56 protein-coding genes and 1 tRNA gene (1 of these 57 cut by a window edge) are annotated in these 56555 nt (G+C 70.0%); 26 read left to right on the plus strand and 31 right to left on the minus strand.

The window, feature by feature from the left end; translation table 11 throughout:
- Positions 1–307, plus strand: a 307-nt coding sequence (locus ACGFIM_RS18220; protein ID WP_393201620.1) for a hypothetical protein, incomplete at its 5' end; no start/stop codon positions are given.
- 1317 nt (positions 308–1624) lie between these two features.
- On the opposite strand, the gene ACGFIM_RS18225 is transcribed toward ACGFIM_RS18220, so the two are convergent.
- From ACGFIM_RS18225 to ACGFIM_RS18235, 3 genes are all read right to left on the minus strand, one after another.
- Positions 1625–2671, minus strand: coding sequence for a threonine aldolase family protein (locus ACGFIM_RS18225; protein ID WP_393201623.1), 1047 nt, complete (start codon positions 2669–2671; stop codon positions 1625–1627).
- A 663-nt stretch (positions 2672–3334) separates the two neighbouring features.
- A complete protein-coding gene (locus ACGFIM_RS18230) occupies positions 3335–4291 on the minus strand; it encodes a D-alanine--D-alanine ligase (protein ID WP_393201626.1) in 957 nt (318 codons plus the stop codon).
- Positions 4292–4711: 420 nt separating this feature from the next.
- The gene (locus tag ACGFIM_RS18235; RefSeq protein WP_393201629.1) at positions 4712–6037 is read right to left on the minus strand and encodes a PLP-dependent aminotransferase family protein; all 1326 of its coding nucleotides are present in this window, start codon (positions 6035–6037) and stop codon (positions 4712–4714) included.
- A 178-nt stretch (positions 6038–6215) separates the two neighbouring features.
- On the opposite strand from ACGFIM_RS18235, the gene ACGFIM_RS18240 reads away from it, so the two are divergent.
- Complete coding sequence (locus ACGFIM_RS18240) at positions 6216–6833, plus strand: GNAT family N-acetyltransferase (RefSeq protein WP_393201632.1); 618 nt, start codon at positions 6216–6218, stop codon at positions 6831–6833.
- Positions 6834–7511: 678 nt separating this feature from the next.
- Here the strand turns inward: ACGFIM_RS18240 and trxA are convergent.
- The 8 genes from trxA to ACGFIM_RS18280 form a co-directional block, all read right to left on the minus strand.
- Entirely contained in the window at positions 7512–7826 is a 315-nt protein-coding gene (trxA, locus tag ACGFIM_RS18245; RefSeq protein WP_393201634.1) for a thioredoxin, read from the minus strand.
- A 10-nt stretch (positions 7827–7836) separates the two neighbouring features.
- The gene (gene trxB / locus ACGFIM_RS18250; protein WP_393201636.1) at positions 7837–8769 is read right to left on the minus strand and encodes a thioredoxin-disulfide reductase; all 933 of its coding nucleotides are present in this window, start codon (positions 8767–8769) and stop codon (positions 7837–7839) included.
- A 486-nt stretch (positions 8770–9255) separates the two neighbouring features.
- Entirely contained in the window at positions 9256–10296 is a 1041-nt protein-coding gene (locus tag ACGFIM_RS18255) for an anti-sigma factor family protein (RefSeq protein WP_393201638.1), read from the minus strand.
- Positions 10286–10921, minus strand: coding sequence for an RNA polymerase sigma factor SigM (gene sigM, locus ACGFIM_RS18260; RefSeq protein ID WP_393201640.1), 636 nt, complete (start codon positions 10919–10921; stop codon positions 10286–10288). Before sigM ends, ACGFIM_RS18255 begins: the two co-directional genes overlap by 11 nt.
- Positions 10922–10936: 15 nt before the next feature.
- The gene (locus ACGFIM_RS18265; RefSeq protein WP_393201642.1) at positions 10937–12457 is read right to left on the minus strand and encodes a protein kinase family protein; all 1521 of its coding nucleotides are present in this window, start codon (positions 12455–12457) and stop codon (positions 10937–10939) included.
- Positions 12458–12623: 166 nt separating this feature from the next.
- Entirely contained in the window at positions 12624–14228 is a 1605-nt protein-coding gene (gene murJ, locus ACGFIM_RS18270; RefSeq protein ID WP_393201644.1) for a murein biosynthesis integral membrane protein MurJ, read from the minus strand.
- Positions 14225–16432, minus strand: a complete 2208-nt coding sequence (locus tag ACGFIM_RS18275; RefSeq protein ID WP_393201646.1) for a Bbp16 family capsid cement protein — start codon at positions 16430–16432, stop codon at positions 14225–14227. The genes murJ and ACGFIM_RS18275 overlap by 4 nt, the downstream gene beginning before the upstream one ends.
- A gap of 20 nt (positions 16433–16452) precedes the next feature.
- Positions 16453–16977, minus strand: a complete 525-nt coding sequence (locus tag ACGFIM_RS18280) for a YbaK/EbsC family protein (protein WP_393201648.1) — start codon at positions 16975–16977, stop codon at positions 16453–16455.
- A 154-nt stretch (positions 16978–17131) separates the two neighbouring features.
- Here ACGFIM_RS18280 and ACGFIM_RS18285 point away from each other — a divergent pair, with 154 nt between their 5' ends.
- Positions 17132–18532 carry a CCA tRNA nucleotidyltransferase gene (locus ACGFIM_RS18285; RefSeq protein ID WP_393202590.1) on the plus strand — a complete coding sequence of 467 codons (1401 nt, stop codon included), beginning with the start codon at positions 17132–17134 and terminating at the stop codon, positions 18530–18532.
- Here the strand turns inward: ACGFIM_RS18285 and ACGFIM_RS18290 are convergent.
- Positions 18509–19795, minus strand: coding sequence for an MFS transporter (locus ACGFIM_RS18290; protein ID WP_393201650.1), 1287 nt, complete (start codon positions 19793–19795; stop codon positions 18509–18511). The genes ACGFIM_RS18285 and ACGFIM_RS18290 overlap by 24 nt on opposite strands.
- A gap of 78 nt (positions 19796–19873) precedes the next feature.
- On the opposite strand from ACGFIM_RS18290, the gene idi reads away from it, so the two are divergent.
- A complete protein-coding gene (idi, locus tag ACGFIM_RS18295) occupies positions 19874–20458 on the plus strand; it encodes an isopentenyl-diphosphate Delta-isomerase (RefSeq protein ID WP_393201652.1) in 585 nt (194 codons plus the stop codon).
- A 75-nt stretch (positions 20459–20533) separates the two neighbouring features.
- On the opposite strand, the gene ACGFIM_RS18300 is transcribed toward idi, so the two are convergent.
- Both ACGFIM_RS18300 and ACGFIM_RS18305 read right to left on the minus strand, forming a co-directional pair.
- Complete coding sequence (locus ACGFIM_RS18300; protein ID WP_393201654.1) at positions 20534–21613, minus strand: inositol-3-phosphate synthase; 1080 nt, start codon at positions 21611–21613, stop codon at positions 20534–20536.
- 13 nt (positions 21614–21626) lie between these two features.
- Positions 21627–22217, minus strand: a complete 591-nt coding sequence (locus ACGFIM_RS18305; RefSeq protein ID WP_364064570.1) for a PadR family transcriptional regulator — start codon at positions 22215–22217, stop codon at positions 21627–21629.
- Between the two features lie 133 nt (positions 22218–22350).
- Between ACGFIM_RS18305 and ACGFIM_RS18310 the strand changes: the two genes are divergently transcribed.
- The 4 genes from ACGFIM_RS18310 to ACGFIM_RS18325 all read left to right on the plus strand — a co-directional run bounded on the left by ACGFIM_RS18310 (position 22351) and on the right by ACGFIM_RS18325 (position 27986).
- A complete protein-coding gene (locus ACGFIM_RS18310) occupies positions 22351–22737 on the plus strand; it encodes a DUF5318 family protein (RefSeq protein ID WP_393201657.1) in 387 nt (128 codons plus the stop codon).
- A 472-nt stretch (positions 22738–23209) separates the two neighbouring features.
- The gene (locus ACGFIM_RS18315; RefSeq protein ID WP_393201659.1) at positions 23210–25579 is read left to right on the plus strand and encodes a transglycosylase domain-containing protein; all 2370 of its coding nucleotides are present in this window, start codon (positions 23210–23212) and stop codon (positions 25577–25579) included.
- 56 nt (positions 25580–25635) lie between these two features.
- Entirely contained in the window at positions 25636–26916 is a 1281-nt protein-coding gene (locus ACGFIM_RS18320; RefSeq protein WP_393201661.1) for a glycosyltransferase family 87 protein, read from the plus strand.
- Entirely contained in the window at positions 26913–27986 is a 1074-nt protein-coding gene (locus tag ACGFIM_RS18325) for a mannosyltransferase family protein (RefSeq protein WP_393201663.1), read from the plus strand. The genes ACGFIM_RS18320 and ACGFIM_RS18325 overlap by 4 nt, the downstream gene beginning before the upstream one ends.
- Before the next feature lie 88 nt (positions 27987–28074).
- Here the strand turns inward: ACGFIM_RS18325 and ACGFIM_RS18330 are convergent, their stop codons facing one another.
- Positions 28075–28818 carry a deoxyribonuclease IV gene (locus ACGFIM_RS18330; RefSeq protein WP_393201665.1) on the minus strand — a complete coding sequence of 248 codons (744 nt, stop codon included), beginning with the start codon at positions 28816–28818 and terminating at the stop codon, positions 28075–28077.
- Positions 28819–28914: 96 nt separating this feature from the next.
- Here ACGFIM_RS18330 and ACGFIM_RS18335 point away from each other — a divergent pair, with 96 nt between their 5' ends.
- Positions 28915–29091, plus strand: a complete 177-nt coding sequence (locus ACGFIM_RS18335) for a hypothetical protein (protein WP_393201667.1) — start codon at positions 28915–28917, stop codon at positions 29089–29091.
- Positions 29092–29151: 60 nt separating this feature from the next.
- Here ACGFIM_RS18335 and ACGFIM_RS18340 read toward each other — a convergent pair whose 3' ends face one another.
- Entirely contained in the window at positions 29152–29469 is a 318-nt protein-coding gene (locus ACGFIM_RS18340; protein ID WP_393201669.1) for a hypothetical protein, read from the minus strand.
- A gap of 191 nt (positions 29470–29660) precedes the next feature.
- Between ACGFIM_RS18340 and rpsF the strand changes: the two genes are divergently transcribed.
- The 7 genes from rpsF to ACGFIM_RS18375 all read left to right on the plus strand — a co-directional run bounded on the left by rpsF (position 29661) and on the right by ACGFIM_RS18375 (position 34259).
- Positions 29661–29951, plus strand: a complete 291-nt coding sequence (rpsF, locus tag ACGFIM_RS18345) for a 30S ribosomal protein S6 (RefSeq protein WP_393201671.1) — start codon at positions 29661–29663, stop codon at positions 29949–29951.
- Between the two features lie 79 nt (positions 29952–30030).
- Entirely contained in the window at positions 30031–30576 is a 546-nt protein-coding gene (locus tag ACGFIM_RS18350) for a single-stranded DNA-binding protein (protein ID WP_393201673.1), read from the plus strand.
- Positions 30577–30639: 63 nt separating this feature from the next.
- Entirely contained in the window at positions 30640–30876 is a 237-nt protein-coding gene (rpsR, locus tag ACGFIM_RS18355) for a 30S ribosomal protein S18 (RefSeq protein WP_020543048.1), read from the plus strand.
- A gap of 15 nt (positions 30877–30891) precedes the next feature.
- Positions 30892–31338: a 50S ribosomal protein L9 gene (rplI, locus tag ACGFIM_RS18360; protein ID WP_393201675.1), complete on the plus strand. Its 447-nt coding sequence runs from the start codon at positions 30892–30894 to the stop codon at positions 31336–31338.
- A gap of 481 nt (positions 31339–31819) precedes the next feature.
- The gene (locus ACGFIM_RS18365; protein WP_393201677.1) at positions 31820–32683 is read left to right on the plus strand and encodes an ABC transporter substrate-binding protein; all 864 of its coding nucleotides are present in this window, start codon (positions 31820–31822) and stop codon (positions 32681–32683) included.
- Complete coding sequence (locus ACGFIM_RS18370; protein WP_393201679.1) at positions 32680–33519, plus strand: amino acid ABC transporter permease; 840 nt, start codon at positions 32680–32682, stop codon at positions 33517–33519. Before ACGFIM_RS18365 ends, ACGFIM_RS18370 begins: the two co-directional genes overlap by 4 nt.
- A complete protein-coding gene (locus ACGFIM_RS18375; protein ID WP_393201681.1) occupies positions 33516–34259 on the plus strand; it encodes an amino acid ABC transporter ATP-binding protein in 744 nt (247 codons plus the stop codon). Before ACGFIM_RS18370 ends, ACGFIM_RS18375 begins: the two co-directional genes overlap by 4 nt.
- Here ACGFIM_RS18375 and ACGFIM_RS18380 read toward each other — a convergent pair.
- Together ACGFIM_RS18380 and ACGFIM_RS18385 are read right to left on the minus strand one after the other, a co-directional pair.
- A complete protein-coding gene (locus tag ACGFIM_RS18380) occupies positions 34256–35737 on the minus strand; it encodes an APC family permease (protein WP_393201683.1) in 1482 nt (493 codons plus the stop codon). The two genes, ACGFIM_RS18375 and ACGFIM_RS18380, sit on opposite strands and share 4 nt — an antisense overlap.
- A 65-nt stretch (positions 35738–35802) precedes the next feature.
- Positions 35803–37104, minus strand: coding sequence for an MATE family efflux transporter (locus tag ACGFIM_RS18385; RefSeq protein ID WP_393201685.1), 1302 nt, complete (start codon positions 37102–37104; stop codon positions 35803–35805).
- Positions 37105–37387: 283 nt separating this feature from the next.
- Between ACGFIM_RS18385 and dnaB the strand changes: the two genes are divergently transcribed.
- Positions 37388–39598 carry a replicative DNA helicase gene (gene dnaB, locus ACGFIM_RS18390; protein WP_393201687.1) on the plus strand — a complete coding sequence of 737 codons (2211 nt, stop codon included), beginning with the start codon at positions 37388–37390 and terminating at the stop codon, positions 39596–39598.
- Between the two features lie 243 nt (positions 39599–39841).
- Positions 39842–40294: a universal stress protein gene (locus ACGFIM_RS18395; RefSeq protein ID WP_393201689.1), complete on the plus strand. Its 453-nt coding sequence runs from the start codon at positions 39842–39844 to the stop codon at positions 40292–40294.
- 10 nt (positions 40295–40304) lie between these two features.
- Here ACGFIM_RS18395 and soxR read toward each other — a convergent pair whose 3' ends face one another.
- Entirely contained in the window at positions 40305–40838 is a 534-nt protein-coding gene (gene soxR / locus ACGFIM_RS18400; RefSeq protein WP_393201691.1) for a redox-sensitive transcriptional activator SoxR, read from the minus strand.
- Positions 40839–40890: 52 nt separating this feature from the next.
- Between soxR and ACGFIM_RS18405 the strand changes: the two genes are divergently transcribed.
- The gene (locus ACGFIM_RS18405) at positions 40891–41808 is read left to right on the plus strand and encodes an SMP-30/gluconolactonase/LRE family protein (RefSeq protein WP_393201693.1); all 918 of its coding nucleotides are present in this window, start codon (positions 40891–40893) and stop codon (positions 41806–41808) included.
- 39 nt (positions 41809–41847) lie between these two features.
- On the opposite strand, the gene ACGFIM_RS18410 is transcribed toward ACGFIM_RS18405, so the two are convergent.
- Positions 41848–42576: an ABC transporter permease gene (locus ACGFIM_RS18410; protein ID WP_393201695.1), complete on the minus strand. Its 729-nt coding sequence runs from the start codon at positions 42574–42576 to the stop codon at positions 41848–41850.
- Positions 42573–43478 carry an ABC transporter ATP-binding protein gene (locus ACGFIM_RS18415; RefSeq protein WP_393201697.1) on the minus strand — a complete coding sequence of 302 codons (906 nt, stop codon included), beginning with the start codon at positions 43476–43478 and terminating at the stop codon, positions 42573–42575. Before ACGFIM_RS18415 ends, ACGFIM_RS18410 begins: the two co-directional genes overlap by 4 nt.
- Positions 43479–43587: 109 nt before the next feature.
- Between ACGFIM_RS18415 and ACGFIM_RS18420 the strand changes: the two genes are divergently transcribed.
- The 3 genes from ACGFIM_RS18420 to dnaN all read left to right on the plus strand — a co-directional run bounded on the left by ACGFIM_RS18420 (position 43588) and on the right by dnaN (position 47089).
- Positions 43588–45015 carry a sensor histidine kinase gene (locus tag ACGFIM_RS18420; protein WP_393201699.1) on the plus strand — a complete coding sequence of 476 codons (1428 nt, stop codon included), beginning with the start codon at positions 43588–43590 and terminating at the stop codon, positions 45013–45015.
- A complete protein-coding gene (locus ACGFIM_RS18425) occupies positions 45012–45662 on the plus strand; it encodes a response regulator transcription factor (protein WP_364064512.1) in 651 nt (216 codons plus the stop codon). The genes ACGFIM_RS18420 and ACGFIM_RS18425 overlap by 4 nt, the downstream gene beginning before the upstream one ends.
- A gap of 326 nt (positions 45663–45988) precedes the next feature.
- Positions 45989–47089 (plus strand): DNA polymerase III subunit beta, encoded by a 1101-nt coding sequence (dnaN, locus tag ACGFIM_RS18430; protein ID WP_393201702.1) that lies wholly within the window; start codon positions 45989–45991, stop codon positions 47087–47089.
- Between the two features lie 61 nt (positions 47090–47150).
- Here the strand turns inward: dnaN and ACGFIM_RS18435 are convergent, their stop codons facing one another.
- The 7 genes from ACGFIM_RS18435 to upp all read right to left on the minus strand — a co-directional run bounded on the left by ACGFIM_RS18435 (position 47151) and on the right by upp (position 52071).
- A complete protein-coding gene (locus ACGFIM_RS18435) occupies positions 47151–47675 on the minus strand; it encodes a MarR family winged helix-turn-helix transcriptional regulator (protein WP_393201704.1) in 525 nt (174 codons plus the stop codon).
- Positions 47676–47713: 38 nt separating this feature from the next.
- Entirely contained in the window at positions 47714–48394 is a 681-nt protein-coding gene (locus tag ACGFIM_RS18440) for a FadR/GntR family transcriptional regulator (RefSeq protein WP_393201706.1), read from the minus strand.
- A gap of 101 nt (positions 48395–48495) precedes the next feature.
- Positions 48496–49839, minus strand: coding sequence for a helix-turn-helix domain-containing protein (locus ACGFIM_RS18445; RefSeq protein WP_393201708.1), 1344 nt, complete (start codon positions 49837–49839; stop codon positions 48496–48498).
- A gap of 95 nt (positions 49840–49934) precedes the next feature.
- Positions 49935–50468, minus strand: coding sequence for a PH domain-containing protein (locus ACGFIM_RS18450; RefSeq protein ID WP_364064499.1), 534 nt, complete (start codon positions 50466–50468; stop codon positions 49935–49937).
- Positions 50465–50623: a hypothetical protein gene (locus ACGFIM_RS18455; protein WP_355417480.1), complete on the minus strand. Its 159-nt coding sequence runs from the start codon at positions 50621–50623 to the stop codon at positions 50465–50467. The genes ACGFIM_RS18450 and ACGFIM_RS18455 overlap by 4 nt, the downstream gene beginning before the upstream one ends.
- Before the next feature lie 97 nt (positions 50624–50720).
- A complete protein-coding gene (locus ACGFIM_RS18460) occupies positions 50721–50945 on the minus strand; it encodes a hypothetical protein (protein ID WP_364064496.1) in 225 nt (74 codons plus the stop codon).
- A 487-nt stretch (positions 50946–51432) separates the two neighbouring features.
- Complete coding sequence (upp, locus tag ACGFIM_RS18465; protein ID WP_393201711.1) at positions 51433–52071, minus strand: uracil phosphoribosyltransferase; 639 nt, start codon at positions 52069–52071, stop codon at positions 51433–51435.
- 609 nt (positions 52072–52680) lie between these two features.
- On the opposite strand from upp, the gene ACGFIM_RS18470 reads away from it, so the two are divergent.
- From ACGFIM_RS18470 to ACGFIM_RS18485, 4 genes are all read left to right on the plus strand, one after another.
- Complete coding sequence (locus tag ACGFIM_RS18470) at positions 52681–53196, plus strand: tRNA adenosine deaminase-associated protein (RefSeq protein ID WP_393201713.1); 516 nt, start codon at positions 52681–52683, stop codon at positions 53194–53196.
- 17 nt (positions 53197–53213) lie between these two features.
- Positions 53214–53690 carry a tRNA adenosine deaminase-associated protein gene (locus tag ACGFIM_RS18475; protein ID WP_393201715.1) on the plus strand — a complete coding sequence of 159 codons (477 nt, stop codon included), beginning with the start codon at positions 53214–53216 and terminating at the stop codon, positions 53688–53690.
- On the plus strand, positions 53687–54142 hold the full coding sequence (gene tadA, locus ACGFIM_RS18480) for a tRNA adenosine(34) deaminase TadA (protein ID WP_393201717.1): 456 nt from the start codon (positions 53687–53689) through the stop codon (positions 54140–54142). Before ACGFIM_RS18475 ends, tadA begins: the two co-directional genes overlap by 4 nt.
- A gap of 10 nt (positions 54143–54152) precedes the next feature.
- A tRNA-Ser gene (locus ACGFIM_RS18485) sits at positions 54153–54239 on the plus strand.
- Positions 54240–54595: 356 nt separating this feature from the next.
- Here ACGFIM_RS18485 and ACGFIM_RS18490 read toward each other — a convergent pair.
- From ACGFIM_RS18490 to ACGFIM_RS18500, 3 genes are all read right to left on the minus strand, one after another.
- On the minus strand, positions 54596–54892 hold the full coding sequence (locus ACGFIM_RS18490; RefSeq protein WP_393201719.1) for a type II toxin-antitoxin system VapB family antitoxin: 297 nt from the start codon (positions 54890–54892) through the stop codon (positions 54596–54598).
- Positions 54893–54940: 48 nt separating this feature from the next.
- A complete protein-coding gene (locus ACGFIM_RS18495) occupies positions 54941–55783 on the minus strand; it encodes a neutral zinc metallopeptidase (RefSeq protein ID WP_393201721.1) in 843 nt (280 codons plus the stop codon).
- Positions 55784–55857: 74 nt separating this feature from the next.
- Positions 55858–56555: the 3' portion of a neutral zinc metallopeptidase gene (locus ACGFIM_RS18500; protein ID WP_393201723.1), read on the minus strand. The gene runs 241 nt beyond the window's last position; only the last 698 of its 939 coding nucleotides appear in the window; its start codon lies off the right edge, out of view — the gene reads right to left on this strand; the stop codon is at positions 55858–55860.

The raw sequence follows: 56555 nt of genomic DNA on the forward strand, positions 1-56555 counted from the left end.
CGAGCGGCGCGCGACCGGGGCGAGTGGCAATCCGACCGGCGGGCGAGGATCCACCCAGGCGACGGACGACTCGGCGACGGATGACCCGGCGACGGGTGACCATCCGAGCGTCGGCCGACAGGCGACCTACCCGGGCGCAGGGCGATCCGAGCGGCGCGCGACCGGGGCGAGTGGCAATCCGACCGGCGGGCGAGGATCCACCCAGGCGACGGACGACTCGGCGACGGATGACCCGGCGACGGATGACCCGGCGACGGGTGACCATCCGAGCGCCGGCCGACAGGCGACCCACCCGGGCGGTGAGTGAACGACCGAAGCGGTGGCTGGAACGGCGGGTGGGCGGCCAGCGCGGCGGGCGTTACGAGGCGCCGCCCCTTCACGGCGCTCGTCAACGCCCGGCAGATCGCCATGTACCTCGCCCGCGAACTGACCGACCTGTCGCTACCGACTGCTCACTGTTCATGTTGGGCGCTCGTGGCTCGGGCTGGGTGGTCACCGTGTGGGTCGGTCATCCACCGCTCGGGTCGGGTGGTCCGCCGTCGCGCCTCCGTCCTTGGCGACCAACCCGTCGCCGATGCCTGTGGCTTGCTGTGGGGACTGCCTGCTGCACTCGCATGGGCTGCCACGCGATGTTTCACGTGAAACATCGGGGTGGGCTGGAGCTTGGTGGTGGCGCTCGGCCGGAACGGACGACGGGGTCGTCGGTCGAGTGCTGGGTGGCAGGCCGTCGCTGGGGCGCGGCTCGAGTGGAAGCGGCGAACAAGGCGCTGGAGTGGTGTGCGCAGGGTTCCTGCGTAGCGCGAGTGGGGGGTAGACGCGAAGTGCAGGAGTTGCGAGCGGGGGGTAGACGCGGAGTGCAGGGGCGTGAGTGGGTGTGTGGCGACGGCCTACTGGGTGGGTGTGTGACGACGGTTTGCCGTCGCAGTGCACGACGGGCTGCAATGAGGATGCGGGCGCGGCGGTGCGTATCGGCCGCGGTGGGCAGGCAGCGGCCGCGGCGAGGGGCTTCGACGGCGGAGTGTTTCACGTGAAACCTTCGGCCTGACGCTGGATGCCTCTGGTCCGGCGAATGGCTCTGTTCCCGGGGGTGGCTCGAACTCGTTGGCCGTGCTGTGCCCGGCTCCTTCCGCCTGTCTGGTGGCCACCTGCGGGTAGAGCGCGACGTTGGTGGCGGTCGGTGTGGCGGCGCCCCAAAGTCTTGGCGTTGAGGGGATGCCAGCGTCGGAGCCGTGCATAACGGGGGCTATGGACGGTTGAGGCTGGCTGATCGGATGACGGCAGCGGCAGCCCGCCTTTGCGTTGACGAAGTGGGGAGTCCACGTTGACGGCAATAGGGGTGCGTCTGTGTGCTGGCGGCGCGGGGAGTGTGCCTCCGTGTTTCACGTGAAACACGGAGGCGCTTCTTTGTCGCGCGGTGAGCGAGAAGGCTGTCGTGGGCGGCTCTCACTCTCTGCCTCGGTGGGCTTGCGCTCGTTAGGCGACGGCGCTTGCGGTGTGTGGAGAGCGACCGAGGCGCGGTGGTCGTCTTGCATCTTGCCAAGCTCGCCTGTGGTTGGTGCGCGATGTTTCACGTGAAACCAGGGGAGTGACCACTGTGGGAAGAGCGGGATCAGCGGGCGGGGGGTTACGCGGTGGCGGCCTTGCGGATGTCGTCCAGGAAGTCGTCCACGTGTTCCGGGGTGGTGTCGAAGGCGGTCATCCAGCGGACGGTGCCGGCGGTCTCGTCCCAGAAGTGGAACAGGTAGCGCTGCTGGAGGGCCTCCGCGACCTCCCTTGGGAGGGTGGCGAAGACGGCGTTGCTCTGCACCGGGTACGCGAGCGAGACCCCCGGGATGTCCGCCAGCCCGGCGGCCAGGCGGTCGGCCATCTGGTTGGCGTGGGCGGCGTTCCGGCGCCAGAGGTCGTCCGTGAGGAGCGCCGTGAGTTGCGCGGAGATGTAGCGCATCTTCGAGGCGAGCTGAAGCGACTGGCGGCGCAGGAACGGAATGGCGTGGGACAGCGAGGAGTCGAGCACCACGACGGCCTCCGCCGCGAGTGCGCCGTTCTTGGTGCCGCCGAAGCTGAACACGTCCACGCCCACGTCGGTCGTAATCGCCTTGAGGTCGCAGCCGAGGTACGCGGCGGCGTTGGCGAGGCGGGCGCCGTCGACGTGGAGACGCAGGCCGTGCGCGTGGGCCTTTTCCGCGAGGGCGGCGATCTCGGCGGGGGAGTAGCAGGTGCCGAGTTCCGTCACCTGGGAGATGGAGACGACGGTGGGCTGCGGCTCGTGGTGGCTGCCGACACCGCCCAGGCGGGACTCGATGTCGGCCGGGCGGAGCTTGCCGTCCTCGGTCGGGACCGTCAGGAGCTTCACGCCGAGCAGACGCTCCGTCGCGCCCGTCTCGTGGGTGGCGATGTGGGCGCTCTCGGCGCAGATGATGCCGTCGTAGCGGCCGAGCATGGGAGCCAGGCCGACCATGTTGGCGCCCGCTCCGTTGAGGACGGCGAAGCCCTGCGCGTCCGGGCCGAACACCTCCTTGACCTTCTCCTCGAATAGCGCCGTCCACTTGTCGTCGCCGTAGGCGGGTGCGTCGCCGTCGTTCGCGGCGGCCATGGCTTCGAGGATCGTCGGGTGCACGCCTGCGTGGTTGTCGCTGGCGAAGCTCTTGGGGTACGTGGAATCGAACAGCACACGGTAAGGCTACTGAGGTGGGTTCGAGGGGTTCTCTCGCGTGTGCGCGTGGGGCTGGCATGTCGGGCTCGGCGATGCGCCGGCCGGCGGAGAGCGGTTCGTGGGGCGGCTGACGTGACGGGCTCGTTCGGCGGGCTGGTGGTGATGGAGGATGGCGCGGCAAGGCGTTGTCGCGAGCGGGGCGGCACGGTGAGTAGCGCGGTGAGGCGGGGTGGCGCGGGCGGCAAAGGAGCGCGGTGGGTCGGGGTGTGGTTGGTCCGATGGTGAAGTTGCGCCCCGGGCGCGGGGGGGCGTGGCGCCGGGGACAGGCGGTGTCGTGGTCCGGGGGTGGCGGAGTCGCGGCCAACGCGGGTGGGGGAGCGGTGGTGGGCGGGTGGTGTCGTGGTGCGGGGAAGTCGCGGGGCCAACGCGGGTGGTGTCGTGGTCCGGGTGGTGCGGGGAAGTCGCGGGGCCAACGCGGGTGGTGTCGTGCTCCAGTGGTGCGGGGAAGTCGCGTGATCGACGCGGGTGGGGGAGTGGTGCGGTGGGCAGGTGGCGCCGTTGAGTTACGCGGCGGGCCCGGTTGCGCGGAGGAGTCGCGTGGCAGGCCGGGGTGCGGAGTCGTGGAGCGGCCCCTTGGATCGGCGGGGCCGCCCTTTCGATGTCAGGAGGCGGTCGCCGGGATCAGCGGGATGCGCGGGCGGCGGCGATGCGGAGGAGGGTGTGGCAGAGCTCGCCCAGATCCTGGCCGGCTGCCTCGGCGGACATCGGCAGGAGGGACGTCTCCGTCATGCCCGGCGCCACGTTCACCTCAAGGAAGTGGGGCACGCCGTCGGCGTCCACGATCAGGTCCGTACGGGAGATGTCGCGCAGCCCCAGCGCCGTGTGCGCGGTCACCGCGGTTTCCGCGCAGGCGGCGGCGGCCTGGGCGGACAGGCGGGCGGGGGCGAAGAACTCGGTGTGGCCGGCGGTGTAGCGGGCGGCGTAGTCGTAGACGCCTTCGTCGGGGACGATCTCCACGGCGGGCAGCGCCACCGGCCCCTCGCCGAGGTCGACGACGGAGACCGCCACCTCGACGCCCTCGACGTACCGCTCGATGAGCGCCGTGTCGCCGTACGCGAAGCAGCCCACCATGGCGGCGGGAAGTTCCTCGGCCGTACGGACGAAGGAGGCGCCGAGCGCCGAGCCGCCGCGCGCGGGCTTGACGAACAGCGGCAGGCCGAGGCGTTCCACGATGCGGCCGAGCACCACGGAGGCGCCGAGGTCGTGGAAGGTCTCCTTGGGCAGGGTGACGGACTCGGGAGTGCGCAGCCCGACCGACCGGACGACGGCCTTGGCGGTGGGCTTGTCGAAGGCCACCCGGCACGCGTCGGGGTCGGCGCCGACGTACGGGACGTCGAGCAGCTCCAGCACGGAACGGATCGCGCCGTCCTCGCCGGCACCGCCGTGGAGGGTGACGAACACGGCGTCCGGCGGGTCGGCCAGGATCGAGGGCACGAGCGAGGCGTCGGTGTCCCTGGTCTCCACGGAGATGCCCGTGGCCCGCAGCACCTCGCTCACCCGGCGGCCTGAGCGCAGGGACACTTCCCGCTCGTAGGAGAGACCCCCGGCCAGCACGAGCACGTGGCCCAGATCGCTCATCACTTCTCCTCCGCTGACGACACGCGCTCCAACCGTACCGGCGTTGGGGATCAGGGGTGTACGTGAGGTGCTATGTGGGGCGATCCCATCCCATCTCAGCCGATCGGAAGGGGACCTCTTGGTGCTGGGATGAGGATGCGGATACGAGGGGGCGTCCCGCCTCGATGAGCGGTCTCCTTCCCGGTCCAGAGGGCGCGCCGGCGCCCCGCGCCCGGAGGCCCGTACCCGGAGGCCCGGGTGTCCGGAAGGCCCGTGTCCGCAGGCCCGTGTTCGGAGGTTCCGTGTCCGCAGGCCTGTGCCCGGAGGTCCCGTGTCCGCAGGCCCGGGCGTCCGGAGGCCTGTGCCCGGAGGCCTGTGCCCGGAGGGGCGCTCGTCCTTCCGAAGAAGGTGAGCGGGCGCCCCTCCGCTCGACGAGGTCGGCTAGGCCAGGTCGGGGCCAGGGGTGTCGACGCCGTGGTGGTCGCGTGTGGACCCGGTGCCGAACGTGTCCCGCAGCTGCATCTCCTGCTCGATCACCCCGGCCAGCCGCCGCACGCCTTCACGGATGCGGTCGGGCTCGGGGTAGCAGTACGACAGCCGCATGTGGCGGGCGCCGCTGCCGTCGGAGTAGAAGCCGGTGCCGGGGACGAACGCGACCCGCTCGGCCACGGCCCGCGGCAGGATCGCCTTGGAGTCGAGCCCTTCCGGCAGGGTGGCCCAGACGAAGAAGCCGCCTCCGGGACGCGTCCACGTCACCTCGGGCGGCATCAGCGATTCGAGCGCGTCGAGCATCGCGTCGCGGCGTTCGCGGTAGAGCTCGCGGAACGACTTGATCTGCTCGCGCCACGGCTGCGTGGCCAGGTATTGGCCGACGGCGAGCTGGGTGAACGACGAGTGCGACAGCACCGCCGACTCCATCGCGAGGATGAGCTTGTCGCGTATGGCGTGGGGCGCGAGCGCCCAGCCGACGCGGAAGCCCGGGGCCAGCGTCTTGGAGAACGAGCCGAGGTAGACGACGCCGTCGGGGTTGTCGGCGCGCAGCGCGCGCAGCGGCTCGCCGTCGAAGCCGAGCAGTCCGTACGGGTTGTCCTCGATGACCAGGATCCCGGCCCGCTGGCAGATGTCGAGCACCTGCTGGCGGCGGGCGATGTTGAGCGTGACGCCGGCCGGGTTCTGGAAGGTCGGGATGGTGTACAGGAATTTGACGGGCGCGCCCGCGGTCTCCAGCGCGTAGATCGTCTGGGCCAGCGATTCGGGGACGATGCCCTGGTCGTCCATGGCGATGTGGACGACTTTGGCCTGGTACGCGGCGAACGTGCCGAGGGCGCCCACGTACGAGGGCCCTTCGGCGAGCACCACGTCGCCAGGGTCGATGAAGATCCGGGTGATGAGGTCGAGGGCCTGCTGCGACCCGACGGTGACGACGACGTCGTTCGGCCCGGCGTTGATCCCCTCCAGCTTCATGACCTCGCAGATCTGCTCGCGCAGGTGCGGGTCACCCTGGCCGGAGCCGTACTGCAGCGCGACGGGGCCGCGCCGCGTGACCAGGTCGGCGACCAGCTCGCCGACCATGTCGAGGGGGAGCGCCGTGACGTACGGCATGCCGCCGGCGAGCGAGACCACCTCGGGCCTCGACGCGACGGCGAAAAGAGCTCGGATCTCGGAGGCGACCATCCCGGCAGCTCGTGCGGCGTACCGATCGACGTAGGCGTCGATGCGCGACCCTTGGGTCGCGGGTGTCTGACCGTGATCCAGCTCTTCTGTCACGGCCCACCTCCTAAGTGTCGTATATCGGACTGAAATACCAGATTACGCCAGACGGACATGTCGCCCGTGACCGGGCTGGACCGTCGTGGTGTCCGCTGACGACATCTGTACTGGGCTACGATGCCACCTGTGGACGCGGTTTTCGCGCGCTTTTCCGGGTCAACGATAGGGGCGGTAGTTGTCGCGCCGGCTGGTCAACATAACCCTGGACAATCTTGATGATCTGCCTCGCCGCTGCCGGCGGTGCGTGTTCTGGGAGCTGGATCCTGCGAACGGCGAGCGGGCGCTCGGCGCCGGCGACCCGGCGCTGGAGAAGGAGGCGTGGCTGTCCAGCACGCTGCTCGACTGGGGCAGCTGCGGCAAGATCGTGTACGTCGACGGGGTGCCGGCCGGGTTCGTCCTCTACAGCCCGCCCCTTTACAGCCCGCGTTCCGCGGCCTTTCCGACCTCGCCGGTCAGCGCCGACGCGGTGCTGCTGATGACGGCCCACATCATTCCCGAGTTCTCGGGCGGCGGGCTCGGCCGCATGCTGATCCAGGGTGTGGCCAAAGACCTGACGCGGCGCGGGGTGAAAGCCATTGAGGCTTTCGGGGACTTGAAGTGGGAAGAGCCTAGTTGCGTAGTTCCAGCGGAATACTTGCTTTCTGTGGGGTTTAAGACGGTGCGTCCGCATTTGCGTTTCCCGCGGTTGCGCCTGGAACTGAAGACCGCCGTCTCGTGGCGTGAGGACGTCGAGGTGGCCCTCGAACGCCTTCTGGGCCATATGAGTCCCGAACGGGCTCTCCGTCCCGTCTGACGGCCCTCACAGCCCCGCACGAAGCCCTCCGCCAGCGGATGGTCATCGAGACCCCGCCGCCGCGACCGCCCATCGGAGGATCGCGTCCGGAGGGCGAGGCAGCCCGTCGGCTCTGAAGCGCCTCATCGGGAAGACCACCTTCATCGAAGGCGAGGCCTGCTCGTCGGCGGACCCGTCCCCATCGGAGGAGCGAGCGGCCCGCCCAGAGAGCAGGTCACCGGCCACGCCCGACGCAGCCGGCCGAGCCTCGGGCTGCGGAGCTGGTCGGGCCTCGGGCTGCGGAGCTGGTCGGGCTTAGGGGTCGGATCGGGCTGACGGCAGGGTCCGGCTGACGGGGCGGTCGGGCTGACGGCAGAGTCCGGCTGATGGGGCGGTCGGGCTGACGGCAGGGTCCGGCTGATGGGGCGGTCGGGTGGAGGTCCGTCCGGGGCGCGGGTTGCCGGTTCGGTCGGGCTGCGGGGTCGGTCGGGCTGCGGGGTCGGTCGGGCTGCGGGGTCGGACGGGCTGCGGGATCGGACGGGGTTCGGGCTGCGCGGCCGGCCGGGCCTCGGCTGCGGGCTTCGGCGCGGGAAGGTCCCGGGGCCGGGGACGGGGAAGCCCCTCGCGGTCGGTGACCGTGAGGGGCTTCCGTAGGGCGCAACTCGTCCCCCGAGCGGCGGAGCACCGCCTGAGGGCGTGCTAGATGATGCCCTCGAGCTCGCGCAGCAGCATGGCCTTCGGCTTGGCGCCGATGATCTGCTTCACGACCTCGCCGTTCTTGTAGACGTTCATCGTGGGGATCTGGAGCACACCGTACTGGCGCGGAACCTCGGGGTTCTCGTCGATGTTCAGCTTGACGATCTCCAGCTTGTCGCCGTGCTCCTTGGAGATCTCCTCGAGGATGGGCGCGACCTGACGGCACGGGCCGCACCACTCGGCCCAGAAGTCGACCAGGACGGGCTTGTCGCTCTTGAGGACCTCGGACTCGAAGTTGGCGTCGGTGACAGCCTTCACGGTGCGCTCCTTACTTGTCGTTGTTGGCCAGCCAGCGCTCGGCGTCGAGCGAGGCGGCACAGCCGGTGCCGGCCGCGGTGATGGCCTGGCGGTAGGTGTGGTCGACGACGTCGCCGGCGGCGAACACGCCCTCGATGTTGGTGGCCGTGGAGGGGTGGGCGACCTTGATGTAGCCGTTCTCGTCGAGGTCGATCTGGCCCTTGACCAGCTCGGTGCGCGGCTCGTGGCCGATCGCGATGAACAGCGCGTCGGTCGCGAGCTCGCTCTCCTCGCCCGACTTGACGTTGCGCAGCTTGACCGCTTCGACCTTGGCGTCGCCGATCACGTCGGAGACCTCGGAGTCCCACACGAAACGGATCTTGTCGTTGGCGAACGCCCGGTCCTGCATGATCTTGCTGGCCCGCAGCTCGTCGCGGCGGTGCACGACCGTCACCATGCGGCCGAACCGCGTCAGGAAGGTGGCCTCCTCCATTGCGGTGTCGCCGCCGCCGACGACCACGATGTCCTTGTTGCGGAAGAAGAACCCGTCACAGGTCGCACACCAGGACACGCCGTGACCGGAGAGCCGCTTCTCGTTCTCCAGGCCGAGTTCGCGGTAGCGGGAGCCCATGGCCAGGATGACCGACTTGGCGTAGTAGGTGTCGGTGTGGGTCTTGACCACCTTGGGGTTGGCCCGCAGATCGACCTCGACGACGTCGTCCGCGATCAGCTCGGCACCGAACCGCTCCGCCTGCTTGCGCATGTTGTCCATCAGGTCGGGGCCCATGATGCCGTCGGGGAACCCTGGGAAGTTCTCCACGTCGGTGGTGTTCATCAGCGCGCCGCCCGCGGTGACGGAGCCCTCGAAGACAAGCGGCTTGAGCTCGGCACGAGCGGAGTAGACGGCCGCCGTGTAACCGGCAGGGCCGGAACCAATGATGATCACGTTACGAACGTCGCTCAACGCTCCACGCCTTCCTCGTCTGTCGATGCCACCGGCGACAACAGATCCTAGGCCGCAGTGATTCCCGCCCTACCCCACAACGCCGGTGCAAACGAAAGAGCCCGCCGAATGCGGGCACTGACATGGGGCTTCACGGTTTCCGGATGCGCCGGCGACCGGGGCAGGACCCTCGGCGACCGCATCACGATCTCACGTGAGCGGGTCAGGACCCTGAACGACCGAGCGTGGGGCTCCGGGTGACGCCGGGCGGCGGCAGGGGCTCCCGGGTGACGCCGACGTCGCCGTGCCGACGCCGGACTCTCCCGTGACACCCAGGTTGCGGGTACGAGGCTCCACGCGACGCCCAGGAGCCGGTACAAGGATCCACGCGACGCCCAGGAGCCGGTACAAGGATCCCGTGACACCCGGGTGCCGGTATCGAGATGCCCGAGTGTCGCGGCCGGGCCCGCGAAGCGGGACCCGGCCGGACCTTGAGACCTTCGGGTGCTACCAGCGGCCCAGTGCGGGCTTGCGCAGGTTCTTGCAGTTGAACGGATCGACGACGTCGATGCGGATCCTCTTGGCCGCCTGGTTCTTCCAGCTCGCGACCACCAGCGCCTCCTGGCCGTTGTACTGGCCTTGGTCGACGGCGAAGACGTCGAGCTTGGAGCGGTTGGAGACCGCGGCGACGCACTTGCTGACCTTGTCGGCGTCGTTGGAGTCGCCGTGCAGCGCGGGAGCCGGAGCCAGGAAGCCCTCAAGGGGCAGGCGCAGCTCGGGGTCGCTGTAGTTGTGGTCGCTGTTGGTCAGAGCGTAGCCGCGGGCCGACGGGGTCGCACGGATCGCGCTCCGCGTGGGCTCGGCGGCGGACGTCTGCGGCGGCAGCGCCACGGGCGCGGGCTCGGCGGGCGACTGGCCGCCCGCGGTCAGCAGGCTGGTGCCCGCCACCACCGTGCCGGCCACGACGGCTGCGGCCGCGGCCGCGACCGCGGGCACCGCCCAGCGGCGCCGCCGGATGGCCCGGCGTCTGGCCGGGACGATCGTGCCGTCGTCGGCGACCACGCCGAGCCGGACCGGCTCGGGGGCACCGGCGGGTTCGTCCCGCTCGAACCGTGCGGGCTCGGTGGTCTCCTCGAGCCGCGCGGGCTCGGGAGCCTTCTCAAGCCGTACGGGCTCGGAGACCTCCTCGAGCCGGGCAGGCTCGGGAACGAGCCGCACGGGCTCGGAGACCTCGGCCGGGCGCTCCCACGGGGCGTCCCGCATGAGCTCATCCCAGTCCGGTGGTTCCGCGAGGCCGACACCTCCGGCGCGGCGGGATTCCGCCTCGGCGGCGAGCGCCTTGTCGATGCGTAGTGCGACACCCATCGGCATGGCCGGTGTGGGCGTCGCGGCCAGCACCTCGCGAACCGCCGCCAGGTCGGCCAGTAGCTCCCCGCAGGGGTCGCAGACCGCGAGATGCTCGCGGACCTGGCGTGCCGTGTCGGCGTCCAGGAGACCCTCGGCCAGATCGGCGAGGGTGTCCAGATCGTAGTGCGTATCACCCGTCACGAAGTTCTGCTCCCTTCGCGGATGAGACGCGATTGAGGGTGGTTCGGTTCCGCAGATGCGAAAGAATTGGGGCAAGTTTCGCGCGCCCTCGGGCGCACCGGCTCTTCACCGTGCCACTCGGCACTTGCAGCACTTGAGCTGCGTCTTCGACTGAGTAGCCCATCATGTCCACCAGCACGAGCGCGGCCCGCTGGTCGGCGGGCAGCAGCTTCAGCGCGGCCGAAACCTCCATCGAAACTTCGCGCTCGACGGTCTGGTCGGGCAGCGGGGTCTCGCGCTCCGCGGCCTCGATCAGCTCGTCGTCGGCGACGGGCCGTACGGACTTACGGCGCATCCTGTCAAGGCAGGCGTTGACCACGATGCGGTGCAGCCAGGTGGTGACGGCCGCTTCGCCGCGAAACGTGGCGGCTTTGCGGTAGGCAGAGACGAAGGCGTCCTGCACGGCGTCGGCGGCCTCGTCGGGGTCGCCGAGCGTGCGCAGGGCGACCGCCCACATGCGGTCGCGGTGTCTCTTGACGATTTCGCTGAAGGCGCGTGGATCCCCGTGGATATGTGCGGTCAGCAGCTCGGCGTCTGTGAGCGCCGGCCGCTCCGCTGCTGAGGGTGTCTCGGGTGGGGAGTTCACAAGAGAGATTCCTGATTATGCCGATCCGGGAGAGTGCACCACTACCTCATAGATGGTGCCATGAAAAGTGCCCGCATCCATCGGAACGCGCGTAAACCAGATCAAAACGTACTGGCCGGTTGCCGGTTGTTCCGGGGCGAGAGTGGTCTTACCTGCGGCGTTCTTCTTCGTGGCCACCGTCTTGAGCGCGCCGAGCTCGGGCGCGTCGCCCACCTTCAGCTCGACGGTCGCGCCCGGCGCGTCGGACAGCGTAGCGACCACGTCGCTGATCTGCACGGACTTGCCCATGTCGAGCAGCAGGCCCACACCGTCCTTGAGGCGGCCCAGGTCGGCGCTGGTGTAGGTCTCGGTCTTCCACAGCGTGCTCGGCTTGCCGTCGATGGCCAGCTTGGCCAGGTCGGGCTTCTCGTCGCCGTCGCCGAGCGGGTCGAAGCCCTGCGCCTTCACCGGCTTGATCACCTGCGCCTGCGCCGTCTGCGACGGCTCGGCGGACGGGCTGGCGGTGGCCGTCTGGGACGTCGCAGGGCTGCCCAGGCTGCGGCCGATCGTCCACGCGCCCACGCCCACGGCGGCGATCACGAGCAGCACCACCAGCGTCATCAGCACGCGGTTGAGCTTGCTGCCGCCACCGCCGGCCGGGCGGTACTGCGGCACCGGCGGCAGGGGAGGCGGCGACGCCGGCTGCTGCCGGTGGGCGATGTCGAGGCCCTCGGTGTGGGAGGCGGAGGCCACCGCAGGGGTCGAGGGGTAGGAGATGGGGATCGGCATCGGCCTGGCGACGTCGGCCAGCGCGTCGGCCACCTCGGCGGGACTGGCGAGCGCGCCCTGGCCCCTGCGCGACTCGGGCAGGCACGCGCGCACGGTGACCGTGTCGAGGTAGCTGGGCACGCCCGCGGTGACCTGGCGGGGCGTGCAGAAGTGGCCGTCGGTCATCGGGGCGGCGGGCAGGCCGCCCTCCTCCTCGTCGCCCGGCCAGTGGCCGGTCAGCCCCGCGTACAGCAGGCGGCCGAGGCCCTCGGCGTCGTCGAGCGCGGGCTGGTCGGTGGTCAGGCCGTACATGGCGGCGTCGACGGCCACGCCGAGCACCTTGACCGTGTTGCCGGTCGTCCACACCAGGTGGGAGGGGCGCAGGCACAGGTGGTAGAGCTGCGCCTCGTGGGCGTGCGCGAGCGCCTCGGCGGCCTCGGCGACGAGCCCGGCGGCGCGCTCAGGCTCCAGCGGGCCGTTCGCGAGCAGGTCGGTCAGCGACTCGCCGGTGACCCACTCGCTGACGACGTAGGCGTGCTTGTCGTCCTCGGCCGCGTCGAAGACCTGCGTCAGGCGCGGATCGGTCAGCCGGCTGGCCGCGCGGGCGGCCGTGACGACCTCGTGGACGCGCGGGAAGTCGGGCGCGAACGTATGGACGGCGACGGGACGAGCGAGGATCTCGTCGATGGCCTTCCACAGGGTGGCGCCGTCGGACTCGCTGACGCGGTCCTCCAGCCGGAAACGCTCGGCGAGACGGGTGCCGGGTGCGACGGCCGACGTGCTGCTCACTGGCTCACTCCGCTTGGCCGATCGGGCGTGCTCATGGTGTGACTCACCTGCGTGGTCGTGTCCCACGAAGGCACGCTATGCCGGGTGGATCCGCCCACGCCCCTCCTGCTTCCATTCGCGCGTGTCGGCCTCCATGGTAGTGCCGAGGAGAATCCGCCCGCGTTCTTTACCGGCCTACCCGCCCCGCGACCATCCCAACGATCGAATTGACCTCCGGAATGCGCATTCTGTGGGCCACGCCGAGATAGAGCAACATCCCGAGGCCGCCGCCGACCGCGAGGACGATCACGGAGGTGAGGAAGCCGAGGCCGCCGAAGGCGGTCGTGACCCCCCAGACCGTCGCGAGCGCCAGCACGGCGGTGGGCAGCGCCGCGAGGTACATCCTGGTCATCGCCATGCCGATGGCCCAGCCGCCGAGCCCCTGCACCCGGCGGGAGGCCAGCCACCAGGCGAGCATCGCGCCCAGCCCGTACGCGATCGCGTACGCCAGCGCCAGCCCCATGACCGCGTACCGGGGCGGCAGCAGGACGTGGGCGATCACCATGAGCAGCGCGTTGGCCGCGGTCGTGCCCGCCCCGATGAAGACGGGGGTGCGGGTGTCGCCGAAGCTGTAGAAGACCCGCAGCAGCAGCTGGAAGATCGCGAACGGCATGAGCGCGAGCCCGTAGACCTGCAGCACGTTGCCGATGTAGACGGCGTCGGCGACGGAGTTGGCGCCGTGGCCGTAGATCGGCACGGTGATCGCCGGCCCGACCACCATGAGCAGCAGCGACACCGGCACCATCAGCGCGCAGACCAGCCGCACGCTCGACCCGAACTCGGCCCGCACGTCGTCGAAGCGCCCGTCGGCCACGGCCCGGCTCATCCTGGGCAGCATCGCGGTGATCACGGAGACGCCGATCACGCCGTACGGCAGCTGGAAGAGCTGGAACGCCAGCGTGTACGCGCTGATGCCGTGGCCCTTCACCACGTCACCCGCGGCGCTGGCCAGGTTGGTGGTGAGCATGAAGCCGGCCTGGGTGACGACCACGTAGCCGATCGTCCAGACGCCGGCCTTGGCCATCTCGCCGAGCCGCGCGTTGCGCAGGTCGAAGCGGGGCACGAACTGAAAGCCCGCCCGTCGCAGCGCCACGATCAGCACCGACGCCTGCGCGACGATGCCGAGCGTGGTGCCGAGGCCGAGCAGCGCCAGGTCGGCGTTCGTGACGGCCCTGACGTCGTCGCCGGAGCCGACCACCGCGTAGAGCCCGAACACGCAGATGACGACCAGGTTGTTGACGACGGGTGCCCACATGGGGGCGCCGTAGCGGTCGCGGGTGTTGAGAATGGCGCCGGCCACCGCGCCCACGCCGAAGAAGGCGAGCTGCGGCAGGATGAACCGGGCCAGGATGACCGCGACCTCGAACTCCCTGCTGCCGGGGTCCCAGACCGTGTAGAGGTCGATGAGCAGCGGCGCGGCCAGGACGGCCAGCGCGGCGACCGCGGCCAGCGCGACGGTGGCGAGCGTCAGCAGCCGCTGCTCGTAGGCCCGCCCGCCGTCGGCGTCGTGCTGCTGGGCCCGGACGATCATCGGCACGATGACGCTGCTCAGCACGCCGAGCAGCAGCAGGTCGAGGATGCTGTACGGGATGGCGTACGCGGCGTTGTAGGCGTCGCCCAGCGCCTTGGTGCCGATGGCGTAGGCCAGCACCATGGTCCGTACGAACCCGGTGACCCTGGACACCATGGTGCCCGCCGCCATGATGGCGCCGGCCCGCAGCATGCGGCTCATACGGTCTCACTCTCCCGGGTCTTGGCGCGCGCGAGCTTCTTCTCCGATCTGCGCCGCAGCAGCCGCGTCACGACGGCGGCGAGCATCACGGTCAGGGCCGCGCCCACGATGACCAGCGCGATGCCGGTGTAGCCGGTGGTGCGGATCGTCAGCCGCTGCGGCTTGCCGTACGGCTGGCCGTCGGCGGTCTTGAGCTGCACCGTCACCGTGGCGTCTCCGCTGGTGTCGGGGGTGGCGTTCATCGTCACCTGGAACGTGGTGCTCTGGCCGCTGCCGATGGTCCGCGTCTCCTGCGTGAGGCTGACCTGCAGCAGTTCGGGGTTGTCCGACTTGACGTCGATGTAGAGGGCGATGGGGTGGCCCAGGTCGTTCTTGACGCTGATGGGCACCACGCCGTTGCTGCCGGCGAGGGTGCGCGGCCCGCCGACGCCGAAGATCTGCACCTTGTCGGTGGTCTCGGTGACGGCGGTGCTGACCATCTTCGCCGCGCCGCGGGCGGTGCGGGACTTGTCGCGCCAGGCCGAGGAGGTCAGGCGCAGCACGGCGGAGTCGTAGGCGGACGGCGCGTGGTCGGTGGTGACGCTGGAGAGCAGCTGCGCCATCCGCCACGACTTCTTGACGGAGTCGAGGTACTTGCCGGACAGCTCCTGCTTGCGGTCCTGGTCGGTGTAGGTCAGCCCGGCCCGCGGCACGGACGTCTTGCTCGGCTTCAGCGACTCCAGCGTGGTGAGCTGCAGCCAGGGCAGCCGCCCCGCGGTCTTGATGAGCGAGGTGACGAGCGACGGGTTGGGGTCCCAGCGCCGGGAGGGGGCGACGACCAGCGACCGCGGCTTGGTCTGGCCGGGCTCGGTGGCGATCATCGCGGTCTCGGCGATGAACCGCTGCCGGGTCAAAGCCTGCGTGGTGGGCGCGGCCGGCTCGAACAGTCTGCTCAGCCCGGCGTCGGCGACGAGCGCCTTCACCGGGCCGTTGACCGAGTCGAGCGTCGCCACGGCGTCGGGCGTGATGGCCGGCACGGTGACAGGCGTGGTGGAAGGCGTGGTGGCGGGGGTGGTGGCGACCTCCTGCTGCGTCGGCAGGTTCTTGGCGTCGAGCAGCACGGTGTCGACGCCGCTGACCGCGAGCAGGTCGAGCGCGTCGAAGTCGAGCACGCCGCCGGCCGGCCAGTTGAGGTTGGTCTTGGCCTTGGTGCTGAGCAGCTGCTGCGCCTTCTGCCCGCCGAGCTGGATGGCCCTGGAGGTCTGCTGGTCGAGTCCCTGGTGGGCGAGCGCGGCGACGTCGGGATCGGCGTACGGGAGCGCGACCACCGGCGAGGCGGCGAGCGAGGTGCGCATGTTCGTCAGCCACTGCGAGGCGGCGGCGCTCGGCGGCTTCGCCTGCTTGCCGTCCTTCGTCTTGACCTCGTAGCCCTGGGTCATCGCCTGCAGATCGTCGAGCAGTGCGGGATCGACCACCCAGGTGACGCTGCTCGGCACGGCCTGCGCGATGCGCAGCAGGTCGGCCAGGCGGCCGCGGCCGGACAGCGCCTGGTTCAGCTTGTCGTCGAGGAAGAGCGGGCCCTTGCCGGGCGACTCCGGGTCCTCGTCGGTGGCCCGGCGCGGCTGGTCGATGACGGGCAGCGCGATGGCCAGCTTGTTGCGCGGCGGCCGCGGCTCGGTGGGCGGCGCGTACGTCAGGAACGTGCGCTGCGCGTTGATCGGCACACTCCACTGGGCGACGTCGACCGCGATGGGGTAGACGCCGAACTCGCGCAGGCCGAGCTGCGCGGGCGTGGCGGTGATCTCCCAGCGCGCGGTGGCGCCCGCGTCGAGCGGCTCGAGGTTCTGGAACGAGTTGCGCGTGGAGACGTTGACCGGGAGCGTCGCGTTGTCCTGGCTGGACTGGTAGGCCTCCAGCGAGGCGCGGTCGGTGAAGCGCTGCGCGCTGTAGCGCAGGCGCACCTGCAGGCCGGACATCGCCGTGCCGGTGTCGTTGCGCACGGTGCCGGTGATCTTGATGACGTCGGTCAGGCTCTTGGGCACCTCGGGCGTGATCGAGGCGATGGACACGGCGAGGGTCTGCCGCCTGACCTCCGTCACGGCGGGCGTCACGGCAGCCTCACCGGGCGTGACCGCCAGCGTGGGGGCGAGCAACGCGGCGGACAGCGCGGCGAGCAGCGTGGCCTTACGGATCACGCCGAGGTCCGGGCGGGACGAGGACGACACACGCCCGCAATGGTACGGGTTCAGTGCCGTCCCGCGACCGCCGCACGCGCTCCTCGGCGGCGCGTGCCCCGCAGATCCACCATCTTCCCGGGCAGCACGGCCAGCAGGTCGAGCGCCCTCATGGCGAGCGCGGTATGCCGCTCACCGGTGGGCGCGTACAGCAGTTGGTGATCCTCGCGGATCCTGTCGTCGATGAGCATCGGCAGCGGGGCGGGCAGCAGCAGCGGGCACACCAGGCCGTGCGCGTAGTCGGTGGCGGCGTTGACGACGTGGGCGGGCGCGGGGCGCACCTGGCGGGCGCCGAGCAGACCGCCGACCACACCGGGCCTCGGCGGCGCGGAGACGGGGGTGGTGACGGCGATGACGACCTCGCTGCCGACCCTGGTCGTGACCTCGAGCACGGTGACCATCAGGCAGCGCTCGGCCGCCGCGTAGACCGTCTCCGGCAGCTCTTCGGCGCATGTCATGGGGCGCGGAAGGCGTACGATCTCATGATGGACCTGGTGTGCGAGGAGCCAGCGGTGGAGCGCGAGGGCGTCCTTCATATAGTCCTCCTTGCCTGGTTCACGTGCCCCCGACGGTCCCAAGACCGACGGTAACCCGGACCTGGTGTGGCTCGGGGGATATGTTCCGGAAGCACACAAGAAGGCCGATCTCAGTTTGTCCGACGCAACTCTGACCGAAAGCCAGCAGCAGGCCATGAACGACCTGTTCCGCAAGATCGCCCCCGTGGCCGACGAGCTCGGCCGCCTGTTCGCCGCCAAGGGCCACGAGCTCGCCCTCGTCGGCGGGCCCGTACGCGACCTTTTGCTCGGGCGCAGCGGCAACGACCTCGACCTGACCACCGACGCGCGCCCCGAGCGGGTGCTGGAGATCGTCAGAGACTGGGCCGACGCCGTGTGGACGATCGGCATCGAGTTCGGCACGGTCGGCCTGCGCAAGGGCAACCGGCTGATCGAGATCACGACGTACCGCAGCGAGTCCTACGACCCCAAGTCGCGCAAGCCCGACGTCGTCTACGGCGACACCCTCGAAGGCGACCTGGAGCGGCGCGACTTCGCGGTCAACGCGATGGCGGTGCGGCTGCCCTCGCACGAGTTCGTCGACCCGTTCGGCGGCATGCACGACCTGCGGGCGCGCCTGCTGCGCACACCGGGCACCCCGGAGCAGTCGTTCGGCGACGACCCGCTGCGCATGCTGCGCGCGGCCAGGTTCAGCTCCCAGCTCGGCTTCACCGTCGACCGCGCGGCGGTGGCGGCGATGACCGCGATGGCCGACCGCATCGAGATCGTCTCGGCCGAGCGCATCCGCGACGAGCTCGACAAGCTGATACTCGGCGCCCGCCCGCGCGACGGCCTGCGCCTGCTGGTGGACACGGGGCTGGCCGCCCACGTGCTGCCCGAGCTGCCCAAGCTGCGGCTGGAGATCGACGAGCACCACCGGCACAAGGACGTCTACGAGCACACGCTGACCGTGCTCGACCAGGCCATCGCGCAGGAGGAGGACGGCCCCGACCGCATCCTGCGCTGGGCGGCGCTCATGCACGACGTGGGCAAGCCCAAGACGCGCCGCCACGAGCCGGGCGGCCGGGTGTCGTTCCACCACCACGAGGTGGTCGGGGCGCAGATGACGAAGAAGCGCCTGACCGAGCTGCGCTTTCCGAAGGACGTCGTCGCCGACGTCTCCCGCCTGGTGGAGCTGCACCTGCGCTTTCACGGCTACGGCACGGGGGAGTGGACCGACAGCGCGGTGCGCCGCTACGTCCGCGACGCCGGCCACCTGCTCACCCGGCTGCACAAGCTGACCAGGGCCGACTGCACCACCCGCAACAAGCGCAAGGCGGCGGCGCTCTCGCGCACCTACGACCACCTGGAGGAGCGCATCGCCAGGCTGGCCGAGGAGGAGGAGCTGGCCAAGATCCGCCCCGAGCTCGACGGCAACGAGATCCAGCAGGTGCTCGGCATCGGCCCCGGCCCGGCGGTGGGCAAGGCCTACAAGTTCCTGCTCGACCTCAGGCTCGACAAGGGCGTGATCGGCAAGGAGGCCGCCACCGAGGCGCTGCTGGAGTGGGCGAGGTCAACCGACCTCGGTGCGCGCTGACGCGGTGACCAGCCGGTAGGCGAGCGCCGCCAGCGGGTAGCCGAGCGAGATGATCGCGACGGCGGCGTACGACTTGCCGTCCGGCGGCAGGATCGCCGCCGACAGGGCCGCGGCGAGCACGTACATGCCGTTGAAGAGCATGTCGTAGATGGAGAACGCGCGGCCCCGGTAGATGTCCTCCACGTCGCGCTGGACGGTGGTGTCGGCGCAGATCTTCACGCTCTGCCCGGCCAGTCCCAGCACGAACCCGGCGACCGGCAGCCCCCACTCCTGGAACGGCAGCACCAGCGCCGCGGTCAGCACCCCGGCCGAGGCCAGCGCGATCTGCACCCAGCGCTCGATGCCGAACCACGCGGTCGTGTACGGCGTGATGACGACGGCGATCGCGGTGCCGACGCCGGCGGCGACCACCACCAGGCCGATACCGCGCAGCGCGGCCTCGGCGTCGCCGTCGGTGAAGTAGTAGCGGTAGAGGATGATGCCGAGCGCGGTGCACATGCCGAACAGGAAGCGGTGCGTGGCCATCGCGCCGAGCGTCGCGGCGGCCACGCGGTGGTGCAGCAGGTGGCGTGCGCCGTCGACGAGGCCGGTGACGACGTTGCGCAGCTCCTGGCGGGCCTGCGGCCGGTCGGGGTCGGGCCAGGGGCCGAGCAGGTCGCGCCCCATCGTCCGCGCGACCAGCGCGCTCAGCGCGAACACCACGCCGGAGGTGACGAGCAGCAGCGCCACGCCCTTGTCGTCGCCGCCGAAGATCTCGCGCAGCAGGAAGCCGACGCCCGCGCCGACGAACGTGACGACCGTGCCCGATGTGGGGACGACCGCGTTGGCCGAGATCAGCCGCTCCGGCGGCACCACGTGCGGCAGCGACGCGCCGAGCGCGGCGAGGAAAAACCGGTTGACCCCGAGCACGGCGAGCGCCGCCGCGTAGAAGGCGGGGTCGGGCACGTCGGATGCCACCAGGGCGGCGGCGACGAGCAGCAGCGCGCCGCGCACGAACGGCGCCACCATGAGGATCTGCCGCCGCGACCACCGGTCGATGAAGACGCCGACGAAGGGTCCGAGCACGCTGTACGGCAGCAGCAGCACCGCCAGCCCGGCCGCCACCTCGATGGCGGTCGTCTGGTTCTCGGGGCTGAAGAAGGCGAACCCGGTCACCCCGAACTGGAAGATGCCGTCGGAGAACTGCGAGACCAGCCGGGTGCCGAACAGCCGCCTGAAGTCCCTGCCCCGCAGAACCGTGCGGAGATCGGCGACGAAAGACACGCCGTCAGCCTAGCCCGCGCCTGCCGAGCGGGTTTACGGGGTTCCAAGTGGTGGTCATGATCACGTACGCTTCAAAGCGTGACGAGCGAGGAACACGTCGTGCTGGTCGACCGCGACGGTCGCGCGCTGGGCACTGCGCCCAAGTCGTCGGTGCACGGCCGCGAGACCCCCCTGCACCTTGCCTTCTCCAGCTACGTCTTCGACTCGGACGGCCGGGTGCTGCTCACCAGGAGGGCCGATCACAAGCTGACCTGGCCCAGTGTCTGGACCAACAGCTGCTGCGGCCACCCCCTGCCGGGCGAACCGCTCGACCGCGCGGTGGTGCGCCGGCTGTCGTACGAGCTGGGCCTGGTCGTCGAGAGCGCCGACCTCATGCTGCCGTCCTTCTCCTACCGGGCGGTGATGGCCAACGGCATCGTCGAGCACGAGCTCTGCCCGGTCTACCGGGTCATGGTCGACGCGCCCGTGACGCCGAACCCCGACGAGGTGGGGGAGACGTGGTGGATGCCGTGGAAGGAGTTCGCCGAGGGCGCTCAGAACGGCCTGCTGGCGATCTCGCCGTGGTGCAAGGAGCAGGTGCCGCTGCTGGTGAAGCTGGGGGACGACCCGCTCGCCTGGAGGCCGGCCAGCCCTGAGGGCCTGCCGCCGGCCGCGAGGGGCTGAAGCCGTCCCGGATGCGCGGAGGCGCCGCGCCCCTCGGTGTGCGGGGTCACGGCGCCTGCGGGAGCGTGCGGCGGGTCAGCGCTCGACCTCGCCCCTGATGAACTTCTCGACGTACTCGCGGGCCTCGTCGTCGGAGTACTGCTTGGGCGGCGACTTCATGAAGTAGGAGGACGCCGACAGGATCGGGCCGCCGATGCCCCGGTCGAGGGCGATCTTGGCGGCGCGCACGGCGTCGATGATGATGCCGGCGGAGTTCGGGGAGTCCCAGACCTCCAGCTTGTACTCCAGGTTGAGCGGCGTGTCGCCGAAGGAGCGGCCCTCCAGGCGGACGTAGGCCCACTTGCGGTCGTCCAGCCACGGCACGTGGTCGGACGGGCCGATGTGGACGTCGGCCTTGGCCATCTCGTGCGGGATCTGCGAGGTGACCGACTGCGTCTTGGAGATCTTCTTCGACTGGAGGCGGGTGCGCTCCAGCATGTTCATGAAGTCCATGTTGCCGCCGAAGTTGAGCTGGTACGTGCGCAGCAGCTCGACCCCGCGGTCCTCGAAGAGCTTGGCCAGGACGCGGTGCGTGATGGTGGCGCCGACCTGCGACTTGATGTCGTCGCCGACGATCGGCACGCCCGCCTCGGTGAACTTCTCCGCCCACTCGGGGTCGGAGGCGATGAAGACCGGCAGCGCGTTGACGAAGGCCACCCCGGCGTCGATGGCGCACTGCGCGTAGAAGCGGTCGGCCTCCTCCGAACCCACCGGCAGGTACGACACCAACACGTCGACTTTGTTGTCGCGCAACACCTGGACCACGTCCACGGGGTCCTCGTCGGACTCCTCGATGATCTCGCGGTAGTACTCGCCAAGGCCGTCGAAGGTGTGGCCGCGCTGCACGGTGACCCCGGTCGGGGGCACGTCGCAGATTTTAATCGTGTTGTTCTCGCTCGCGACGATCGCCTCGGACAGGTCGCGGCCGACCTTCTTGGCGTCCACGTCGAAGGCGGCGACGAACTCGAGGTCGCCCACGTGGTAGTCGCCGAACTTCACGTGCATCAGGCCCGGGACTCGCGTGCCCGGATCCGCGTCCTTGTAGTAGTGAACGCCCTGGACCAGTGACGACGCGCAGTTGCCGACGCCGACAATGGCCACGCGAACCGAACCCATCGCACTCGCTCCCTTACTCATCAGTTGACGTGGTATCTCTCTCGGGCCCGCCTTCCGACGAGGCCCGACGCTCAGTTGCGATCAGCTCGTTCAGCCAGCGCACCTCGCGCTCGACCGACTCGAGCCCGTGGCGTTGCAGCTCGAGCGTGTAGCTGTCGAGTCGCTCCCTGGTGCGTGCCAGCGCGGTGCGCACCGCGTCGAGTCGCTCCAACAGACGGCTGCGACGGCCTTCGAGAATGCGCAGGCGCACCTCGGCCTCCGTGTGCCGGAAGAACGCGAAGTGCACGCCGAAGCTCTCGTCCTCCCAGGCGGACGGCCCGGCTTGGGTGAGCAGCTCCTGCAGCCGTTCCTTGCCCTCGGCGGTCAGCTTGTAGACGATCTTCGATCTGCCGCCGACGATCGTGGAAGGAGCCGGCTGCTCCTCGGCGATGAGGCCCTGGGCGAGAAGTGATCGCAGACAGGGGTACAGCGACCCGTAGGAGAACGCACGGAACATCCCCAGCAGGGCGTTGAGCCGTTTGCGCAGCTCGTAGCCGTGGAGCGGCGTCTCGTGCAGCGACCCGAGCACGGCCAGTTCCAGCACCCTGCCCTGTCCGCTGGCCACTGGAACCGCCCCCTCTCGCGTCAATGTATCGAGCCGATACATCACGAGGATACGTCGGGGCGCTATATCGCGGCAATCGTCGAATCGGCCAAGTCGTTGGGATCAAGCTCGGAAACGCCGTAGTCTGGCGCTCATGTGGTCGCAGAGAGGGGTGGTGGATTACGGCCTGGCGAAAAGGGCGGTGATCCGCTCCCTTCGCGCCGGCCGGTCGTCGCGCCGCGACGTCTGTGACGCACAGCCCTACCTCCTTCGCGCCGCCCGCCACTTCGGCGAGCCGACCGAACGCCTCTGCCCGGTCTGCGAGAGCAGGAACGTCACCGAGGTGACCTTCGTCTACGGCGAAGCGCTCGGACGGCATGCCGGTCAGGCAAAGGTCGCGGCAGAACTCGCCGCAATGGCCCATGATTACGATGAGTTCCGGGCGTACGTTGTCGAGGTCTGCCAAGGTTGTTCCTGGAATCACCTGACGGTTTCGTACGTCCTCGGGAACGGACCGCCTGACCTCGTCGATCAAGCGTGAAACCCGAGGGCGGCGAGCAGCTTCACGCCCGACCGCCGTTTTGTTCCGAACAAGGTTGCGAGGACGTGTGAGTAACAGCATGAATGAGGGGACGGCACGCCCGGGAAGGCGCCGTCGCTCCAGCTCATCCCGTTCTGTGCCCCCGGGTTCTCCACCGCAAACCGGCGAGCCGGGTTGGAACACCGCACAGCAGCCTCGCCGTCCTGAAGCCGCATATGAGCAGACCGGCGCCATGGCCGCGCCGTCGTTCGATGACGACCCTCCGCCTCCTAGACGGGCGAGGGCCGATTACGGCCGCGAGCGTGGTGACTACGGTCGTGAGCGCGGTGATTATGGCCGTGAGCGCGCTGAGCGGCCCCAGCGGGGTGGATATGAACGGCGCGGCGACTACGCGCACGCGCGCGGCGACTTCGCGCAGGAGGGCGCCGACCGGCCGCCGGCGCGCTCGCGCGCCCGCCACGACACGCGCGCGATGAGCCGCGAGGAGACGATCGCCGCCGACGGCCCCCGGCGCTCGCGCCGCCGCGGCGCCTCCGGCCCGCCGTCCGAGCCCCCGGAGCCGCCGGTCAAGAAGGGCGGCGGCCGCGGCGGCTGGCGCAGGTTCCTGCCGAGCTGGAAGATGGTCGTGGCCGGCATCGTGGTGCTCGCGGCCGGCATGTTCGGCATGATCATGGTCGCCTACGCCAACACGCCCGTGCCCGACGAGGCCCAGGCGGAGGCGGTCGCCGAGCAGAGCACCATCTACTACCGCGACGGCAAGACCCCGATCGCCACGCTCGGCTTCAAGCGCGAAAGCGTCCCGATCGACCAGATGGCCGACACCGTCAAGGACGCCGCCATCGCGATCGAGAACAAGACGTTCTACGAGGACTCCGGCATCTCCATCACGGCCATGATCCGCTCGCTCTGGAGCACGGTCACCGGCCAGCAGCTCCAGGGCGCCTCGACGATCACCCAGCAGATGGCCCGTAACTACTACGACGGCCTCAGCCAGGAAGTGTCGATCAAGCGTAAGGTCATGGAGATCATGGTCGCGGTCAAGCTCGACGACGAGCTCACCAAGGACCAGATCCTTCAGAACTACCTCAACACCATCAACTTCGGCCGCGCCTACGGTGTGGAGGCCGCCGCGAAGGCGTACTTCCCCGGCAAGAACGTCCACGCCAAGAACCTCACCCCCGAGCAGGGCGCCTACCTCGCCGCGCGCATCCAGCGGCCGAGCTGGGACCACGACGCGCCCGCGCTGAAGGCACGCTGGAAGACCGTCATCCAGTACATGGCCGAGCAGTGGCCGGAGAAGTACGGGAACCTGCCGAAGACCGCGAAGTTCCCCAAGACCCGGGCGAAGGTGTCCGACAACGGGATGGCCGGGCTCAACGGCTACATGGTCGATCAGGTGCTGAAGGAGCTCGAGGGCCGCGGCCTGACCCGCGACAAGGTCGCGAGCGGCGGCTTCAAGATCGTCTCCACCTTCGACAAGAAGCTCATGCGGCACGCGAAGACCGCGGTCAAGGAGACGATGAAGGCCTACAACCTGTCCACGGAGTTCCACGCCGGCCTGGCCGCCGTGAACCCGAAGAACGGACGCGTGCTGGCCTTCTACGGCGGTGACAACTACCTCACCGACCCGTGGAACGAGCCGTTCCAGTCGACCAAGCAGGCGGCGTCGGCGTTCAAGCCGTACGTGCTGGCGGCCTGGCTGCAGGCGGGCTACTCGCTCAAGAGCTACGTGCCGGGCAATGAGACGGTGCCGAAGGAGCTGCCGGGCCAGCAGGCCGGCGGCATCAAGAACAGCCACAACGTGGGCAGGTCCATCGACGTCATCAAGGCCACGGCGCAGTCGGTGAACACCGCGTTCGTGTCGATGGCGTACGCGCTGCCCAACAAGCTCGACGACGTCAAGGACCTCGTCAAGGCGGCCGGCTTCAACGAAAAGCGCATGGACGACGACGTCAAGGAGCACTACTACCAGTTCGCCATCGGCAGCGCCCTGGTGACGCCGGTGGAGCAGGCGGCCGGCTACTCCATCTTCGCCAACGGCGGCAAGTACACCCCCTACCACGTGGTGCAGCGGGTGCTGGACCGGGACAACAGGGTCGTCTACCCCGAGATGGCTCCGAGCAAGCGGGTCATCGACGAGGGCGTCGCCGCCGACGCCACGCTCGCCATGCAGGAGGTGCTGAAGTCCGGCACCGCCGCCGGCAAGGGCCTCGGCGCCCGCCCGGCGGCCGGCAAGACCGGCACCAACAACGACGAGAAGGAAGCCTGGTTCGTCGGCTACACGCCGCAGATCTCCACGGCGGTCGGCTTCTACCGCGAGCAGTGCGTGACCAAGACCGGCAAGGTCGTCCCGCCCGAGCACTCCAACTGCCCGATCTACCACGGCAAGAGCAAGAGGTACGGCCCGAACAACCCGTACACCAGGGTCAGGGAGGTCTCGCTGGGCTTCGAGGGCGCGGGCCCGCCCACGATCGTCTGGCAGAAGTTCATGCAGCTCGCCCACGAGGGCCTGCCGATCGAGAAGTTCCCCGAGCCGGCCGAGGTCGGCACGCCGGAGAACATCGTGCCGAGCCCGACGCCCACGCCGACCCCGACGCCCGAGGCCGACGACGAGCCGCTCGACAACGGGGACCCGTTCGGCGACCAGGACCGCGACTGCCTGGTCAACTGCGACGTCGACGAAGGCCCGGCCGCCCCTGAGAGCGACGTCGACACCGGGATGGAGGACACCGACCAGCTCGGCCTGCCCGACAGCGACGTGGACACCGCAGGGGGCGGGGCGGTGCCGCACGCCAGGCCGAGCGGCCCCCGTCCCGCGCCCGCCAGGCACGAGGACCAGTGACGCGGCCGGTGACGCAGCCAGCGACCGAGGCACGCGCTCCGTGGGTGGCGCGTGCCGTGCCGTACCTGCCCCTGGGGCTCATCGCGGCCCTGGGGGCGAGCCTCGCGTACGTGGTACGCCTGCCCTGCCGTACGGGCGGCTGGAACGACCAGGTCACCACGTACACGAACTTCTGCTACACCGACATCTACCCCCTGTACTTCGACCGCGCCCTCGACAGGGAGAACCCCTACTTCGCCGCGGTGCCGTTCGACAAGCAGGTCGAGTACCCGGTGGTGCTGGGCGAGGTCATGCAGGTCATGAGCTGGATCGCCCGCGCGCTGTCCCCTGACACGGTCGTCCAGGCGGTGCGCTTCTACGACCTGACCGTGATCCTGCTCGGGCTCTGCCTGGTGGGCGGGGTGCTGCTCATGGCGGCGGTGGCCGGCCCGGTGAGGCGCTGGGACCCCCTCTGGTACGCGATCTCCCCGGCCGTGGTGCTGGCCGCGTACATCAACTGGGACCTGGTCGCCGGCGTGCTGTCCATGGGCATGCTGCTGGCGTGGAAGCGCGAGCGGCAGGTGCTCGCCGGCGTGCTGCTGGGGCTCGCGATCGCGACGAAGTTCTATCCGCTGATGTTCGTCGGCGCGCTGTTCCTGCTGGCGTGGCGCTCAGGACGATGGCGGCCGTTCCTGGAGACGCTGGGCGCGGCGGCCGCGGCCTGGCTGCTGGTCAACCTGCCCTTCATGGTCTTCGCGTGGGACGGCTGGCGCCGCTTCTACGTCTTCTCCCAGGAGCGCGGGGTCGACTGGGGCTCGCCGTGGCTGTTCTTCCAGACCAAGGGCTGGCCGATCCTCGGCGAGGCCGACGTGAGCACGCTCGGCATGGTCTCGCTGGCCGTCCTGTGCCTGGGCATCGCGGTGCTGACGCTGGCCGCGCCGCGCCGGCCCCGGCTGGCCCAGATCTGCTTCCTCGCGCTGGCCGCGTTCATGATGACCAACAAGGTCTGGTCGCCGCAGTTCGTGCTGTGGCTGGTGCCGTTCGCGGTGCTGGCCAGGCCCAACTGGAAGCCGCTCGCGCTGTGGCAGCTCGCCGAGGTGTGGTACTTCGTGGCGATCTGGCTCTACCTGCTCTCGCAGCCGCCGCTGGGGCGCGAGGACCTGGGCATCGGCGACGACACGTACTTCACGGCCGTGTGGGGGCGGGTCATCACCATCGCCATCATGATGGCGTTCGTCGTGCGCGACATCCTCAAGCCCGACAAGGACGTGGTGCGCGCGGCGGGAGTCGACGACCAGACGGGCGGCGTGTTCGACGGCGCCCCTGACCGGTTCACGCTGGCGTCCCTGGTCAGATGATCACGCGGTCTGCCGCACGGGACGCGCTGCTGCTCTGGTTCGGCTCGCGTGCCGGGCTGCTGGTGGCGACCCTGCTCGGCGCCTCCCTGGCCGGATACGCCGACAAGTGGCGCAAGTGGGACACCACGCTGTTCGTCACCATCGCCGAGTACGGCTACGACGGCGAGCCCGGCAGTCCGCCCGACGACGGCCTGCCCGCGTTCTTCCCCGGGCTGCCGATGGCGCTGCGGCTGGTGCACCTCGTCGTGCCCGACTGGGCGGCGGCCGGGCTGCTGGTGTCGCTGGTCTCCGGCGCGGTCGCCATGGTGGCGCTGGCCAGGCTCGCCGAGGTCGAGGGCGCGCCGGGGTGGATGGCGGTGCTGGGGCTGCTGGCCTTCCCCATGGCGGTGTTCCTGGCCGCCGGCTACAGCGAGTCGCTCTTCCTGGCCTTCGCGATCCCGGCCTGGCTGGCCGCCCGCCAGGGCCGCTGGCCCGAGGCGGCGCTGCTGGCGGCGGGCGCGTCGTGCGTGCGCATCACCGGGCTGTTCCTCGCCGTGGCGCTGGTCGTCGAGTACGTCGACTACGCGGTGCGCAGGGAGCCGCCGCGCCGGGCTCCGTGGCTCGCGGTGCCGTTCCTGCCGCTCTTGGCGTACTCGTTCTACCAGTACCGCAGGACCGGCGACTGGCTGGCGTGGAAGCACGCGCAGGAGGCCGGCTGGGGACGCGACTTCGCCTGGCCGTGGGAGGCGTGGCGCACGACCTGGCGCTCGGCGATGGGCTCCGGCGAGTTCGCGGTGGCGTTCCGCATGGAGATCGCCGGCGCCGTGGTGGTCGTGGCCGCGCTCGTGTGGCTGCTGGCCGCGCGCCGGTGGAGCGAGGCGGTGTACGCGGGCGGGCAGGCGGCGGCGCTGATGACGTCGGCGTACTACCTGTCGATCCCGCGCTCGCTGCTGCTGTGGTTTCCGCTGTGGGTGCTGCTCGCGCGGGTGTCGGCCCGCCGCCCCTGGGTGATGGCGCTCTACGTGCTGATCTCGGGGCCGCTGATGCTGGTCAACACGGCCAGATTCCTCAGCGGTGCGTGGGCAGGCTGATCTTCATACCCACTTTCTTCTCTGGGTAATCCAGGGAAGTTATCCACAGCCTGTGTGTATTCGCTGAAGGTTTTCCTCAGAACGTTCGCTAGAGGTTCTTCCTCAGGAACGCGATGTCCTCGGCCTGGCCGTCGCGCGGCGTCTCCACCACGATCGGCGCGCCCGCCGCCCGGCACACCGCCAGGATCAGCTCGGGGTCGATCTTGCCCCGGCCGATGTTGGCGTGGCGGTCGGCACCCGAGTCGAAGTCGTCGCGCGAGTCGTTGCAGTGGACGAGGTCGATGCGGCCGGTGATGGCCTTGACCCGCTCGACCACGTCGATCAGCTCCTCGCCGCCCGCGTGCGCGTGGCAGGTGTCGAGACAGAAACCCACGTCGAACCCGTCGAGCGCGTCCCACAGCCGCGCGATGCGCTCCAGCTTGCGCGCCATCGCGTTGCCGCCGCCCGCGGTGTTCTCGATCAGCACGGGGATCGGGCACTCCATGCGCTCGAACACCTTGCGCCAGTTGTCGAAGCCCGCCTGCGGGTCGTCGTTCTTGTTGACGTGGCCGCCGTGCACGACCAGGCCCTTGGCGCCGAGGCTCGCCGCCGCCTTGAGATGCTGCTCGAGCAGCTTGCGGCTGGGGATCCTGATGCGGTTGTTGGTGGTCGCCACGTTGATCAGGTAGGGCGCGTGGATGTAGATGTCGACGCCCTCGACCGGCTTGGCGGGCAGCACCGGCTTGTCGTAGCCCTGCGGATCGCCGAGGAAGAACTGCACCACCTCGGCCCCCACCTCGGCGCCCCTGGCGGCGGGATCGTCCTGATCGACGTGAGCTCCGATTCGCACCATGCGGTAAGGCTATCCGCCGCCTGAACGGGAGGCGGCCGGGTTTGGCCGGTCTGCCCCGGGGCAGACGCAAGGCCCCCCGACACGAGGAGTCCCGCCATGAGCCGCTGGCGCTTACGGGCGCTGATCGTCACCGTCTACGTCGTCGTCGGCCTCTACGTCGCCTGGGTCCACGACTACATCACGCCGGCACTGCTGAGGGACGTCGCCGAGGCGCTGCTCGCGGTCTTCCTGTGGTTTCTGGTGCTGCTCGGCATCGACCTGCACATCGGCTGATCGGCCCGCACGGCGGCCCTGGGCGCGTACGCCCGTGGCCGCCGGCTGGTGCGTACGGGGTCAGGGGTGCGGGAGGAAGCCGCCGTGCGCGATGCCGAGCGCGGCCCCCACGAACGACCCGACCATACCCACCACGTTGAGCGAGCGCTGTGGCGTGGTCGCCGAGATGTACTGCGAGTACAGGCCCACGCCGAAACCGAGCGTGCCGACCCACGACGAGATCATGTGCGCCGAAGGCCAGAACGTCGCGACGAACGCCACCACGCCGCACACGAGCGTGATGATCGCGAGGGTGTTCTCGACGCGGTGCGGACGTCCGTCGGTGTTGAGCGTGAACTTGAACCGCTCCCTCTCGGAGGGCTGAAGCACATGTGGCACAGCCATCACCCCCTTGGTTTCCTCAAGGCCTTCCCATCGAGCAGCGGCTGGTAACCTGGGGCACGCTGCGCTGCGACGGGTGACCCGTCGCCCCGGGGTGCCGAAAGGGGCCCGCCGGGCTCAGGCGCCAGCGTCCTCCTGTCACGGCAGAGCGTCGTGACCGCAAAAGTCCAGAGGAGGTAGGAGTCCGCATGCGTCGTTACGAAGTAATGGTCATCCTGGACCCCTCGCTCGACGAGCGCACCGTCGCTCCGTCCCTCGACCAGTTCCTGTCGGTGGTCCGCAACGACGGCGGCACCGTGGAGAAGGTCGACGTGTGGGGTCGCCGCCGGCTCGCGTACGACATCAACAAGAAGTCCGAGGGCATCTACGCCGTCATCGACCTGTCCGCGAACCCCGCGACGGTCAAGGAGCTCGACCGCCAGCTCAACCTCAACGAGGGTGTCCTGCGCACCAAGGTCCTGCGTCCGGACGTGCACTAACCTCCGGTTTTTTGTCGGGGAAGCCCCGTACTCTGAGCCGTAACCCAAGCGAAGGCGTGCAGGAAGGCGAGCGCTAGCCATGGCAGCAGGCGACACCGTAATCACCATCGTCGGCAACCTCGTCGACGACCCGGAGCTGCGCTTCACCCCGACGGGGCAAGCGGTGGCTCGATTCCGCATCGCGTCCACTCCGCGGTACCTGGATCGGCAGACCAACGAGTGGAAGGATGGCGAAAGCCTCTTCCTGACCTGCAACGTCTGGCGGCAGGCGGCGGAAAACGTCGCCGAGAGCCTTCAGCGCGGCATGCGGGTCATCGTGCAGGGGCGGCTCAAGCAACGGTCCTACGAGACCAAGGAAGGCGAGAAGCGCACGGTCTACGAGGTCGAGGTCGACGAGGTCGGCCCGTCCCTGCGTAACGCGACCGCCAAGGTCAACCGCACCTCCCGTCAGGGCGGCGGCGGCTTCGGCGGCGGTCCTGTCGATGACCCCTGGGCCTCCGCGACGCCCGCCCCGCCTCAGGGCGGCGGCTACCAGGGCGGTGGCGGTGGCGGCGGCTTCGGCGGCCCGCAGGGCGGCGGTGGCTTCGGCGGTGGCAACGACTTCAGCGACGAACCGCCTTTCTAACACCTGTCCACAAGCCCGAGTCCATTCCCGCTTTGACGGCGGGGCTCTGAAAGGAGCACCACGATGGCTAAGCCGGCACTGCGCAAGCCGAAGAAGAAGGTTTGCCTGTTCTGCCACGACAAGATCTCCTACGTCGACTACAAGGACACGGCCCTGCTGCGGAAGTTCATCTCCGACCGCGGCAAGATCCGTGCGCGCCGGGTGACGGGCAACTGCACCCAGCACCAGCGCGACGTGGCGACGGCGATCAAGAATGCCCGTGAGGTGGCCCTGCTGCCTTACACGAGCACGGCGCGCTAAGGGAGGTTCGTCGACATGAAGCTCATCCTCACCAACGAGGTCTCCGGCCTCGGCACCCCCGGCGACGTCGTGGAGGTCAAGGACGGCTACGGCCGTAACTACCTCATCCCGCGCGGCTACGCCATGCGCTGGACGCGCGGCGCCGAGAAGCAGATCGAGACCATCCGCAAGGCGCGCGACGCGCGCGAGATCCGCGACCTCGGCACCGCCAAGGAGGTCGCCGGCCAGCTCGGCGCGCTGCGCGTGCGCCTGGCCACCCGCGCCGGCGAGTCGGGCCGGCTCTTCGGTTCGGTCACCTCGGGCGACATCGTCGAGGCCGTCAAGGCCGCCGGCGGCCCCGAGCTCGACCGCCGCCGCATCGAGATCCCCAACCCGATCAAGAGCGTCGGCTCCCACCGGGTGACGGTCAAGCTCCACCCGGAGGTCTCTGCGACGGTCGACGTCGAGGTCGTCGCGGGCTGACCTTCCACCAGGCAGCGGCCCCCTCCCCAGGGGGCCCTTCTGCTTTTCCACGGCTTTCCGTACGAACGCTTCCCACCTCGCGCCCTGGACCCTTCGCTCCCTTCACTCCCCGAGCCACCCCCTTCCCGCACGCAACCCCGGCCACCGCGCCTCCTGACCCGCGCCGCCCGATGCCGTCATCCGGCCGGCGCGCCGCTCGGGCTCCGCGCATCGCCCAGCCGCGGTGACGCCCGGCCCCGCCGCTCGGCCCCGCCGCGTGCCTTTCGGGTGGTGTGGGGTGCGGTGGTGGGCGCCCCGGCGCTCGGATGCCGCCTCGCGACCTCGTGTCACCACCGGGATCCCGTCCACGGCCGGGCTTGGGCTGATCGTTGGGCGGAGTGCCGGGAATGGCGTGGTAGGCAGCACCCTGAGGGCGGATTTCCGATACGGGCGGCGTAGAATCGCCTCGATCTTTCGCACGTTCCCCCTGGAGGCAGAGGCCATGGCCCGTCCCTCGATGCTGCTCGCACTCGGAGCACTGGCGGCGGCGAGCGTCGCATGCGCCCCGGTCGACGATACGGCGAGCACCGCTGCGGCCCCCACCACCTCCACCGCTTGCACCAAGGACCAGCTTCCGCTCAAGACGCCGGGCAAGCTCACGATCGGCACGGACAAGCCCGCCTACGAGCCGTGGTTCAAGGACGACGACCCGAGCAACGGGCAGGGCTTCGAGAGCGCGGTCGCGTTCGCGGTGGCGGGGGAGCTGGGCTTCGACCGCGACGAGGTGCAGTGGACGACGGTCAAGTTCGACACCGCGTTCGCGCCGGGCGAGAAGACCTTCGACTTCGACATCAACCAGGTGTCGATCACCCCGGAGCGGGCCCAGGCGGTCGACTTCAGCAAGGGCTACTACACGGTCAAGCAGGCCGTGGTGGCGTCCGAGGACGGCAAGTTCGCCAAGGCGAAGAGCCTGGCCGAACTGAAGGACGCGAAGATCGGCGTGCAGGTGGGGACGACCTCGTTCAACGCGGTCAGGGACGTCATCAAGCCGTCGTCCGACCCCAACGTCTACAACGACCAGATCGACGTCGTGAACGCCCTGAAGAACAAGCAGATCGACGCGGCGGTCGTGGACCTGCCGACCGCGTTCTACGTGACGGCCGCCCAGGTCGAGAACTCCGTGATCGTCGGCCAGTTCAGCTCGACGGGCGGCGCGCCTGAGGAGTTCGGCCTGGTCATGGGCAAGGGCAGCGCGCTCAAGCCGTGCGTGGACAAGGCCATCGACGCGCTGAAGTCCAAGGGCGACCTGGCCAAGATCGAGGAGCAGTGGCTGGGCTCGGCGGCGGGCGCGCCCGAGCTGACATGAGCGAGTGGGTCAAGTCCGAGCGGCAGGCCGAGCGCGAGCGCGTCCGCCGGTCGCGCGGCCGCCGCTCGGCCTCGATCGCGACGGCGTCGACGATCGTCTTCCTGGTGCTGGTGGTATGGGGCGTCACCAGCTCGCCGGGCTGGCCGGCCGTGCGCAGGACGTTCTTCGACGGCGAGCAGTTCGTCGCGGCGTTCCCCGACGTGCTGAGCGGGTTCGTGCTCAACATCAAGATCTTCCTGATCGCCGAGGTGCTGGTCCTGCTGATCGGGCTGCTGGTGGCGCTGGCCCGGGGCATCACCGCGCCGGCGTTCTTCCCGATCAGGATGCTGGCCACGCTCTACACCGACCTGTTCAGGGGCGTGCCGACGATCCTCGTCATCTACCTGATCGGGTTCGGGCTGCCGGCGCTGCGGCTGCAGGGCATTCCGACGGATCTCGCGACGCTGGGCATCATCGCGCTGACGCTCTCGTACGGCGCGTACGTCGCCGAGGTGTTCAGGGCGGGCATCGAGTCGGTGCACCCCAGCCAGATCGCGGCGGCGCGCTCGCTGGGCCTGAGCCACGCCAAGACGATGCGGTTCGTGGTCGTGCCGCAGGCGACCCGCCGGGTCATCCCGCCGCTGCTCAACGACTTCGCCTCGCTGCAGAAGGACTCGGCGCTGGTGGCCACGATCGGGCCGCTCGAGGCGCTCAGGCAGGCGCAGATCCACAGCGCGCAGACCTTCAACTACACGCCTTACCTGGTGGCGGCCCTGCTGTTCATCCTGCTGACGATCCCGATGGCCAGGTTCACCGACCACCTGGCAGAACGCACCCGCAGGAGGCGCGGCGCATGAGCGTGCTGACGATCGAGGGCGTGTGGAAGCACTTCCGCGGCCACAGCGTGCTGCGCGGCATCGACTTGGAGGTGGCGCCGCACGAGGTGGTGAGCCTCATCGGAGCGTCCGGCTCCGGCAAGTCCACGCTGCTGCGCTGCGTCAACCTGCTGGAGACGGTGGACGACGGAGCCATCTACCTCGACGGCGACGAGATCACCGACCCGCGGGTGGACGCCGACCAGGTGCGCAAGCGGCTCGGCATGGTCTTCCAGGCGTTCAACCTGTTCCCGCACATGACCGTGCTCGACAACATCACGCTCGCGCCCCGGCAGGTGCACGGCGTGGCGAAGGCGCAGGCCGAGGAGCAGGCCCATGAGCTGCTGGAACGCTTCGGGCTGGCCGACAAGGCCCGCGCCTACCCCGACCAGCTCTCCGGCGGCCAGCAGCAGCGCGTGGCCATCATCAGGGCGCTGGCCACGCAGCCCAGGCTGATGCTGCTCGATGAGGTGACCTCGGCGCTCGACCCGCAGCTCGTGGTGGAGGTGCTGGGGATCATCAGGGAGCTGAAGGAGTCGGGCATGACGATGATCCTCACGACGCATGAGATGTCGTTCTGCCGGGACATCTCCGACACCGTGTGCTTCCTGGACGGCGGCGTGCTCGTGGAGAAGGGCCCGCCGGAGAAGATCTTCAGCGAGCCCGAGCATCCGCGTACGCGGGAGTTCCTGCGCAGCGTGCTGGAGTCGGGCCGGTTCTAGCGGCGGTGCCGGCCGCCGTGGACGGGCCTGATGACGGGTTCGGTATGCGGGCGGGCGAGGAGGCTGTTGCGGCGGCCGTACACGAGGTAGACGAGCAGGCCGAAGGCCATCCACAGCGCGAACCAGGCCCAGGTGAGCAGGCGCAGGTTGACCATCAGCCAGAGCGTGGCGACCAGCGACAGCGCGGGCAGCAGCGGCGCGAGCGGCACCCGGAAGCCGCGTTCCAGGTCCGGTATGCGGCGGCGCATCACGATCACTCCGGCCGCCACGAACGCGAACGCGAACAGCGTCCCCATCACCACCAGCTCGCGCAGCGGCACCACGGGGACGAACTCGGCCAGCACGATCGCGATGAGCCCGATCACCAGCGTCACCCGCGACGGTGTGTGGTAGCGGCGGCTGACCTTGGCGAGCCCGCGCGGGATCAGCCCGTCGCGCGCCATTGAGAACAGCACCCGCGTCTGTCCCACGATGAGCACGAGGATCACGGTGGTGAGCCCGAGCACCGCTCCCGCGTCGATGACGTGCGCCATCCACCCGAGCCCCGCCGCCTGGAAGGCGCTGGCCAGCGGCGCCGTCGCGGAGATCTTGGTGTACGGCACCATGCCGACCATGACCAGGCCGACCGCGATGTAGATGACGGTGGCGATGACCAGGCTGCGGATCATGCCTTTGGGCACGGCCTCGCGGGGGTTCACGGTCTCCTCGGCCGAGGTGGCGACGACGTCGAAGCCGACGTACGCGAACGCGATCGCCGAGGCCGCGGCGAAGATGCCGAACCAGCCGAACGCCTGCCCCTCCCCGATGACGCTCTCCAGCACGGTGGCGGGCGGGGTGCTGAGGGTCTTGGGCGGCGCGACGAAGTCGCCGAAGTTGGCCGGGTCGATGTGCGGCAGGCCGACGACGATGACGGCGCCGATGGCCAGCAGCTTCGCCGACACCATGATCCACAGTGCTCGCAGCCCCACCCGTGCCCCGAGCGCCACGATGCCGGTGAGCAGCACGAGGATGGCGAGCACGAGGAGGTCCTGGACCAGCTCCGCGTTCGGGACGCGGATGCCGAAGTTGCCGATGGCGCCGACCGCGATCGCGCCCCATGCTCTGGCCACCAGCGCGGCGGCGAGCTGTAGCTCCAGGATCAGCGCCCAGCCGATGATCCACGCCCAGACCTCGCCGAAGATGACGTAGGTGAACGTGTACGCGCTGCCCGATGTCGGCATCGTCGAGGACAGCTCGGCGTAGCAGAAGCAGGCCAGCATGCAGGCGATGCCGGCGATCATGAAGGAGAGGATCACGCCGGGGCCGGCCGTGGTCGCGGCCTGCTCACCGGCGATGCTGAAGATGCCCGCGCCGATCATCACGCCGAGCCCGAGCACGACCAGGTCGGCCGGCCGGTACACCTCGGCAAGGCTGTGCCGGGCGCCCGTACGCAGCCCGGTGGCCTCAGAAGGCGGCAGTTTTCGCAGAATCGTGGACAAAACGCACTCCGCTCAGGATGCGCCTACTCTGCTCCACCCCTTCGGTAACAGCAAGCACAATCCGGTTACGCGCCGGTTACCAGCCACGCGGTGCCGGACGCGCGGCGTACGAGGGTGATCAGGCGTGCCACCATCCACACGCCGAGCGCGCACCACAGCGCGACCACGCCGATCCCGGAGGCCAGCAGGGCGGCCGGCAGGTACGCCAGCGTCGTCCACACCCCGGCCCACGCCAGGTAGCGCTGGTCGCCCGCGCCGATGAGCACGCCGTCGAGCACGAACACGATGCCGCAGATCGGCTGGAACAGCGCCACCGGCCACAGCAGGTCGAGCAGCAGCCCGGCCACCGCGGGCTCGGCGTCGAACAGGCCGGGCACCAGCGGCCTGGCCACGATCACCAGCAGGCCGAGCAGCACGCCCGACCACAGGCCCCACTGGACCATGCGGCGGGTGGCGTCCCTGGTGGCGGGCACGTCACCGGCGCCCAGCGAGCGGCCGGTGATGGCCTGCCCGGCGATCGCGATGGCGTCGAGCGCGAACGCGAGCAGCGTCCACACCTGGGTGGCCAGCGCGTACGCGGCCAGCTCCGCCTCGCCCATCCTGGTGGCGATCGCGGTGGCGGCCAGCAGCACGATGCGCAGGCACACGGTACGGATGAACAGGGCGACGCCCGCCGTACCCGCCTGCCTGATGCCCTGGAGCGACGGGGTGAGCGGGGTGCGGTGGCGCAGCGCGCCGCGCGCGACGACGACGAGGTAGACGCCCGCGCCCGCACTTTGCGCGATCACCGTGCCCCACGCCGAGCCCGCGATGCCCCAGCCGAGGCCGAGTACGAACCAGGCGTTCAGCGCGGCGTTCGCGGCGAACGACCCCACGGCCACCACCAGGGGCGTCACCGTGTCCTGCAGGCCGCGCAGCACGCCGGTGCCGGCGAGGACGACCAGCATCCCGGGCGTGCCGAGCAGGCTGATCCGCAGGTACGTCACCGCCTGCGCGGCCTGCGTGCCGCTCGCGCCGAACCAGCTCACGATCTCGGGCGCGAGCGGCCAGCACGCCGCGATCAGCGCTGCACCGAGGGCGATGGCCAGCCAGATGCCGTCCACGCCGCTGCGCATGGCCCGCGCGTGCTCGCCCGCGCCGGTCTGCCGCGCCACCTGTGCGGTCGTGCCGTAGGCGAGGAAGACGCACAGGTTCACCAGCGTCGTCAGTACGGTGCCCGCCACGCCCAGAGCGCCGACCGCCGTGGTGCCCAGCCCGTGGCCGACGATGGCGTAGTCGGCGAGCAGGAAGAGCGGCTCGGCGACGAGCGCGCCGAACGCGGGCACGGCTAGCCGGAGAATCTCCCGGTCTCTGGATGTAATGGGCATTGGTCCATTATGGGCATTACGCGGCGTGTGAGGCCAACTTTCTTTTCTCCACAGCCAGTGGACACCGTTCGCCCAGCTCAGAGGGGCTTCGGTGGATATCTGAAACAGTTATCCCCAGCCCCGTCCACAGGCCGTTCACATCCTCAGGCCAGTCGTACACAGGTTGACCACAGGATTGTCCACAGGCCACGTTGCCGAGCGACCCGGACTCCGCGAAACTGTCACACCGGTCGACTACAAGTGGGGGTGGTGCGACCACCTGCGAGTTGCACGAGGGGGCGCGGTGAGCATTGACGACGAGGCCGTCGGCGGTCCTGGATTCGAGCGCACACCTCCTCACAACATCGAGGCGGAGCAGTCGGTCCTGGGCGGCATGCTGCTGTCGAAGGACGCGATCGCCGATGTCGTGGAGATCGTCCGCTCCGACGACTTCTATCGCCCGGCCCACCAGATCATCTACGACGTCATCACCGAGCTGTACGGCAGGGGCGAGCCCGCCGACGCCGTCACCGTCTTCGACGAGCTGCAAAAGCGCGGCGAGATGGCCCGCGTGGGCGGTGCCGCCTACCTCCACACGCTGACCGCCGTCGTCCCCACGGCCGCCAACGCCGGCTACTACGCCAAGATCGTCCGGGAGCAGGCCGTCCTGCGCCGCCTCATCGAGGCCGGCACCCGCATCGTCTCCTACGGCTACGGCGGCCAGAACGAAGAGGTCGACGACCTGGTCGACCGCGCGCAGGCCGAGATCTACAAGGTCACCGAGCGGCGCACCTCCGAGGACTACGCGCCGCTGTCGGAGATCATGCCCGGTGCGCTCGACGAGCTGGAGGCCATCGGCAGCCGCGGCGGCCAGATGGTCGGCGTCCCCACCGGCTTCGCCGACCTCGACCAGCTCACCAACGGCCTGCACCCCGGTCAGATGATCGTCGTCGCCGCGCGTCCCGCCATCGGCAAGGCGCTCGCGCTCGACACGCCGCTGCCCACGCCGGCGGGCTGGACCACCATGGGCGAGGTCCAGGTGGGCGACCTGCTCATCGGCGCAGACGGGCGGCCCACCAGGGTCGTCGCGGCCACCGAGGTGCTGCACGGGCGGCCCTGCTACGAGGTCGAGTTCAGCGACGGCACGGTGATCGTGGCCGACGCGCTCCACCAGTGGCTCACCGCCGCCGGCGAGGGGCCCGCCCGGGTCCGTACGACGGAGGAGATCGCCGCCACCCTGCACTCCGGCCACTCCGTCGCCAACACCCGCCCGCTCGACCTGCCGGACCGCGACCTGCCGGCGCCCCCGTACGAACTGGGCGCCCATCTGGCCACCGCGTCCGGCGGCTCCGGCGCGGCGGGCGCTTCGGAGGTCACCTGCGCCAGTGGCGCGGACGGCGGCTCGCCGGGCACGCGGGCCCTGGCCGAGCCGTGGGGGCGCATCCCCGAGGCGTACCTGCGGGCGTCGGAGGAGCAGCGCAGGGCGCTTCTGGCGGGCCTGCTCGACACCGCCGCCACCATCGACGACGCCGGCACGATCCGGCTCGCCCTCGCCGACGCCGGCCTGGCCGCGGACGTCCGCGAGCTGATCCACGGCCTGGGCTACTCGGTGTCCCCGGACGACGGGGCGGGCCGCGTGATCACCTTCACGCCGCCCGACAAGGTGTTCCGGCGCAGCGAGGCCAACGTCCACATCGACACCGCCGCCGACACCCTCCACCGCACGATCACCGCCGTCCGCCCGGTGCCGTCGGTGCCGGTGCGCTGCGTGGAGGTGGACAACGCCGACCACCTTTACCTGGCCGGCCGCACGCTGATCCCCACCCACAACTCCACGCTCGGCCTCGACTTCGCCAGGTCCGCGGCCATCAAGCACGGCATGACCACGGTCATCTTCTCGCTGGAGATGTCCCGCAACGAGATCGTCATGCGTCTGCTGTCCGCCGAGGCCCGCGTCGCGCTCCACCACATGCGCTCGGGCATGATGGGCGACGACGACTGGACCCGCCTGGCCCGCAGGATGAGCGAGGTGGCCGAGGCGCCGCTGTTCATCGACGACTCGCCCAACATGTCGATGATGGAGATCCGTGCCAAGTGCCGCCGCCTCAAGCAGCGCAACGACCTGCGGTTCGTGGTCATCGACTACCTCCAGCTGATGAGCTCGCCGAAGAAGGTCGAAAGCCGCCAGAACGAGGTGTCCGAGATCTCGCGTGCCATCAAGCTGCTGGCCAAGGAGCTGGAGGTCCCGGTCATCGCGATCTCCCAGCTCAACCGAGGCCCCGAGCAGCGAACGGACAAGCGCCCTCAGGTGAGCGACCTTCGCGAGTCCGGATCCATCGAGCAGGACGCCGACATGGTCATCCTGCTGCACCGGGAGGACGCGTACGAGCCGGAGTCGCCGCGCGCGGGCGAGGCGGACCTGATCGTGGCCAAGCACCGTAACGGTCCCACGGCCACGGTGACGGTCGCCTTCCAGGGCCACTACAGCCGCTTCGTGGACATGGCCCAGCACTGACACCTGACGCCCGCGTCACGCGAGCGCGCCCGGCGGCCGCACACGCGCGACCCTTCGCACGCGCCGTGGGCCCTTCGCTCGCGCGCCGTGGGGCCGCAGGCGTGCGGCCCGATGCGCCGGAGCATCCGTGTGCGGCCCCCTTCTCGTGCCGGGCGGCCTGTGACGGAACAGACAATCCGCGCAGGAATGCCCGGTGATCGCTGCGGTGCTCTACGAGATGACCGAAGCGGAGGGAAGCAAGCCATGACCATCCTTGTCGCCTACGACGGCTCGGCCGACGCGCGCGCCGCGATCGAGTTCGCCGCCAAGCACCTCACCGCCGAGCCCACGGTCATCGTCACCGTCTGGGAGCCGCTGCTCGTTCAGCTCAAGAAGTATCCGCTGGCCGTGAGCTCCATCGACACCGGCACCGAGGACCAGGCGCACGCCGAGGCGGAGCACCACGCCAAGGAGGGCGCCGAGCTGGCCATCGCGTCCGGGCTCAGCGACGTCACCTACCGTGCGGTGGCCGATCACGACTCCATCTGGAAGACGATCGTGGACGTGGCCGACGAGATCGACGCCTCGCTGATCGTCACCGGCTCGCGCGGTCTGGCCGGGGTGCGGTCGGTGCTGCTCGGCAGCGTCTCCAACCACGTGCTGCATCATGCGCACCGGCCGACGCTCATCGTCCCGCCGTCGCCCAAGAAGCCGTAACGCCCCCGGCTCAGGCCCCCGCCGTAGCGCAGGGCGCGGCCGGGGCCTGCGACGTGGTGTCGCGGCAGGGCCGGCCCTGGGGCGGGCAGATCCGGGTGTCGATGCGCCGCGCACCGGGCCCCTCCTCGCCCAGCCGGTCGTACGGGTTGGCGACCGGGCACCGGTCGAGCGACAGGCAGCCGCACCCGATGCAGTCGGTGAGGTCGTCGCGCAGCCGCTGGAGCTGCTCGATGCGGTCGTCCAGCTCGCTGCGCCAGGCGGCCGAGAGCCTGGCCCAGTCCTCGCGGGTGGGGGTGCGTTCGTCGGGAAGCTCGCTGAGCGCGTCCTTGATGACCTTGAGCGGGATGCCGATGCGCTGCGCCAGCCTGATGAACGCCACCCTGCGCAGGCTTTCGCGCGTGTAGCGGCGCTGGTTGCCCGCGGTGCGGCGGCTGCTGATGAGGCCCTTGCTCTCGTAGAAGTGCAGGGCGGAGACCGCGACACCGCTGCGTTCCGCGAGCTGCCCGACGGTGAGCTCCTTGGCGTTCCAGGCGACCTTCGACATACCTCGACCTTACTTCAGAGTTCGGCGCCCGGCCCCCCGTAAGGTGGTCGCCATGACGGACACGATCCCCACTGAGTTCGAGGTGCTCGACGAGCGGGTGGCCGCGATCGGCGGCGACACGACGATCGAGATCCTGTACCGAGGCACCCGCTGGGGCGAGGGGCCGGTCTACTTCCCGGCCGGCCGGTTCCTGGTCTGGAGCGACATCCCCAACGACCGCATGCTGCGCTGGGACGAGATGACCGGCGCGGTGGGCTTGTTCCGGCGGCCGTCCGATTACGCGAACGGCAACACGCTCGACCGCGAGGGCCGGCTCGTCTCCTGCGAGCAGGGCCCGCGCAGGGTCACCCGCACCGAGCACGACGGCTCCATCACGGTGATCGCCGACCGCTGGCAGGGCAAGCGCTTCAACAGCCCCAACGACGTCGTCGTACGCTCCGACGGCTCCATCTGGTTCACCGACCCCCCGTACGGCATCCTCAGCGACTACGAGGGCATGGCCGCCGAGCCGGAGATCGACGGCTGCCACGTCTACCGGGCCGACCCGGTGACGGGCGAGGTGCGGATCGTGGCCGACGACTTCGACCGGCCCAACGGGCTCGCGTTCTCGCCGGACGAGCGGCTGCTGTACATCGCCGACACCAGCCGCAGGCACATCCGCGTGTTCGAGGTGCGCGACGACGGCACGCTGAGCGGCGGCAAGGAGTTCGCGTCGGGCGGCGAGCAGGACCCGTACGACGGCATGCGGCTCGACACCAAGGGCCGGCTGTGGACCGCGGCCGGCAGGCAGGTGCTCTGCTACGACCCCGACGGCACCCTGCTCGGCCGGCTGAAGCTGCCCGAGCCGGCCGCGAACCTGGTGTTCGGCGGGCCCAAGCGCAACCACCTGTTCATCGCCGCCGCGACCTCGCTGTACGCGCTGCTGACCAACGTCACGGGAGCGCGCCCGGTGTGGGCCACCGGACGCTGACCCGCACCCGCCGCGCCCCCGCACCGGCGGGTGCGCGGCTCACTCCCATCGGAACAGCCGTACGGCGAGACCTCCGAAGACGACCAGCCCCGCGGCCACCACCACCAGGTGGAGCGGCTGCGGCGCCTGACCCGCCCACGAGTCCCTGAGCGCCTGGGCGAACGGCCCGGCCACCGAGTAGTCGCTGATCGTGCGCAGCACGTCCGGCATGACGTCGCGCGGCACCCACATCCCGGCGACGAACATCAGCGGGAACATCACGGCCGACCCGATGCCGGGCGCGACCTTGGCGTTCGGCGCGAGCGAGGCGATCACCAGCCCCATGGCGAGCAGCGCGGCGGTGCCGAGCAGGAACACCAGCACGAACCACCCCATCCGGCGCGGCGCCGACGAGCCGAACACCAGCGCCCCCGCGACGATCAGCAGCGTCGTGGTGAAGATCCCGATCCCGAGGTTGATGAGCAGCTGGACGCCGAGCAGCCGTCCCGGCCCGACCGGCGTGGTGGACATCCGCCGGAGCACGCCCTGCTCCCGATAGGCCACCAGGGCCGCGGGCAGTGCGCTGCACGACAGCGTGAGCAGCGACAGCAGCGTCATCATGCTCGGCCACTGGGCGTCCACGAACCGCTCGCCGCCCGCGTCCGCCCGGGTGAAGTCGGGGATGCTCAGCCCCAGTACGACCAGCAGCGCGAGCGGCAGCAGCACCGTGAACAGCAGCAGCGGCCACTCCCGCAGGTGCAGCTTGGTCTCCGTGACGAGCAGCTTCATGACAGCTTCCTTCCGGTCAGCGTGAGGAACGCGTCGTCCAGCGTGGCCTGCTCGATCCGCAGGTCTCCCGGGACGATCTGGTGGTGCGCCAGGGCGAGGGTGACGGCGGGCGCGAGATTGCCCGAACCGGTGACGACGACCTGCTCGCCGCTCCTCGACACCTCGCGCACCTCGGGCAGCGCCAGCAGCAGGGCGTCGTCGACCGGCGCGGACGGCCGGAAGCGCAGCCGCTGCTCGCCGCCCACCTGCGCGATCAGCCCGGCGGGCGTGTCGGTGGCGACGACCCGGCCCGCGTCGATGAGCGCGATGCGGTCGCAGAGCCGTTCCGCCTCCTCCATGAAGTGGGTGACCAGCACGATCGTCACGCCGGACGCGCGTACCTGCTCGATCAGCTCCCAGGTGTCCCTGCGGGCCTGCGGGTCGAGCCCGGTCGTCAGCTCGTCCAGCACGGCGATGCGCGGCCGGCCCACCAGGGCGAGCGCCACCGACAGCCGCTGCCGCTGCCCCCCGGACAGCTTCTTGAACGCGGTGCCGCGCTTGGGACCGAGGCCGACCCGCTCGAGCAGCTCGCGCCAGTCGGCCGGGTCGGGGTAGAAGGAGGCGTACAGGTCGAGCGCCTCCCACACCTTGATCTTCTCCGGCAGCGCGGCGCTCTGGAGCTGCATGCCCAGCACGCGGCGCAGCTCGTCGCGATCGGCCGCCGGGTCGAGCCCGGCCACGCGTACGGTGCCGCCGTCGCGCTCGCGCAGCCCGGCGACGCATTCGACGGTCGTGGTCTTGCCGGCGCCGTTCGGGCCGAGGATGCCGAAGATCTCGCCCTCGGCCACCTCGAACGACACGTCGGCCACCGCGAGGTGGTTGGGGTACTGCTTGCGCAGGTTCTCGACCTCGATGACTTTCATGCCATCGACGCTAGGAACGCGGTCTTACCCGCGGAATCTCGCTAGATGCCCGGCAAGGGTGTACCTAGGTGCAGTGTGGTGACCCCGCCCGTTGTCGCAGACTGAAGTCATGCTCAAGAGGTACGGCCACGTCGCCACGCTGCTGGTGCTCGGTGCCGTGCAGGTGCCCATGATCGTGGCGAGCGGCGTGCTGCTGCTGCTGTCGTTCGCGCTCGGCATGGTGTTCCTGTTCCCGCCCCAGGTGATGATGGTCAGGCGGATGGCCGAGCTGCACCGGCGGCTGGTCGCCGGTCAGGCGGGCGTCGCCATCGACTCGCCCTACCTGCCGCCGCCCCCGCCTCCGGTGCCGCAGGCCGACGGCATGTACCGCTCCGACCGTACGCTCTACAAGACCCCTCGCGTGCCCGCGTGGAACAACCGGTGGCGGTGGCTGCTCAGCGACCCCGGCACGTGGCGCGACCAGTGCTGGCTGCTGCTCGACCCGCTGGTGAAGGTGCTGCTGCTGCCGGCGCTGCTGCTGGTTCCTGGGCGCGGCCTGCGGCTGTACGCCCGCTGGTGCCGGCTGCTGCTCGGCCCCACCGCCGCGAGCCGCCTCGCGGCCCAGGTCGGCTACCTCAGGCGCACCCGCAACCTCGCCACCGACTCGCAGGCCGCCGAGATGCGCAGGATCGAACGCGACCTGCACGACGGTACGCAGGCCAGGCTCGTCGCCATCGGCATGACGCTGGGCGCGGTCGAGCAGCTCATGGACACCGACCCGGCCGCGGCCAAGGCGCTGCTCGCCAAGGCCAGGGAGGCCTCCTCCGAGACGCTCACCGAGCTGCGCCGGGTCATCCGCGGCATCCACCCGCCGGTGCTCGCCGAACGCGGCCTGGCCGACGCCGTACGCGCGCTCGCCATGGACAGCCCGCTGCACGTCACCGTGGACGTGGACCTGCCGAAGCGGGCCGAGGCGCCGGTGGAGGCGGCGGTGTACTTCGCGATCAGCGAGCTGCTGTCCAACGCCGCCCGGCACGGCGGCGCCCAGGAGGTCACCGTGGACATCAGTGCCCACGGCCCCCACCTGCGCGTCACGGTCATGGACGACGGCATGGGCGGCGCGGACCCGTCCAAGGGCAGCGGCCTGGCCGGCATCGAGCGGCGGCTGGCGGCGTTCGACGGCGTGCTCGCCCTGCACAGCCCGCCCGGCGGCCCCACCACGGTCACCATGGACCTGCCCCACGTGCTGCCCGAGCCCGAGAGCGCGGCCCGCAAGATGCCCAAGTGGAAGATGATCGTCGTCGCGCTCCTGTGGGCCACGGCCTGGTGCCCCACCTTCCCGCAGGGCGTGGTCGCCGCCATCTTCAAGATCTTCGACATCGACGAGAAGGCGTGGTTCCTCGCCCTGTACCTGCCGCCGCAGTGGCAATGGCCGACGATCATGGGCATGATCGTGCTAGGCGTGTTCATGCACGTCATGGCCATCCGCATCCCCGCCGCTCACGACAACCAGCGTCTCCTGCTCTACTCCAAGCCGCTCAATCCCTGGATTCCATGAACCGCGTTCTCGTCGCAGAAGACCTCTACCTGCTCAGGGACGGCCTCGTCCACCTGCTCCAGGCCCACGGCTTCACCGTCGTCGCCGCCGTCGAGAGCGGGCCCGAGCTGCTCAAAGGCCTGCTCGAACTGCGCCCCGACGTCTCCATCGTCGACGTACGCCTGCCGCCCACCCACACCGACGAGGGCCTGCAGGCCGCGCTCGCCGCCCGCCGCCAGGTGCCCGGCCTGCCCATCCTCGTGCTCTCCCAGCACGTCGAGCAGCTCTACGCCCGCGAGCTCCTCGCCGACGGTTCCGGCGGGATCGGCTACCTGCTGAAGGACCGCGTCTTCAACGCCGAGCAGTTCATCGACGCCGTACGCCGGGTCGCCGCCGGCGGCACCGCCATGGACCCTGAGGTGATCGCCAAACTGCTCGCCAAGAACTCCAAGCGGCAGCCGCTCGACCACCTCACGCCGCGCGAGCGCGAAGTGCTGGAGGCCATGGCCGAAGGACGCTCCAACGCGGCCATCTCCCAGCGGCTCTACTTGAGCGAGAGCGCCGTGGCCAAGCACACGGCCTCCATCTTCGCCAAGCTGGGGCTCGCCCCGTCGGACGACGACAACCGCCGCGTCCTCGCCGTCCTGGCCTACCTCAACAGCCGCTGACCCCGAGCCTGCCCCTCCCCACCACCGCCGGCTCCGGATCGCCCGCGACACAGCCCGGACACCCCTCCCGCCCCTCTCCGCCCCGAGCCCGCACGGCCCCGCATGTCCTCGCCGTGCGTCCACCTCGCGGTGCGCTTCGGGCCCGTGCGGAGCGGTCGGTTGCGAGGGGGGTGGCGCCCCTGCTTCCCCTGAGCCTCAGCCCGTGCGGACCTGCACGTCCTCGCCACACCCGAGGGTTTTCATGGCCGCCTCGCAGCGGGGCCGAGTTGTCGGTGGCACCGGCTATTTTCATAGGGCAGGCGGCGGCGAAGAAGAGGTGGTACGAGGTGAAAATCCGGGTTAACCGCGATGTTCTGGCAGATGCCGTGGCATGGGCGGCCCGCATTCTTCCGAGCCGCCCCGTGGTGCCCGTCCTGTCCGGGCTGCTGCTGGAGGCGACGGACGACCTCCTCACGCTGTCCGCGTTCGACTACGACGTCTCGGCGCGCGCCGAGGTCGACGCGCAGGTGTCCGAGGAGGGCCGCGTGCTCATCCCGGGCCGGCTGCTGGCCGAGATCACCCGCAGCCTGCCCGACGACGACGTCGAGCTGGTCACCGAGGGCGCGGAGGCGGTGCTGACCTGCGGCAGCGCGGAGTTCGGCCTCATCACGATGCCGGTCGAAGACTTCCCGTCGCTGCCCGCCATGCCGCCGGCCATCGGCGCGATCGGCGGCGGCGTGTTCGCCTCCGCGGTGAGCCAGGTGGCTCCGGCGGCGAGCCGCGACGACACGCTGCCGATGCTCACCGGCATCAGGGTCGACATCGCAGGCGAGTCGGTGACCATGGCGGCGACCGACCGCTACCGCATCGCCGCCCGCGACTTCACCTGGCGTCCCGCCGCTCCCGGCGTGGCGGTGTCGGCGATGGTGCCCGCCCGAATGCTGGTCGAGGTGGCCAAGTCGCTGCGCGGCGGCGAGGTCTCCGTGGCGATGGGCGACGGGGTGGCCGGGTTCGAGAGCGTCGGGCGCAGCACCACCGTGCGGCTGCTCGACGAGCAGTTCATCGACTACCGCTCCCGGCTGACCACCGAGTGGTCGATCAGGGCCGACGTCCCGGTGGCGCCGTTCGTGAACGCGGTCAAGCGGGTGGCGCTGGTGGCCGAGCGCAATACCGCGGTGCGGCTGTCGTTCAGCCAGGGGCAGGTGCTGGTCCAGGCGGGCGGCGGCGACATCGGCCGCGGCGCCGAGGTGGTGCCGTGCGAGCTGCGCGGCGACGACATCCAGATCGCGTTCCAGTCGCAGTTCCTGCTCGACGGGCTCACCGGCATTGAGACCGACCTGGCCCGCATCAACCTCGAGTCGCCCACCAGGCCCGCGCTGATCCAGGACGTGCCGGGCGATGCCCAGCCGGCGTTCCGCTACCTGGTCATGTCCCTGCGTCAGCCGTGAGCGCGCGCTCGCGTGTCGGCAGTGAGCGCCGTCTGGGGTGCTGCGGAGGTTTGAGGGCGGTCTACGCTCCCGCGTCAGCCGTGAGAGTCGTCGAGTCCGCACCCGCCGTGAGCGTGGCCTGCGCTCCGGTGTCCGTGGTGAGCGCCGTCTGGCGTGCGGCGATCAGCCGGAAGACGCGCTTGAACTCCGCGTACGCCTCCTCGCCCACGGCCCGCGCGTGGGCCGCCTCCATGGCGGCGAGGATGGCGTCGGAGCGGGAGATGAGGTCGCGCCCTTTGCCGGTGGGCACGATGAGCTTGGCGCGCCGGTCGGCGGGGTCGCGCCGCCGTTCCACGTAACCGAGCTCGACCAGCTCGTCCACGAGCGTGCCGATGACCTGCTTGTGCCGGCCGGAACGGGCGGCGAGCTCCGTCGCCCGGGTGCCGGCGTCGTCGAGGTAGGCGAGCACGGCGCCGTGGCGGGGCCGCAGCTCGTCATGCCCTTGAGCGGCCAGTTCGGCGAACAGCCCGCGCTGCAGCGCGAACAGCGTGCGCCCTGCCAGCATCCCGAGGTCGGGATCCTCGTGCGCACGCCGACGCCTGTCCATGTCCGCCATCGCCCGGCCGCTTCGCCCGCGCGAACGGCTCAGGACTCGGACTCGGTGAGCGCGATGAGGATGTGCTCCATGCAGGCGTGCCCGGCCCGCTCGGCAGCCGTCGCGTCGCCGGCCGCGATGGCCCTGGCGATGGCGTCGTGCGGGATGTGGCTCTTGTTCAGCGACGTGCCCGCGGCCGTGATGCTGGCCCGTAGCGCCGCCGAGAAGTCCTCGTACAGGTCGATGAGGACGAGGTTGTGCGTGGCGTGCGCGACCGCCATGTGGAAGGCCAGGTCGGCCTCGACGAAGAAGTCGGGGTCGTCGAGCTGCCAGGCCCGCTCCCGCTCGGCCAGCGCCTCCTCGATGCGCCGGATGTCCTCCTCCGTGCGCCGGGTGGCGGCCAGGCGGGCCGACTCGACCTCGAGCGCGCGGCGTACCTCAAGGATCTCCAGCTGCTCGGCCTGGCGCAGCCGCCGTAGCATCGCACCGGACAGCTCGCTCGTCGCGCGGACGTAAGTGCCGTCCCCCTGACGGCACTCGAGCAGCCCGGCGTGTGTGAGGGCGCGTACGGCCTCCCGGACGGTGTTGCGACCCACCCCGAGTTGCTCGGCGAGCGCGGTCTCGGTCGGGATCTTGCCGTTCATCGGCCACGACCCTGAGGTGATCTGCTCTTTCAGCTGCTCGATCACCTGATCGACGAGCGAAGCCCGCTGCGCCGTACGCAGACTCACAGTCCGCCTCCTCCGGGGAAACCAATCATCCTATGAGTCAATGACTGGTAGACCCTCATTATTCCAGACTCACTAGGCCAAATCTGGAAGCTCCCGGAGACTCAGCGAGAAACTGTGGCGTCAATTGTCACCCCTGCCATGGCGGAGCGAACTCCGGCAGCTTCAAGGGCTTTACGATATGCGGCCGTCTGCAGTGCCTTGGACTCGCCCCTGCCATAAAGGTCGCCCAGCTCACGCCAGCACCGCGCGGCCTGGCGATCCGAGCCGAACACCGGCCGGTCGAGCGTGTCGAGCAGCTCGTGCGCGGCGCGCAGATGCGCGGCCGCGTCGCCGTCCTGCTCGTACGCCACGGTGGCCAGCACCAGGTGCGCCTCGGCGGCGGTCGTGCCCGAGCCGTCGTGCTCCAGCCCGGCCGCCTTGACGGCCAGCTCGCCGGCGCCTATGAAGTCGCCGGCGCGCAGCTTCACCCGCGCATGGACGATCAGGCTCTCGCCGTACTCGCGCGCGGTGGACGGGAACACCGAGAACGCCCTGACGGCCTCGCCGGCCAGCCGGTCGGCCTTCTCGATCGGACCTGTGCCCATCCTCGCCCAGTGCATCGCCGTACGGGCGAGCAGCAGCGCGATCCTTTTCTCCCTGCCCGCCATGATGGCGTCGTCGGCGAGGCTGACGGCGAGCGCCGAGTCCTCACCCGCCGCCGCGGCCGCGCTGGCGTGCCACAACGCCTTGATCTCGGCGGAACGGTCCACAACCTCCGGGACACCCGCGGTGTCGAGCACCCGCTTGACGTAGGCGAGCGCGGGGGAGTCGGTCTCGCTCTCGCCACGCGCCTCGATCAGCGCGGCGGCCAGCTCGACGGCCATCTCGCCGTGGGTGATCTGCAGCCGCTCGGCCTGCGCCAGCGCCACGGACGCCAGGTCGCGGGCCCGCAGCCGGTCGCCCGCCTGCTGGTAGCAGCGGCTCAGCGCGACGGTGATCGGCAGGTCCGCCAGCCGCTCGGGGTGCGCCGCCGCCTCCCTGCGCAGCCGTTCGAACGCCTCGACGGCCTGACCCAGACGGCCCTGCGCCTCGAGAGCGCGCGCCCGGCCGAACCGCGCCTGCGCGGTCAGCATGGCGTTCTCCTCGTCCGCGGCCTTCACGATGTCCGTGAAGCGGTCCGCCGCGGTGGCCGGGTCGCCGTGCTGCAGCTCGAGCTCGGCGTGCCGCAGCCCGAGCTCGGTGTCGATGCGCTGGCGGGGCTCGATCCCGTGCAGGAGGAACTCCGTCGTGCAGCCCAGCCGCTCGGCCAGGAGCCGGGCAACCACAGGAGTCGGCGTACGCTTACCCGACTCAATGAGCGAGACATAACTGTCCGACAGGTCGGGTCCGGCCAGCTGGGCCTGAGACATCCGCCTGTTCAGCCGCAATCCGCGGACGCGGTCACCGATGGTTCCCTGACTCGGCATCTCATCTCTCAAGGCGGGGAAGGGTCAACAACACGCAATGATTGCATGAAGTAGCCGAATCTGGTATCCCCGCGTGAAATTTTGCCACGTCGAGATTAATCGTCCCCGTCGTCCTTCCCGGGGAAAAGCATCTGACAGACCTCTAGGTAGAGAGTCTCCGGATACGGAATGTATTCGACCGTTGACAGAGCCTGATCCTGACCGGCCGATTCAAGGATGAACTCACCGTAACCGAGCATGCGTCCCAGCAGGGATCTTTGGAAGCTCATGTCGGTGACCTTGCCCAAAGGCATCATCGCGACCTTGCGCGTGATCAGCCCGGTGGTGAGCAGCATTCGTTTGGACGTAACCACAAAGTAGTCGACCGACCACTCCGCGACTTTCCAAACGAAGCGGATCAGCAGGAGCAGCCACAACCACCACACGACGACCAGCGCTGTGCCGCCTGCCTCGCCGCCGCCGAAGAACCGGCTGAGGAGCCCGGCGACGATGAGGCCGCCGAGCACCTCGGCGACCGGGCGCAGCAGAATGGCGGGATGCCGCCGCACCATGATGACCGATTGTTCCTGGGGGAGGAGGTAGCGGTTGACCGACGATGGAGCAGAGTCCCCGTGGGTCACAAGTCTCATGAGAGGCTGTTCACGAATTGGGCCAGCGAGTCGGCCGCGTTGAACACCGTGTCGAACGCTCCCTTCACCGCATCCGCGGCGTCAGCTGGTCGCGCGAACAGGTAGTACGCAACAAATGCGATACCACCGTATGTGAGGACCTTTTTGACCTGCACCGTCGCCTCCGTGCCACTTACCCACTCCACCCGCCCTCTACATTACCCACCCGGGTGCCCGGGTAAAGGTGACTTGACGGGTTGGTTCCGATCTTGCTTAGCCGCGCTCGCTGGCCACCAGGGCCAGCACGTGTAGGTGTTTGCGTGCGATGCGCTCCACGAGGCTGGGATGTGCGTAGCCCGTGACCTCCAGCGCGCCGTAGTGCGCCGCCTCCACGCAGCGCGTTACCGTGGTCGCGGAGTGGATGCCGGCGAACTCGTCGCACAACATCGACTCCACGTCGGCGTACGGAGTCGGGTCCGCCTCGGTGTGATCGCTCATCGTGCCCCCACGCGCATGCGGAAGTTGCCTTCCGGTTCTCTTCGTACCCACACAACCACAGTATGTAACGAAGTGATGACGTGTCGTGACGGGTCATGGACTTTTCCGAGGAGAACTTTCCCGCCCCGGCACCTCGAGCGCCTCTGCGGCGGGCGCGGCGCGGACCTGCGCGCGAGCCGGACAGGGCCGTACGGGGTTGGAGGACAATCCGTCGGAGCCGGGAGCCGGGAGCCGGGAGCCGGGAGCCGGGAGCCGGGAGCCGGGAGCCGGGAGCCGGGAGCCGGGAGCCGGGAGCCGGGAGCCCGTCAGGGTGTGAGGCCCCGGCTTCGAGCGCTCAGGAAGTGGGGCCGGACTTGAGCACTGTGGGGTGGGGCCCAAGCCCGGACTCAGCGTTCAGATGATCAGACGACGCCATACAGGCGGTCGGTTCAGATGGTCAGACGACTCAGATGGTCAGACGACTCAGATGGTCAGACGACTCAGATGGTCAGACGACGCCGTAGAGGCGGTCGCCGGCGTCGCCGAGCCCCGGCACGATGTAGCCGTTCTCGTTGAGCCGCTCGTCCAGCGCCGCCGTGACCACGCGGATCGGCTTGCCGGAGTTGGCGAACACCTTGTCCATGTGAGCCAGCCCCTCGGGCGCCGCCAGCAGGCAGATCGCGGTGACGTCGACCGCCCCCCTGTCGAACAGGAACTGCACCGCCGCCGCCAGCGTGCCGCCGGTGGCCAGCATCGGATCGACGACGTAGCACTGCCGCCCCGACAGGTCGTCGGGCAGCCGCGTCGCGTACGTCTCGGCCTGCAGCGTCGACTCGTTGCGGATCATGCCGAGGAATCCGACCTCGGCCGTGGGCAGCAGCCTCGTCATGCCGTCGAGCATGCCGAGCCCGGCTCGCAGGATGGGCACCACCAGCGGGTACGGCTTCGCCATCCGCACCCCTTTGGCCTGGGCCACCGGGGTCTGCACGGTGACCTCGCTGACCCGGACGTCGCGGGTGGCCTCGTAAGCGAGCAGCGTCACCAGCTCGTCCGCGAGCCTGCGGAAAGTGGGCGAGTCGGTGCGGACATCACGCAGCGTGGTGAGCTTGTGGGCCACGAGCGGATGATCGACGACGAGGGTCTCCATGGCACACAACGGTATCTCCTGGACAACCCTGCTATCGACCCCTCGCCCGGCCCTGGAAGATCACGTCACGGGCGGTATGCGAGCTGCGCGGGCGTCGCCCTCCGTCCCTCTTCCGTTGCAGAGGGGCCGGTTGCGCCCGGATGCGGTCAGAGTCCGGCGGCAGGGGGGCAGGGCGGTCGTGGCCGGGGTGTCATGAACGGCCGCCGGGCCGGACGGGCGTGACCCCGTCTCCAGGGGCAGAGCGGTGGATCGGATGGGCGTCGCCCCCCTTCCAGGGGCCTGGGCGGTCCTGGGCGGGTGCCGGTCGGACGGGCGCCCCTTCTTCAGAGGCAGAGCGGTGGATCGGATGGGCGTCGCCCTCTTCTCCAGGGGCAGGACCGACGCACCCGGAAGAGGGGCGAGTGGGGCGGCAGGGGATGCGGGAGCCGTTCCCCTCCCGAAGACCGGGACTCCCCTCCTGAAGGCCCAGGCGCGAACGGGACATTGGGGACGGGCGGGGATCACATCTTTGGTTTTGATCACAATTTGGTCGGAGAGCCACACGCCCAGTGGCCGGGTCTGGAACGATTGGGTCCTGGTGATATCTGTCGTGTCAGAGGTCGGGTGGGGATGGCGATGACAGACGAAGACGCTCTCGACTTCGCCATCGTGGTTTACCGCGAGGACGACTGCTGGCAGGCCGAGCTCCTGCCGGTCGCGCTCACGTCCGATCTGAAGGGGCTCATCCACGCCCTGAAGCAGCAGCCGAGCGAGAGCGGAACGATCGGCCTGGTCGCCGTGGGCGACGAGTTCTTCGTGGCGCTGCGAGTGCTGGGCGATCGGGTGGATGTGTTCCTGTCCGACATCGCCGCCTCGTGGGACTTTCCCCTGGCCCGTCAGGTTCTCGACTATCTCGACATCCCTGTGCCGGATGAGGAGGAGCTGGACGAGATCCTGCAGGACGAGGAGACCGTGCTCCCCGCGGGAGATCTGTCGATCTTCGCTGATCTCGGGTTGGACGAGATGGAGCTGGGCATCCTCTCCGGCGACATTGACCTGCTTCCCGAAGATGTGCTGTCCAGCATCGCCGCGCGGCTCGGGTTCTCTGAGCCGTTCGAGCGTGCCATCGAATCAGTCTTCGGCTGACCCCCTGGAGCTCGGACATGGCGTCCAACACCTTTTCTGCGGCCTTCGTCAGGACCTCCGACGGCTGGAGCGGTGCCGAGGTCGATCTCGGGGACGTCGAGATCGTCGACGACCTCGGTGACGCCGTCACGGAGGCGCTGGGTCTCACCGGCGACGAGCTCGCCCTGCTGTGCGTCGAGGTCGAGGACGAGTGGTTCGCCATCGCCCGCTATCAGGGCATCGAGGAGCCCCGGGTGTTCCTCTCCGACGTGCACGCGATCGTCTCCGACAGCCTCGGCGAGCTGTTCGCCGAGTTCGCGGGGGTGGCGCCCGACAAGGAGGGCAACGGGCTCGGCGTGCGCCCTGCCGGCGATTTCGAGCTGCTCAGCGACCTCGGCGTGAGCGCGGACGAGCTGCTTGAGCTGAGCATGGAGGAGGGCATGCTGCCGGCCGACATCCTGTCGGTGATCGCCGAGCGGCTGTCCTTCGCCGACGAGCTCGATCGGTTGCGGTGACGTACGAGGACGCGATGCGTCTGGCCCTGGCGGAGGCGGATGCGGCCGCCGCCAGGGGCGAGGTCCCGGTCGGCGCCGTGGTGCTCGACGAGCACGGCGAGGTGCTGGCCGCGGCGGGCAACGACCGCGAGTCCACCGCCGATCCCACCGCGCACGCCGAGGTGCTGGCGCTGCGCAGGGCGGCCGCGCGGCGCGGCGAGTGGCGGCTGGGCGGTTGCACGCTGGTGGTGACGCTGGAGCCGTGCACGATGTGCGCGGGCGCCGCCGTGCTGGCGCGGGTGGATCGCATCGTGTACGGCGCCACGGACGACAAGGGCGGCGCCGTGGGATCGCTCTGGGACGTCGTACGCGACCGCAGGCTCAACCATCGGCCCGAGGTCGTCATGGGAGTTCTCGCTGATGAGTGCGGTACGGCGATAAAGCGGTTCTTCGCCACTCGCAGGATCCGGTAAGCTCATGCGCGGTGGTGTCGCCTAGTGGCCGAGGGCGCACGCCTCGAAAGCGTGTGATGGGGCAACTCATCCGTGGGTTCAAATCCCACCACCACCGCCGGTGCCGAAGGGCCTCCGAGATCTCGGGGGCCCTTTCGCATGTCCGCGCGGGTTCGCCGTGTTCGCCTGTTCGCCGGCGTTCGCATGTCCCCGTGCCCGAGGGCGTTCGCGTGTCCGGGGGCGTTCGCGTGTCCGGGGGTGTTCGCGTGTCCGGGGGTGTTCGCGTGTCCGGGGGTGTTCGCGTGCCCGCCCCCGCTCGCGGTGTCCGGCTGCGTTCCCATGTCCGCGCCCGCGCCCGCCCACGCGACAACCGTAACCGTATTCACCGGCGGTTCACCGGCGGGAAAATGATGTCGGCCAAAAACAAAGAGGGAGCCGCGCGATTCCCGGCGGCTCCCCCTTTGAAATCCTTTCTCAGGTGGGCAGCTCAAGGACCCTGGCGTGCAGGATTGATCGTTGGTGCAGTGCCGCCCGCAACGCTCGATGCAGGCCGTCCTCCAGGTAGAGCTCGCCCTGCCACTGCACCACGTGCGGGAAGAGATCCCCATAGAACGTGGAGTCGGCCGCGAGTAGCGAGTGCAGGTCCAGCATGGCCTTCGTGGTGATCAACGAGTCGAGCCGGACCTGCCGTGGAGGGATCTGGGCCCAATCGCGGTTGGTCAGACCGTGGTTGGGATAAGGGCGTCCGTCGCCGACTTGCTTGAAGATCACCCCCCCGATTTTAGGAGAGATTTCGATTCCTCGTGTTGTCCGGCCGCATCATCCCAGCGTTCCGAGGGTGCAGTCGGTCGGTGATCCGTTTTCGTATCCGCGCGTGAACGCGGCGACGCGCTGGCGCGAGCTGCCGTGCGTGAACGATTCGGGATCGATTCTTCCGGTGGTGCGTTGCTGGATCCTGTCGTCGCCGACGGCGGCCGCGGCGTCGAGCGCTTCGGCGATCTCGGCGGAGGTGAAGGGCTTTTCGTAGAAGCCGGTCTTGATCGCGTTGCGGGCCCAGACGCCGGCGTAGCAGTCGGCCTGGAGCTCGATGGCGACGGAGCTGCCGCCCTCGAGGGCGCCGAGGAGATTCTGTACGTGGTGTCCGTACTCGTGGGCGATCACGTACGCCTGGGCGAAAGGCCCGCCTTTGGCGCCGAACTGCGAGCGGAGCTGGTCGAAGAAGCCGAGGTCGAGGTAGACGCGCTGGTCGCCGGGGCAGTAGAAGGGGCCGACGGCCGAGCTGGCCGAGCCGCAGGCGGTCCTCAGCCGGCCCGAGTACAGCACGGTCTTCGCCGGTCGATATCCCGAAACCTGCTGCTTCCAATAGTCCTGGATGCTGTTGACCACACCGACCACGCGGCACTTCTCCGACTGGTCGGCGTCCTTGCCCGTCTGGCACTGCTCGGTCAGGTTGGCGGGTGGCCGCCCGCGCCCGGGCTCGGGGGTGTCACCGACGTTGTTCAGTACTAACACCAGCACCAGGACGATCAGGCCGACGATGCCGCCGCCCCCGAAGATGATCCCGCCGGGGAAGCCGGAGAACCCGGAGAATCCGCCGCCCCCGACATTCCCGTAGTCCTCCACCTGCGACGCGTCGAGATCCGCCTCGTCCCTGAAGTCCATGCTGACATCCCTTCCCGGGGGTATCGCCCGCATGACAGACTGCCCCGAACCGGGAAAGACGTATCACACGGGGCTCAGATACGCCCGGAGAAGGTGTCGCAGCGGTTGGGGTCCCCGCTCTCGTACCCGGTGCTGAACCAGCGCTCGCGCTGCTCCGACGTGCCGTGCGTGAACGCGTCGGGCGTCACCCGGCCCTGGGAACGCCGCTGGATGCTGTCGTCGCCGACGGCGTCCGCGGCGTCGAGCGCTTCGGCGATCTCGGCGGAGGTGAAGGGCTTTTCGTAGAAGCCGGTCTTGACCGCGTTGCGGGCCCAGACGCCGGCGTAGCAGTCGGCCTGCAGCTCGAGGCGCACCGACGGGCTGTTCGCGCCGGGACGGTTGTCGCGGCCCACCTTGTCCATGGCGCCGAGCAGGTTCTGTACGTGGTGTCCGTACTCGTGGGCGATCACGTACGCCTGGGCGAAAGGCCCGCCTTTTGCCCCGAAGTCGCGCTGGAGCGTGTCGAAGAAGGTCAGGTCCAGGTAGACCTTGCGGTCGGCCGGGCAGTAGAACGGCCCCACGGCGGAGTCGGCCGCGCCGCAGCCCGTCCTGACCGCCCTGGTGAACAGCACGGTCTTGGCCGGCCGGTACCCCGAGATCTGCCCCTTCCAGTAGTCCTGGATGCTGTTGACCGTGCCGACCACCCGGCAGTCCTCCGACTGGTCGGCGTCGGCGCCGGTCCTGCAGCGTTCGGCGAGGTTGCCGGTCGCGGGCGCGCTGGGCTGCCGGCCGC

It is taken from the genome of Nonomuraea sp. NPDC049309 (assembly GCF_043196965.1).
GTDB lineage: Bacteria > Actinomycetota > Actinomycetes > Streptosporangiales > Streptosporangiaceae > Nonomuraea > Nonomuraea fastidiosa.

Bases quoted from the DNA above. Each gene is read 5' to 3' on its own strand.
- ACGFIM_RS18475 (WP_393201715.1), top strand. From the start codon at position 53,214: ATGGCGTCCAACACCTTTTCTGCGGCCTTCGTCAGGACCTCCGACGGC.
- ACGFIM_RS18495 (WP_393201721.1), bottom strand. From the start codon at position 55,783: ATGGACTTCAGGGACGAGGCGGATCTCGACGCGTCGCAGGTGGAGGAC.
- ACGFIM_RS18395 (WP_393201689.1), top strand. From the start codon at position 39,842: ATGACCATCCTTGTCGCCTACGACGGCTCGGCCGACGCGCGCGCCGCG.
- rpsR (WP_020543048.1), top strand. From the start codon at position 30,640: ATGGCTAAGCCGGCACTGCGCAAGCCGAAGAAGAAGGTTTGCCTGTTC.
- ACGFIM_RS18470 (WP_393201713.1), top strand. From the start codon at position 52,681: ATGGCGATGACAGACGAAGACGCTCTCGACTTCGCCATCGTGGTTTAC.
- ACGFIM_RS18335 (WP_393201667.1), top strand. From the start codon at position 28,915: ATGAGCCGCTGGCGCTTACGGGCGCTGATCGTCACCGTCTACGTCGTC.
- ACGFIM_RS18365 (WP_393201677.1), top strand. From the start codon at position 31,820: ATGGCCCGTCCCTCGATGCTGCTCGCACTCGGAGCACTGGCGGCGGCG.
- ACGFIM_RS18280 (WP_393201648.1), bottom strand. From the start codon at position 16,977: ATGAAGGACGCCCTCGCGCTCCACCGCTGGCTCCTCGCACACCAGGTC.
- ACGFIM_RS18435 (WP_393201704.1), bottom strand. From the start codon at position 47,675: ATGGACAGGCGTCGGCGTGCGCACGAGGATCCCGACCTCGGGATGCTG.
- ACGFIM_RS18425 (WP_364064512.1), top strand. From the start codon at position 45,012: ATGAACCGCGTTCTCGTCGCAGAAGACCTCTACCTGCTCAGGGACGGC.
- ACGFIM_RS18445 (WP_393201708.1), bottom strand. From the start codon at position 49,839: ATGCCGAGTCAGGGAACCATCGGTGACCGCGTCCGCGGATTGCGGCTG.
- ACGFIM_RS18300 (WP_393201654.1), bottom strand. From the start codon at position 21,613: ATGGGTTCGGTTCGCGTGGCCATTGTCGGCGTCGGCAACTGCGCGTCG.
- ACGFIM_RS18375 (WP_393201681.1), top strand. From the start codon at position 33,516: ATGAGCGTGCTGACGATCGAGGGCGTGTGGAAGCACTTCCGCGGCCAC.
- ACGFIM_RS18330 (WP_393201665.1), bottom strand. From the start codon at position 28,818: ATGGTGCGAATCGGAGCTCACGTCGATCAGGACGATCCCGCCGCCAGG.
- ACGFIM_RS18410 (WP_393201695.1), bottom strand. From the start codon at position 42,576: ATGAAGCTGCTCGTCACGGAGACCAAGCTGCACCTGCGGGAGTGGCCG.
- ACGFIM_RS18420 (WP_393201699.1), top strand. From the start codon at position 43,588: ATGCTCAAGAGGTACGGCCACGTCGCCACGCTGCTGGTGCTCGGTGCC.
- ACGFIM_RS18370 (WP_393201679.1), top strand. From the start codon at position 32,680: ATGAGCGAGTGGGTCAAGTCCGAGCGGCAGGCCGAGCGCGAGCGCGTC.
- ACGFIM_RS18350 (WP_393201673.1), top strand. From the start codon at position 30,031: ATGGCAGCAGGCGACACCGTAATCACCATCGTCGGCAACCTCGTCGAC.
- rpsF (WP_393201671.1), top strand. From the start codon at position 29,661: ATGCGTCGTTACGAAGTAATGGTCATCCTGGACCCCTCGCTCGACGAG.
- ACGFIM_RS18385 (WP_393201685.1), bottom strand. From the start codon at position 37,104: ATGCCCATTACATCCAGAGACCGGGAGATTCTCCGGCTAGCCGTGCCC.
- murJ (WP_393201644.1), bottom strand. From the start codon at position 14,228: ATGAGCCGCATGCTGCGGGCCGGCGCCATCATGGCGGCGGGCACCATG.
- ACGFIM_RS18325 (WP_393201663.1), top strand. From the start codon at position 26,913: ATGATCACGCGGTCTGCCGCACGGGACGCGCTGCTGCTCTGGTTCGGC.
- ACGFIM_RS18230 (WP_393201626.1), bottom strand. From the start codon at position 4,291: ATGAGCGATCTGGGCCACGTGCTCGTGCTGGCCGGGGGTCTCTCCTAC.
- ACGFIM_RS18415 (WP_393201697.1), bottom strand. From the start codon at position 43,478: ATGAAAGTCATCGAGGTCGAGAACCTGCGCAAGCAGTACCCCAACCAC.
- ACGFIM_RS18285 (WP_393202590.1), top strand. From the start codon at position 17,132: ATGAACGACCTGTTCCGCAAGATCGCCCCCGTGGCCGACGAGCTCGGC.
- upp (WP_393201711.1), bottom strand. From the start codon at position 52,071: ATGGAGACCCTCGTCGTCGATCATCCGCTCGTGGCCCACAAGCTCACC.
- ACGFIM_RS18450 (WP_364064499.1), bottom strand. From the start codon at position 50,468: ATGAGACTTGTGACCCACGGGGACTCTGCTCCATCGTCGGTCAACCGC.
- ACGFIM_RS18315 (WP_393201659.1), top strand. From the start codon at position 23,210: ATGAGCCGCGAGGAGACGATCGCCGCCGACGGCCCCCGGCGCTCGCGC.
- ACGFIM_RS18405 (WP_393201693.1), top strand. From the start codon at position 40,891: ATGACGGACACGATCCCCACTGAGTTCGAGGTGCTCGACGAGCGGGTG.
- soxR (WP_393201691.1), bottom strand. From the start codon at position 40,838: ATGTCGAAGGTCGCCTGGAACGCCAAGGAGCTCACCGTCGGGCAGCTC.
- rplI (WP_393201675.1), top strand. From the start codon at position 30,892: ATGAAGCTCATCCTCACCAACGAGGTCTCCGGCCTCGGCACCCCCGGC.
- ACGFIM_RS18460 (WP_364064496.1), bottom strand. From the start codon at position 50,945: ATGAGCGATCACACCGAGGCGGACCCGACTCCGTACGCCGACGTGGAG.
- ACGFIM_RS18310 (WP_393201657.1), top strand. From the start codon at position 22,351: ATGTGGTCGCAGAGAGGGGTGGTGGATTACGGCCTGGCGAAAAGGGCG.